Here is a 56,458-nt window from a genome sequence, read left to right as displayed (position 1 = left end):
CTCGGTATCGATGAAGGCCTTGGCTGCCTGGAGCCCGGCATCGTAGCGCTTCATGTGGCCGACCTGGAACACCCTGCCGGACGCCTCGACCGCCCGCGCGAGGTCGAACGCTTCCTTGACGGTCAGCCCGACCGGTTTCTCGCAAAGGACGTGTTTTCCGGCCTCGAGGGCTCGGATCGAGGCCGGAACGTGGAAGGCGTCCGCGGTCGCGATGATGACGGCCTCGACGTCGGTATCGGCGAGCATGGCGTCGTAATCGGCGAACGTCTTCGCGGCGCCATGCGTGACGGCCATCCGCTCGCGCAAGTCGTCGGCGACGTCGCAGATCGCGAAGAGGTCTGCATTGGCGGCCTTGGTGCAACTTTCGAAATGCGCGGCCTGGGCGATCTGGCCGGCGCCGAGGACACCGATGCGCAGGCGTCGCTGTTCCTTCTTGGGCATGGTGCGATTCCCACTTGTCGCTCCGCGCGCCCGAGGCGATACCGCTAGGCGCTTGGTTTGTTTGGGTTGAAAACAAACATGCCGACCGCTACCCGTCAAGGCGTCACGTCGGTGCCGCTCGAACACCCCGTGAGGGGTGAGGCGAAAGGAGATCGATCGATGTCGATGCCGCAGGCGGTCCGCCACATCAACGCCATGCGCGCGCTCGAGACGATCTTTCGCGCCGGCCCGATGAGCCGCGCGTCGCTGGCGCGGGCGCTCGGATTGACGCGCTCGACGGTGGGCAACATCGTGTCGGAACTGGTTGCCGAGGGATGGCTGGCAGAGAGCCCGCCGTCGCACGAGGCCGAGCGTTCGGCACGAACCGGCCGACCGGGGACGCTGGTGCGCCTGCGCGCCGGTCACGCGACGTTTCTGGGCGCGGACATCGCCGTCGGGCGGATCACAATCGTGGCGATCGACCTGGAGGCGCGGATCGTCGCTTCCCTTGCGGAGGACATCCGACCTGTCGAGGAGACGCCCGAGAGGACAACCGCGCGCGTCGTCGCCCTCATCCGCGACATCCTCGCGCGGCTTCCCGAAGGACGGCGACCGCGGGGCGTCTGCGTGACCGTGCCCGGCGCGGTGGACGATGCCGGCAACGTCCTCCACCTGCCCCTTCTCAGCTGGCGCGATGTGCCGCTGAAGGCATGGCTGCGCGACGCCCTTCCGGCAGCCGAGGCGATCCTCGTGGAGAACGACGCCAACGCCTTCGCCATGGCGGAGCGTTACCCCGCGCCGATCGCGTCCGCGTCATCGCTGTCGATCCACATCCTGATGGACGCCGGGCTCGGCGGGGCGATCGTCGTCGACGGGCGGCTGCAACGCGGCGAGCACGGCTTTGCCGGCGAGTTCGGGCACATCCCCTTGGGCGATCGCGGCTTCACCGACACGGTCGGGCTTCCCGGGTCCCTCGAAAGCTTCGTCGGGCGCGAGGCGGTTCTCGCGCGGCACCGCTTCCACGGTGGGAACGCGGCGACGCTGGACGAACTCGTCGCCCGAGTGAAGATGGGGGAAGCGGCAGCCCGTGCCACGCTGGAGGACTGGGCCGGCGCGTTCGGCCGTGCGCTGGCGACGCTGGCGGCGATATTCGATCCTGGCGAGATCGTCGTCGGCGGGTCCGTGGCCGTCCTGTTCGACCTCGCCCGTGAACCCGTCGACCGAGCCATGCGGAGCCAACTGATGCCGGGTCGCCCGGCCCCGCACCTGAAGCGATCGCAGTTGGGACCCGACGGCGTCGCCTACGGTGCGGCCACACTCCTCCATCGCGACGCGATGGCGGTACGGGACGACCTCGTCTTTGGCGCCGGGCTCGGAATCGGCGTCAATACGCTCGCTGGCGGGCACGACGCGGCTGGTCCCCGCCGACGGACGGGAAACCGGCGGACGCTCTGACGGATGACGTCATCGGCAGGCGCATGGATGTAGCTGGCGTTCAGGCGACCCGCTCGTCCCTGTCCGAACGCGCCGCGGCATCGGCTCCCGTCAGCATGGACTGATGAAGCAGGAACGCTGCGCCGAGCGCCGGACGGCCCTCGCCGGGTCGTGTCGCCTGGATCATCGGAACGGGATAGCCATCGATGAGGCTCGCCGCGACCTGCTGCCGGACCTCGACCGACACGGCGTCGAACACGGGAGCGACCGACCCACCGAGAATGATGCGCTGGGGTTGAAGGATCGAGGTCGCCGTTGCCAGTCCACGCGCCAACCACGTACCCCATTCCCGTGCCGTATCGAGCGCGTTCGCCTCTCCCCTTCCCAACGCGTCTAGGAACGCCGCGAGGGTGCGCGGGGTCGCGCCGCGGCGATGGGCATCGCGTGCCAGGATCGCATCCTTGCCGATGTAGCTCTCCCATCGCCCGGGCCGCCGGCCGTCGAAGAGGAAGCCTTCCCCGCCGACCGGAATGTGCCCGATCTCGCCGGCACCGCCGAGGAGACCGCGATGGAGGCGGCCGCCGTTGATGATGCCGCCGCCGACGCCGTTCTCCAGAAGGACGACCAGTACGTCCTCCGGTCCGTGGTCCTCGCCGGTCCAACGGTATGTCTCGGCCACGGCGAAGGCGTTGGCGTCGTTCTCAACCAGGAACGGGCGCTCGGCGCCGAACTCGTCGGACAGGAGGTCCGCCAGCGGGACGTCGTGCCACCCCAGCCCCGTCGCCTGGCATAGGCCGCCGGACGCGTCGGGAAATCCGGGAACGGCGACGCTGAAGCCATGAACTGTCGCGCCGGGGGGCAAACGCGAGGCCACGTCGCGGATGAGGTTTCGTGTCGCCTGCACCGTATCCGCCGGTTCCGACGACGCTCCCGCATGAGGGCGCTCGGCGCTGACGCAGACCTCGCCCGCGAGGTCGATGGCGAGCGCCTCGATCCTGTCGACACCGATCTCGGCTCCGATGAAGTAGGCTCCGCCGCTCCGGATCTCCACCGACACCCCGGGTCGGCCGACCCTCGAGCCGACATCCCCGAGCCCCGGTCGCTCCTGCACATGACCGCTGTCGATCAGGCTCTGTACGAGGTTCCCTGCGGTCGAGCGCGTGAGGTCCAGGATCCGCGCAAGCTCGGCGCGGGTCTGGGGACCATGACGGAACAAGGCGTTCAGTGTTCTTGCCTCGTTCACCTTGAAGGGGCTCGGCACGGCCACATCCTCTTTTGTTTAAGCAATCTACAAATCAACGCAACGCAATGCGAAAAGAAATCGAGTTTTCATTTCGCATCGCACAATTGCCGCGGAAGTCTTCCTGATTGACGATACTCACCAGTCGTGTTTGTTTTGACCATCGACAAAATAGCGGTCGGGTGAGAAATGGCAGTGCTTGCCCGTCTCGAGGGGATCGTGAAGGACTTCGGCGCGATCCGGGCGCTGAACGACGTCTCGCTCGACATCCACGAGGGCGAAGTGCTCGGCCTCATGGGAGACAACGGCGCCGGCAAGTCGACGCTGGTAAAGACCATTGCCGGAAACTTCCTTCCGACGGCCGGGACCTACCTCCTGGAGGGAAAACCGCTCCAGCTGACAGGCCCCTCCGACGCGCGGCGTCACGGCATCGAGGTCGTTTACCAGGACCTTGCGCTCTGCAACAACCTGTCGGCCGCCGCCAACGTCTTCCTCGGGCGCGAGCTGATGCGTCGCTGGGGGCCGTTCAAGGTCGTCGACAAGAAGCGCATGAACGCGCGGGCCGACGAGCTCTTCAAGGAACTGAAGTCCGAGACCCGTCCCGCCGACCTCGTAGCCCGCATGTCGGGTGGCCAGCGCCAGGCTGTCGCCATCGCCCGGACACGCCTCGCGAAGTCCAAGATCGTGCTCATGGACGAGCCCACGGCCGCGATCAGCGTGCGCCAGGTGGCGGAGGTCCTCGCGCTGATCCGCCGGATGCGGGATCAGGGTCTCGCGGTGATCCTCATCAGCCACCGGATGCCCGACGTCTTCGACGTCTGCGATCGCGTCGTCGTCATGCGCCGCGGGCGCAAGGTGGCCGACAAGCCGGTCGCCGACTCGAGCCCGGAGGAGGTCACCGGCCTCATCACGGGCGCCATCGCCTCAGCCTGACGGGTCGGAGAACACCATGGCCAGCTCTTCCGATCCCCACGGGATGAACATCGACCTCCTCGCCGCGCCCGAGCAGAGCTTCGTGCGGCGGCTGGGCGGCACCCAGGAGGCCTGGATCGCGCTCGCCATCGTGGCGCTCGGCATCGCCGTGTCGCTCGTCTCGCCGAAGTTCGCGACGTCGGGCAACCTTCTCAACGTCCTCCAGAACGCCTGCTTCATCGGCATCATGGCGCTGGGCATGACGCCCGTCATCGTGAGCGGCGGCATCGACATTTCGGTGGGGTCGATCCTCGGCCTCTGCGGCATCACGCTCGGCATCCTGCTCGTCGCGGGCTGGCCCCTGCCGATCGCCATTCCCGCCGTTCTCGCGCTCGGCGCGCTGTGCGGAACGTTCAACGGCGCGATCATCGCCTACCTCAAGCTGCCGCCCTTCGTGGTGACGCTGGCAACCCTCTCCATGGGGCGAAGCCTTGCGCTCGTGGTCAGCCAGAACACGGTGTTCTACGATTTCGGCCCATGGTCCGCCGCTCTTCTCGCCATCGGCGGCGGCAAGACGCTGGGGCTGCCCAACGTCATCTACGCCCTGGCTGCCGGCATCCTCGTCCTGCATTTCCTGCTGACCATGACCCGGTGGGGCCGCTACGTCTTCGCGGTCGGCGGCAACGAGGACGCGGCCCGGCTCTGCGGTATTCCCGTGGAGCTGGTGAAGGTCTCGACCTATGCCTTCAGCGGGTTGATGGCGGCGGTCACCGCCGTGTTCCTGGTCGGCTGGCTCGGCGCCGTCACCAACGCGATCGGCACCGGTTACGAGCTTCAGGTCATCGCCGCCACCGTGATCGGCGGGGCGAGCCTCGTCGGCGGCTTCGGAACGGCGATCGGTGCGGCGATCGGCGCCGTTCTCGTCGAGGTCATCCGCAACTCCCTGCTGATCGCGGGCGTCAACCCGTTCTGGCAGGGCTTCTTCGTGGGCAGCTTCATCCTCGGCGCTGTCCTGCTCGAAAGGATCCGCTCCTCGAGGAGATGAGGGGCGGCACAAGAAACCACAACGGGAGGAAACGGACTTGAGCACGACACAGCATCTGAAAGCCGCCATGGCCGCGGCCTGCCTCGCCGGAGCACTCGCAGCCCCCGCCCAGGCCGCCGAGCGCGAGTTCGCCCTGGTCTTCAAGGTCCTGAACAACGCCTTCAGCCCGCCGATCGACGCCGGCTGCAAGGCGGCCGCCGCCAAGCTCGGCGACGTCACCTGCACCTATCTCGGCCCGACGGAATACGACGAGGCCAAGCAGGTTCAGCTTGCGCAGGACGTCATCACGCGCGGCGTCGACGGCATCGGCATCTCCGCGGGCAATCCCAAGGCGATGGCCCGCATCCTCAAGATGGCGAACGACGCCGGCATTCCCGTCGTGACCTTCGACACCGACGTCCTTCCGGAAGATGCAGGACTGCGGGCGACCTACATCGGAACGGACAACTACGAGTTCGGCAAGGTGCTGGCGCAGAAGGTCATCGAGAGCGGAAAGAAGGGCGGCACCGTCTGCATCCAGTCCGGCGCCCCGGCCTCGGAGAACCTCAACGGCCGCATCCAGGGCATCCGCGACACGCTCGCCGGGACCACGAAGGACAAGCCCGCCGGTGTGCTGAAGGACACCAACGGCTGGACCGAACCGGCGGGATGCCCCGTCTACAACAACGACGACATCGCGCTCGCCGCCCAGCAGATCCGCGACGTGATGACGAGCAACCCCGAACTCGACGCGCTGATCGCGGTCGGCGGCTGGGCGCAGTACGCCCCGCAGGCCTACACGCAGGCGATGGAGCCGCTGAAGGCGCGTCTCGACAGCAAGCAGCTCGTCGTCGTGTTCGGCGACAACTTCGGGCCTCAGCTTCCGCTGCTTGCCCAGGGCCTCAGCCACTTCAACGTCGGCCAGCGACCCTACGACATGGGCTACGAGACCATCATGGCGCTCGACAAGCTGACGAAGAAGGAGCCTGTCCCGCCGATGATCATCACCGGGACCGAGGTCTGCACGCCGGAGAACGCGCAGACGACTTGCGGCAAGACGGCCAACTGACCCCCCGAGAAGACCGGCGCCCGGAGACATTCCGGGCGCCGCCTCTTTCGACGTGAAGGCTCGGCTCCGATGCGAGCGGGCGGAGAAAGCGACATGGCTCGGCGACTGCGCCTCGGGATGGTGGGAGGCGGAGAAGGCGGCTTCTTCGGCACGGCGCACAGGGCCGCGGCACGATTGACCGATCGCTTCGAACTCGTCGCCGGGGCCTTCTCCTCGGACGCGTCGAAGGCCGCACGGAGCGCCGAGGCGCTGCTCGTCGCGCCGGAACGAAGCTACGGAGACTTTCGCGCCATGGCCGAGGCGGAAGCCCGCCGCGACGACGGGATCGACGTCGTCTCCGTGGTGCTGCCGAACCACCTCCATCATGCCGCGGCCCGCGCCTTTCTCGAGAACGGCATTCACGTCGTCTGCGACAAGCCGGTCACCACAACGCTGGCCGACGCCCGAGACCTCGGCGACCTCGCAAGCCGCGCCGGCCTCCTCTTCGCCGTCACCTACACCAACGCCGGTTACGGCATCGTGCGGGACGCGCGGGAGATCGTGGCATCCGGCCGGCTCGGGGAGATCCGGGTCGTGAAGGTGGATTTTTCGCAAGGCTGGCTGTCGTCGCCGGTGGAGCGCGACGGCAACAAGCAGGCCGAATGGCGCACCGATCCCGCACGGAGCGGCGCCGGATGCCTTGCCGACATCGGAACCCATGCGTTCCACCTGGCCGAGTACGTCTCGGGACTGCAATGCCGGTCGCTCCTGGCCGTCGTCGACACCCTGGTCCCCGGCCGACGGGTCGACGACAACGCCGACCTGCTGCTTCGCTTCGACAACGGTGCCCGCGGCGGCATCTGGGTCAGCCAGGTCGCCACGGGACAGAGCGGCGGGCCTGTCCTGCGGATTTTCGGCACCCGCGGTGGCCTCCAGTGGAAGGGCGACGACCCCAACAGGCTTCTCGTCTCCGAGCTCGACGGACGCACGCAGATCGTCGAGAGGGCCGGACCGCAATCACGCAACCCGGGACGGCTGCCGCCCGGTCATCCCGAGGGGTTCGTCGAGGCGCTGTCGCGGATCTACGACGACGTGGCGGATCGCCTGATGCACCGGCATGACGCGGCCCCCGTCCGCTCGCCACAGGCGCCGATGCCCGACATCGCCGACGGCATCCGCGGGCTCATGATGGTCGAGGCCGCGCTGCGTTCCGGCGGAGACTGGATCGACCTGTAGTTCGCAACGGCACGCCGACTTGGCGGAACGCCGAGACAGTGTCCGCCTCCATCGATCCTGGCCGGACACGAACGGGAGCTTTCATGACGAAGCCCGCCGCGGCGAACCGGGCGAGCTTCGTGTTCGTACCGCGTCCCGATCAGGCGATCAGGAGGCCGTCTAAGCTCGTTGGAGCGACGCCGCTCAGGACGATCGTACCGCCGCCGGAGAGGGTGAACAGGGCGGAGCCCTCCTCCTCGGAGACCATGCAGCTCTGGTCCTGGAAATCGAGCCGGTCGCCCTCGTCCTGCCGGAAGTCGGTGACCACGTCGTTCCCGAGCTCACAGCGAAGAAGAACGTGTCTGCCCCCTCGCCGCCGGTCAGCGTATCGTTTCCGAGATCGCCCCAGATGCGGTCGCTGCCCTTGTCGCCGAACACGACGTCATCGCCCGCGCCGGCGGTGATCGTATCGCTGCCGCCGAGCGAGATGGTATCGCTGGACATGGCGAAGGCGGAGTCCAGCCCCAATGCCGAGAGGTTCGCGGCTGCCGAAGGCGCGTCACCCGTCAGAACGTTGTTGCCTGTGGCGTCGATGTCGGCCTAACCCGTCAGCGTGACATTTTCGATGCCGTCCGTCAGCGTGACGGAGAACGGCGACGACACGCTGTCGATGCCGGCCGTCGCGAACTGCGCAAGCTGATCCGCCGTCCCCGACCGCCTGATGGCTCAACGGCGCCGCCGGAAGCGGATGGACGAATCGCTCGGGCCTATCGTCCACTTCAACGGGGAAGGCGTCGAGCGGCAGAAGCGGGCGTTCCAGGCGGTTTGCGTGGACGGGGAGCTGCGTGCTTCGGTCGTGCCGCACACGCTGCGCCATACCGCGATCACCTGCCTCATGCAGGCAGGGATACCGATCGAGGAAGTTTGGGGCTTCGCAACCGTTTCGATGGAGGCATTGCAGCGCACCTACTGGCACCATTCCCCCAAATTTCAGGAGGGCGTAAGCGCGACCAGAATGGGTAACCGGGCGCAAACCGCGCCGCAAACTGGAAAGGATGGCCTAGGTGCTTGAAAGAGTGGTCGGAGTGGCAGGATTTGAACCTGCGACCCCCTCGTCCCGAACGAGGTGCGCTACCAGGCTGCGCTACACTCCGTGGCCGAGGGGGTCTATAGCGGGCGAAAGCGCAGCGTGCAACAGGATTCGCACAGCGCGAAGCGTGCCGAAGACCACGGCATATCCTTCGCTCTCCCTTCCTTGCGTGGCTGTCGCCGAGCGATTATAGAACGGCTCGCCGACGGCAGGTTTTGGGGCGTAGCCAAGCGGTAAGGCAGCGGTTTTTGGTACCGCCATCCCCTGGTTCGAATCCAGGCGCCCCAGCCATCGTCCTATTTTCGCTATACTTCAAGTACCTACGGGACCGGCAAACATGTCGTGTGTCCTAGTCCTAAGTGCCAGTATGAGCGGCGAGAAAGACAAGAGGGAACTCATTCGCGACGAACGTTCGAACATGCCTGATCCTACGCCTCGCTCGAAGCACAGCGGCGCGTTGACGCGCGAGGAACAATTGGAAATCGCGCGTGCTGTTATGCGGAAGAATGGCATGTTCTCGCAGCGCGTGAAGCCGATGAGGAAGCCGCGCTAACGGAGCGCGAACTCTCTGAACGGTTCGGGATTGTCTTACGGCCAACCATAAACTAGGCAGCTGGAATCGACTTGACTGCAAGTAAGTTCGGAGTCCGTCAACGTTTCCTTTCAGGCGAGGATCCGACTCACAGAAGGAAAAAACGTTGTCCAACCAGCCGGTTAGATGTCAATAGTCGGAAGTTCACCGTTGGCTCTGCACAACCCGAATCGCCCAATAGCGTCCCAAAGTTGGGGATCGCGACTTACTTAGGATTTGAGCAACGAAAAACGTGTGCTAGATCGGAATGGTGACGGGACGGGTTTGCTTCCGACGGCGCCCGCCCCTGTCACTGGCAACCGGCCCCTTCCATAAGGGCCACAAGAGCAACTGGCCCTTCCATAAGGCTGGCTCTGCAAGGACGGCACGGTCTCCAAAACCGTGCCGTCCTTTTTTGTTGGTACCATTGAAAGTCCAACTTTCAAAGGGTCAAACGTCCAAACCGGCTTGACTCGGCGCTTCGCGCTTGTCCGTGCTGTGGAAAACACATGCGCCGAAGGTCGTCGAGCGACTGCAATATTCCCCTCTAGTGTGTCAACGCTTAGGTCATTGCCGGAATCGCGCAAGCTGCGTCGGGCAAGCTCGCGAAGGGTCTTCTTGGATGCGGACGGCCGCCAACCGCCTTTCTCGCAGGAGCATTCGTTGGACGTGTCCGATCCGCCATCCTCCGCACCGAGCGGCGCGCCGACCATCCGCACGATCGCCATGCCGGCGGATACGAACCCGGCCGGCGACATCTTCGGCGGCTGGTTGCTCGCGCAGATGGACCTTGCGGCGGGGACCGCCGCGGCGCGGCGAGCGCGGGGTCGTTGCGCCACGATCGCCATCGAGGCGATGCGGTTCCTGAAGCCCGTCTATGTCGGCGACGAGGTCAGCCTCTATGCCGCGATCCTTCATGTCGGGCGCACGTCCATGCGCATCGAGGTCGAGGCCTGGCGTCGAAGCCGCGAGGGCGAGGAGGTCGAGCAGGTCACCGAGGGCGTCTTCACCTTCGTCGCCATCGACGCGTACCGCAAGCCGAGGCCGATCGACCCCCTCCCCTGACGTCGTCGGTCCCCTTACGACGCGGCTCTTCGGAGCCGCTTCGCTCAGTCCTCCACGAAGGCGAAGCGATCGACGTCGAAGAGGCCGCGATCGGTCAGCTTGAGGTGGGGGATGACCGGCAAGGCGAGGAAGGCCAGCTGAAGGAAGGGTTCCGGCAACGTGCAGCCCAGCGCGCGCGCCGCATCCACCAACGCCTCGAGGTCGTGGACCACGGTCTCGAACGGATCGAGGCTCATCAACCCGGCCATCGGCAGCGCGAGGCCCGCGAGCACCTGGCCCTCGTCGGCCACGACGAACCCGCCGCCGCGCTCGATCACCCCGTTCACCGCGGCGGCCATGTCGCGTGCATTGGTGCCGACGACGGTGATGTTGTGGCTGTCATGGGCGACGGACGAGGCGATGGCACCGCGTTTCAGGCCGAAGCCGTTGACGAAGCCGAGCCCTACATTACCGTTGCGCCCGTGCCGCTCGACGACGGCCAGCTTGAGGACATCCTGTTCCAGGTCGGGCTGCAGTTGGCCGTCCCGGACCGCAAGGGTCGCGTCGAGCCGTGAGGTGAGGAGCAGTCCGGCCTTCACGCCGATCACCGGCACCGTTCGCTCCGCCCCGTTGCCGGGCTGGCGGAAACGTTCGGGCGAGACGGGCGCGGCCTTCATCGAGCCGAGCCCGACCGGGGCGATCCGCGGCCGGGCATCGAAGAGCGCGGGCTCGACCAGCCGGCCGCCCGCGATGACGTCGGAGACGCGGCAGGCCTCGAGATCGTCGAGAAGCGCGATGTCCGCCCGCCAGCCGGGCGCGACCATACCCCGGTCGGACAGGCCGAAGATGCGCGCGGCCGACAGCGAGGCGGCGCGGTAGACGTGATGGACGGGACATCCCCGGCCGATCAACCGCCGAATCATGGCGTCGAGGTGCCCCTCCTCCACGATGTCGAGCGGGCTGCGGTCGTCGGTGCAGAGCGCAACGAGAGCCGAGGTATCGGCGTCGAGGATTTCGGCGAGGGCCTCGAGGTCCTTCGAGGCCGACCCCTCGCGGATCAGGATCGCCATGCCCTTGCGCAGCTTCTCCATCGCCTCGGCGGCGCTTGTCGCCTCGTGGTCGGTGCGGATGCCGGCCGCGAGATAGCCGTTCAGCGCCGTCCCGCGCAGAAGCGGCGCGTGGCCGTCGACGTGGCGTCTCTGAAAGGCCTCGAGCTTGGCGAGGATGCCGGGATCGAGGTCGAGGACGCCGGGATAGTTCATCATCTCGGCAAGGCCGTGGACCTTCGGATGGTCGAGGAACGGCAGGAGGTCGCCGATCTCCAGCTTTGCCGCCGCGGTCTCGAACGACGTGGCCGGCACGCAGGACGAGAGGTTGATGCGGATGTCCATCACGCTCGCCTCGGCGCAGGCGGCGAAATAGGCGATCCCCTCCGCGCCAAGGACATTGGCGATCTCGTGCGGGTCGCAGAACACGGTGGTCACGCCGTGCGGCAGCACGCAGCGATCGAACTCCATCGGGGAGACCAGCGAGGACTCGATGTGCAGGTGGGTGTCGATGAAACCAGGTACGGCAAAGCGCCCCCGCGCCTCGACCACCCGCTCACCTTCGTATCGGGCATGCGTGCCGACGATCCGGTCGCCGACGATGGCGATGTCGGTCGTCTCGACGCCCCCGGTCACGAGATCCAGAAGCTGAGCATCCCGGATCACGAGATCGGCGGGCCGACGACCCTGGCCGGCCAGAATGCGGTGGGACAGGTCCGATGCCATGGGAACTCCTCGACGCGGCGCCGGATGCACCGGCTGGCCCCCAGCTCTAGCGCCCCCGGCGGCGCGGCGAAATCCCCTGCCCGTGATCCGCCTCGCCGCTTGAGAAGCCGACGCCTTTGCGATAGGCGTTCGGGTCCGGGTCGGGCCTGTAGCTCAATGGTTAGAGCCGGCGGCTCATAACCGCTTGGTTGCAGGTTCGAGTCCTGCCGGGCCCACCCGGATCTATGTTTTTCGAGCGCTTGCCGGCACGTTAGCCAAGGGCACGTGCGACCGGCCTGTCGCCTCCCGTAAGCTCTACTGCGACGCGACGAGATGTCCCTCGCCCACATCCTCGAGCCTTTGCCGGACGGGGGGATCGCCGACCGGCCGCACGGCGCTCGGGATGTCGCCGACGAGGCGCGGGAAGCCCGCGCGACGGCGGGACGGATCGGGCACGGGAACGGCCTCGATCAGGCGCTGCGTATAGGGATGGCGCGGGTTGCCGAAGACTTGGGCCCCCGTGCCCATCTCCACGATCTGGCCGAGATACATCACCGCCACCCGGTCGGAGATGTTCTCCACCACGGCCATGTCGTGGCTGATGAAGAGGTAGGCGATCCCGAATTCGCCTTGCAGTTCCTTCAGGAGTTCCAGGACGCGCTTCTGGACCGAGACGTCCAGCGCCGAGACGCTTTCGTCGGCGATGATGAGCTTGGGCCGAAGGGCGAGCGCGCGTGCGATGCAGATGCGCTGGCGCTGGCCGCCGGAAAACTGGTGGGGATAGCGGCGCATGGCGTCCGTCTGGAGCCCGACGCGCTCGAACAGGGCGGCCACGCGCTCCTCGCGCTCGCGCGGCGTTCCGATGCCGTGGATGGCGAGCGGCTCGGCCACGAGGTCGCCGACGCGGCAGCGCGGATCGAGCGAGGCGAAGGGATCCTGGAAGATCATCTGCACGTCGCGCCGCAGCGCCTTGCGCTCGGGCACCGTAAGGTCCTGGGCGGCGCGACCGGCGACGCGCAGCTGCCCCTCGTAGGGGACAAGGCCCGCGATGGCCTTCGCCGTCGTGGATTTGCCGCAGCCGCTCTCGCCGACGAGGCTGAGCGTCGCGCCGGCGGGCACGTCGAAGGTGATGCCGGCGACCGCGTGAACCTCGGCGACGGTGCGTCCGAAGAGACCGCCCTTCAGGGGGAAGCGCACGGCGAGATCCCGGATTTCCGCGACGGGCTCCGCTGCGCTCGGCGCCTTGCGTCCGCGCCCGTCGCCCATGCGCGGCACGGCCGCCAGAAGCGCTTTGGTGTAGTCCTCGCGCGGCGCCTGGAACAGCGGCACGACCGCACCGCCCTCCACCGCACGGCCCTGACGCATCACGATCACACGGTCCGCCATCTCGGCCACGACGCCCATGTCGTGGGTGATCAGGATCAGCGCGGTCCCGCGCGTCTCCTGGATCTCCTTGAGGATACCGAGGACCTGGGCCTGAATCGTCACGTCGAGCGCCGTCGTCGGTTCGTCGGCGATCAGAACGTCGGGTTCGAGCGCCAGCGCCATCGCGATCATCACGCGCTGGCGCATGCCGCCCGACAGCTGGTGGGGGTGCTGACCCATGCGGCGCTCGGCCTCGGGGATCCGCACCGCCTTCAGCGCCTCGAGCGCGAGCTGACGTGCCTGTGCGGCCGACACGTCGCGATGGGCCTCGATCGCCTCGATGAGCTGACGGCCGACCGTGAGCACCGGGTTCAGCGACGTCATCGGCTCCTGGAAGATCATCGCGATCCGATCGCCGCGCACTCCGCGCATGCGGCTCTCGGAAAACGCCGTCAGCTCCTCGTCGTAGAGCCGGATGGAGCCGGCGGACACGACCGGCCCAGGCTTGGGCAGCAGCCCCATGATGGCGAGCGAGGTGAGCGACTTTCCCGAGCCGGACTCGCCCGCGATGCAGAGCGTCTCGCCGGGCGCGATGTCGAAGGACAGATCCTCGACGAGGGCGCGACGGCGCGCGCCCTCCCCGATCGAGATCGTCAGGTCGCGCACCGACAGGACGGACGCGCGGGACGGCGCCGGAACGCTCGGTTGGCGCTGCAGCGCTTGCCCCATCATCACTCGAACACGACCCGCGGGAAGTAGAACGAGACGACCCAGTTCGGCATGTCGACGATCTCGGAAATCCGCAGATCGCCGCAGGTCGAGACGAGCATGTAGGCATCCACCGGGTTGATGTTGTAGCGGCCGGCGAGCAGTTCGACCATGTCGGCCACCGCCTGCCGCGCGCCCGTCATCAGGTCTGGCCCGACGCCGGTCGTCACCTCGTAGCCCTTGGCGTCGAGATGGCGCGTCACGGGGCCCGGCGTCGTGAAGCGAGGCATCGCGAGGTTCGCGCCCTTCACGAGGTCGAGCGTCAGCACCGCGTTCATCGGGCTTTCGATCGCGGTGCCGCAGACCTCGCCGTCGCCCTGCGCGGCGTGCGTGTCGCCCACCGAGAAGAGCGCGCCCGCCACCTCCACCGGGAGATAGAGCGTCGTGCCGGCCGCAAGATCGCGGATGTCGAGATTGCCGCCGACACGGCGCGGCGGCACCACGGAGTGGTGCCCTGGCTCCGCCGGCGCATTGCCGATGGTGCCGGCGAAGGGCTTCAGCGGCACGCGGCCGTGCGCGCCGAAGGCGACGGGCTCGAGGGAGTTCGCGTCATACGTCCAGAGCGTCAGCGCCGGGTCCGTGAACTGGTCCGCCAGGAGGCCGAAGCCGGGGATGTTGGCCGTCCAGCCGAAGCCGGACGGCTTGAAGCCCTCGATCGTGACCTTCAGCGCATCGCCCGGCTCGGCGCCCTCGACGAAGATCGGCCCCGAGACGGGGTTGATCTTGCCGAAGTCGAGCGTCGTGACGCTCTCGACGGTCGATTGCGGCGTCAGCTGTCCGGCGGACGAGTCGCGGCACTCGAACTCGATCGTGGAACCCGGCGCCACCCGCAGCGCCGGTTCGAGAGAGTTGTCCCAGCCGAAATGGTGCTGCCGGCCGTGAATGGTGTAGTCGCAGGCCTTGCACATCTCACTTCGTCTCGACGTAGCGGTAGTTCATCGGGGTGTTGACCGGATCGATGTAGAGCGCGTCGTCGCCGCCCATCCGGGCGGAGCGCATCGTGTAGCGCTTCTCGTTGAAGACCGGGACCCACGGCGCGTCGGCCATGACGCCCTTGTAGACCTCGCCCCAGGCGCTCGCCCGCTCGGCGGCCTTCGCCGGATCGACCATCGCGTCGGCGGCGGCCGCCTTCTCGTCGAGCGCCTCGTTGCAGTATTTCGCCCAGTTCCAGCCGCCTTCCACTGCGCCCGCACAGCCGAGGATCGGGCCGTAGAAGTTCGACGGGTCCGGGAAGTCGGCGATCCAGGCCATGCCGCCCGACCAGATCATCGGCGCGCCTTCCGCCGAGCCGCCGGCCGCGATGACGTTGGCCTGCGCGAGGCTCTGGAGCGAGGCCTTGATGCCGATCGCGGCAAGGTCCTGCTGGATCGCCTGCGCGATGCGCGGCTGCGGATCGACGTTGGCGACGAAGAGTTCGGTCTCGAAGCCATCGGGGTGACCGGCTTCGGCAAGCAGCTTCTTGGCGGCCTCTACGTCGTACTTGTAGCCTTCGAAGTTCTGGACGTAGCCCGGCATCGTCGGGGGCAACGGCTGGTTGGCCGGGGTCGCGCGGCCGTTGATGATCTGGACGATGCGGTCCTTGTTGATCGCCATGTTGACGGCCTGGCGTACCTTGAGATCGTCGAAGGGCGCGGACTTCACGTTCATGGTGATGTAGCCCGTATGGAGCTGCACGCCCTCGACCACCTGGGCGGCCTCGGCGGGATTGCCCATCACCTCGCGGAACTTGGCGGGCGGGATGCCGTCGCCCGGCACGTCGACTTCGCCGTTCTGGACACGCAGGAGCGAGACCACCGGCTCCTGGCCGATCTCGAAATTGATGCCGTCGAGCTTGGGCGCGCCCTCGCGATAATAGTCCGGGTTCTTCTCCAGCCGCAGGCGCTGCCCGAGCGTCCATTCGGCGAGCTTGAAGGCGCCGGTGCCGACGGGGTTGCGGCCGAAGTCGGCGCCCGACTTCTCGACCTCTTCCTTCGGCACGATGAAGGAGAAGTTCAGCGCCATCACCGACAGGAACGTCGCGTCGGGGCGCGAGAGCGTGACCTCGACCGTCTTCGGGTCGACGATCTTGACGCCCGAGAGCTCGGTCGCCGTGCCGCCCTGCATGGCCTCGAAGCCCTCGATCGAACCGAGGAAGCCCGCACCCGGCGACTGGGTGGCCGGGTTCACGGTGCGCTCGAAGGAATACTTCACGTCCTCGGCCGTCATCGTCCGACCGTTGTGGAATTTCACGCCATCACGAAGCTTGAAGGTGAAGACCTTGCCGTCGGGCGAGATCTCGTAGGACTCGGCGAGGCCCGGCCGCAGCTTTGCCGTGCCCGGCTCGTAGTCCATCAGCCCGTCGAAGATCGCCTTGATCATCGAGAAGTTCTGCCAGTCATATCCGATCGCCGGATCCAGCGTCGCGATGTCGTCCTTGTAGGTGACGGTGATCGTGCTGCCGTCCTGGGCGAGCGCTGCCGAGGGGGCCGAGAGAAGGGACGCGGTGATCGCGAGCGCGGCGGCGCTCCGCTTGAAGAGGGACATCATGGGCGGGCTTCCTTCCTAGTTGAGCTTGATGCGGGGATCGACGAAGGGCGAGACGAGATCGGCAAGGAGATTGCCGAGAACGATGGCGACGGCCGAGACGAGGGTGACGCCCATGATGATGGGCAGGTCGACGCGCTGGATCGCCTGCCAGGCGAGCTGGCCGATGCCGGGCCAGCCGAACACGCTCTCCACCACCACGATGCCGCTCATGAAGAGGCCGATGTCGATGCCGATCATGGCGATCACCGGCAGGATCGCGTTGGGCAGGGCGTGGCGGGCGAGGATCGTCCAACGCTTGAGGCCCTTGGCGCGGGCGGTGCGGATGTAGTCCTGGCGCAGGACGTCCACCATCGAGGAGCGCATCATGCGCGCGTACCAGCCGGCCCCGAGGATGCCGAGCGTCAGCGCCGGCAGGACGAGGTGGGAGAACGTCCCGTAGCCGCCGATCGGGAACCAGCCGAGCCGCACCGCGAAGACGTAGAGGAGGAGGAGACCGACCACGAACTGGGGCGCCGAGACGGTGACGAACGAGGTGACCATCAGCGCGTGGTCGCTCGCGCGCCCGCGCCGAACGGCGGCCAGCATGCCCATCGTCAACCCGAGCGCCAGCTCGCACAGGATCGCCGCCAGCATCAGGAGAAGGCTTGCGGGAAGCCTCGCCCAGATAAGGTCCGCGACCTGCGAGCGCTGGAGATAGGAGCGTCCGAGGTCGCCCTGCACGAGATTGCCGAGATAGCGCGCGTACTGGACGAAGAACGGCTGGTCGAGCCCGAGCTGCGTGCGGATGCCCGCAACCTGGGCGGCCGACGCCGTGCGCCCCGCGATCTGCCGCGCCGGATCGGCCGGAAGCAGATAGAGCAGCGCAAAGGTCACGAGGCTGACGCCGAGGAGAATGAGGACGGCCTGGAACAGGCGGCGTGCGAGATAGATCGCCATCAGCCGCGTCCCTCCTCGGTCGGATCGAGCGCGTCGCGCAGCGCATCGCCCACGAGATTGAAGGCGAGCGCCAAGAGAAGGATCGCCGCGCCGGGGAAGAAGACCAGCCAGGGCGCCGCCTGGAAATAGGTCTGGTTCTCGAAGATGATGTTGCCCCACGAAGCGTCCGGCGGCTGCACGCCGACGCCGAGGAAGGAGAGCGTCGCCTCCAGGAGAACCGTGGTCGAGATGCCGAGCGTGCCGTAGACGATCACGGTCGAGGTGAGATGGGGCAGCACGTGGCGGAACAGGATCCGCGACGAACTCGCCCCCAGCGTCACCTCCGCCTGGATGAACTCGCGCTCGGCGAGCGAACGCGTCTCGGAATAGACGACGCGCGCCACCTGCACCCAGTTCACTAGCGCGATCACGAGCGCCACGATCCACAGGCTCGGACGCAGCACCGCCGCGAGGCAGATGGCGAGCAGCAGAGCGGGAAAGGCCATCATCAGGTCGGTGAAGCGCATCAGAACGGTCCCCACGAGACCGCGATAGTAGCCCGCGACGACGCCGACCAGCGTGCCGATCACCAGTGCCGCGCCGTTGGCCACGATGCCGATGACGAGCGAGTTGCGCGCCCCGTAGAGAAGCCGCGACAGGAGATCGCGGCCGAGGAGGTCGGTACCGAGCCAGTAGGTGGCGGACGGCGGCAGCGGCGAGCCCTCGAGCGACAGCCCGTCGAAGAACTGCTCGTTCGGGTCGAACGGCGCGACCAGCGGCGCGAAGACGGCCGCCAGGACCACCAGCGCGATGATCGCGAGGCCGAGAACGGCAAGCTTCCGCGACAGGAGCCGACGCAGTACACCCTCCCCGCCCACCGGCGCGGAAGGGGGAACGGCGGAGGCCTCAGGCCCGACGAGGACGCTCATTCGAGGCCTCCCTGTTCTTGAGGTCGACGACGCGCCGGGCGGCCTCCTCCAGCGTCACCTGCCAGCCCATGGCGAGGGCACGAAGCTGCGCGTAGGCCTGTTCTTCGCCGATCCCTGCGCACGACAGGGCGACCACCGCGCGGACGACGGTCTGCCGCTCGGCGATGCGCTCGCGCAGCGCGGCGATCTCCTCGCCCAGCCGCCGACGCTCGTCGAACGCGCGACGGGCGATGAGGAGCGCGGAATAAACGCCGGCATTGCCGACGGGCTTCACGATCTGGGCGTCGGCGAGGCGCGACAGCGCCCACTCGATGCGGCCGGGCGCCTCCGAGCCGATCAGCGCGATCAGAGGCATCGGCGCTTCGCCGGCCTTCCAGGGGAACTGCTCGTCGAACCCGAGGTCGACGTCGAAGAACAGGAAGTCCGCCCCGGCAGCCGATGCCGGCAGGTCGGGCCAGGCCTGCACGGCATCGAGGCCGATGGCGCCGAGCTGACGGATCAGCACCTCGACGGAGGCGTGCTCGCGGTGGAGCACGACGGCCTTGGCGCCACCGAGGTTGGGAATGCGGGCGCGGCGCATCATCGCACGAGCCTCAGCGACGGCCGGAACGTCACGGCCGGGTCGTAGTGCGAGAGGTAGGGGTCCGCCTCGATGCGGCCCCGGCTTTCTTCCAGCACTTCGAAGCGCGAGCCGCGAATGCGGGCGATGCGTGCGGGCAGTTCGGCATGCTGCGTGCGCGGATCGACTCGGATCGCTCCGAGCGCGGTGTCGTGCGCGCGGACGCCCATTGCCCGGCGCACCGCCTCGGGTTCGTCGGTGCCGGCCGCCTCGATCGCGTCGGCGAGAACGGTCACGGCGGCATGGGCCGCCGCCTCGAAGGACGAGCGCGGGCCCGGCCCGCCGTCGTGGATGAAGGGCAGCGAGGACAGATGATCCTCGCCGAACGGTGCGATCAGCGGAAGTTCGGCTTCGGTCAGATTGCAGGACACGATCGGGCGCCGGTCCGGGCGAAAGCGTTCGTCGTCCCGCCCGAGCGCCGCATAGGCCTCGTAGAAGGCGTAGGACGACGGTCCGATCAAGGTGTTGAGAATGAAGTCCGGCACGGTGGCGCGGATCTCCGCCACGAGGCGGTTTACATCCGTATCGCCGAGCGGCAGATAGCGCTCGCCCCGGACCTCGCCCCCCGCATCGGCGACGAGATCGCGGGCGATGCGGTTCATCTCCCAGCCCCAGATGTAGTTCGAACCGACAAGGAACGCGTCGCGCCCGTAGCGGGACGCGACATGGGCGACGAGGGGCACGAGATGCTGGTTCGGCGCGGCGTTCATGTAGACGACGTGTTCGTTGGCTTCGAACCCTTCGTAGGGCGCCGGGTACCAGAGAAGCCCGCCATGCTTTTCCAGAACCGGGATCACCTCCTTGCGGCTCCAAGAGGTGATGCAGCCGACGACGTGGCGGACACCGGATCTGGTCAGAAGCTCCGTGCAGAGCGGGGCGTACTGGTCGGCCCGCCCGGCCGGATCGCGCTCGGCGACGTCGAACCGGACACGGCGCCCGGGATCAGCGTTGACGGCTTCGATCGCGCCGAACACCCCGGCGCGACAGGCTTCGCCGAGCCGGTCGTAGCTACCGGAGCGGGAAAACAGGACGCCGATATCGATGCGATGTTCCAAGGGCCAGGTCCGAAAACGAAAAAGCCCCGCAGCCGCGCCACGAGGCTGGGAAGCGTCGCGACGGACCTACGGGGCTTGGATGCCGCCCGGCGAACGGAGCCGGTATGTCGCGCGATCCTGCGTCAGCGCGGCGCGCCCGTCAACACAAATGATGCGTTCGAAGGCCTGCTCAATTTATACGCAGAAACGATGGCGGCGGTTGCGCATCTTCGGCCTGAACGCAAGCAGGATCACCGGGCGATGCGTAGCGCCGAAATCTCGTCCGTGATCGACGAGAACGCGGTCAGGAGGTCGCTCGAATTCTTCGCATCATAGTAGAGCTTGGCGCTCTTGCCGTCGATGCCGTTGGACGCGCAGGCGCGCAGCCGATCCTTGATCGGGCTCCCGTCCTTGAGGTCGAAGGCGATCGCGAAGATGACGACCCCGTCGCCGCCTTCGTCGTTGGTGCCGTCCTTCTTGATGTTCTCGCAGGTGAGACTCATCGTCTCGTTCATGGCCGCGGTGATGTTGGTGATGGCGGCTTTCGGTGTGGTCGCCTTCGTGGCCTCGAACATACGACCGGTGCGCACCTTTTCCTGCTTGGGAGCGGTCTGCAGAAACTGACCGTAACCATACGTGCCGAATTGAGAGCGGTTGGCGTTGGTGAGTTCGATCTGTTCGCCGGACGTATAGGCGGCGTTGTAGGTGTTTTCGCCATCGGTCATGAGGACGACGACCTTCAGGTTTTCCTTCGTACCGCGTGCTCTTCCTTCGGGGAACGGCTGTCCGCTGGTCAGCGTGCGCCAGCCCCAGGCCAACCCTTCCGCGATGTTGGTACCGCCGAGCGGCTGCATGTCGCGCACGGCGGACTGAACCGTCGATTGCGTGGCGGTCAGTGGCGTGATCGCGGACGTCGTGCAGCCGGAGTTCGGTCCGCCCTTGCGTGTGTCCATTGCGCCGGTTCCGAAGTACTTCGTCACGTCGCGTTGTTTTGCGAGAGCCGTTGCGTCCGCGCTGTTCGACGGTTTGCTGGCATCGGGAAGGTAGTCGTTCTTCACCGATGACAGCGTACCGCTCCAATCATATTCAGACGGCGCGAACATCGGGACGAAGAGGGTCGAGGGATAACGCGTGTCGGGGGTGTCGTCAGTGATTGCAAAACCTTCGGGCCTCGACTGTACGCACCCACCCCATCCCCAGTCCGAACGTCGCTGCCTGAGTTTTTCGAAGATCGTGAACTTCGTCAAAGGCGCGTTGGACAGCCGCCATGAGCCGTCGGCCGCCTGTTTGGCGCCGGCAAGCTTCGACCAATCGAGATCGTCGTGATGCGACGGGTTGATGCCCTTCGTATCCATCCAGTCGGCGTTGGCATAATCCTTCCCAATATTGACGGACGCCGCGAACGGGACGACCGAAATGCGCACAGGGTCCTTCGCGTTGGCCTGCGGCTGGGACTTGAGCATCTCCTCGACGAGCTTCTTTGTCGCGTCGCGCAAGGTCGTGATCTTTGCCGCCCCTCCGCCCGCGGGTGCCCTCTCCATCGACCCGGAATTGTCCAGCACCAGAGCCAGTTCGATCGACCGGTTGGCCACGACGACCTCGCTGAAGGCCTGAACCGGCCAGCGCTCCAGATCGAGCCGGCCGCCGGTCACCGCCTTCACGGCACCGCCGAAATAGGTCGGGATGTCGCGCGTGGCCGACACGCGAAGCACGTTGTTGCCGTCCTTTCGCGTGACGCCCTCGTAGGTGAAGCGCGTGTTGTCGGCCGGATTGCGCCCCTCGTTGGCGAAGAACAGCGACGAAGCCCAATGTTCGAGTTCTGCGCGGTCCTGCGTCCGGCCGAACTGCTTGGCCGCCCCCAGCGCCGCCGCGTCGAGCGATCGCTGCATGCTCCATTTCGACGATTCCACCTTGGACGTATCCACCGCCATGCCGGCGGTCACCACGATCACCGGCATGGTCAGTGCGAAGATCATCGCGACGTTGCCACTGGGGTTGCGAAGGAAAGAGCGGATGCGGCTCACGGCGTGCCCTCATGCGATGGGACGAAAGGGGAACGGGTCATTTCCAAGGGATGCTGTCGCCTTTGCGCGGGCGGTAGGAGAACGTGCGCTCGAACTCGATCGCACCGAAGATGCCGCCGACATCGAAGGTCGGGACGTACTGGTAGCGCACCTTGGCGAACACGAAGTACGAATCGTTCAGGCCCGTCAGATCGCTCGGAAGCGGGTAAGGCGTTCCCTTGGCGGCGCCCGACGCGGTGCCTATGCGCTCCCAGTCGCGGGTGGCCACCCCTTTGTCGTCGGTCTTCACGGTGGTGATCGTGATCTCCGGAACACCGCCGGCGTCCCCGACGATGGCGTCGGAGATCATCAGGATGTTGCGCAGCCGCGTGGCGCTCATTTCGGTGGATCGCGCGACGATGCCGCCGACCGTCTCGGCCGCATTGTCGACCTTGCGCTTGACGACGAGCGCGTGGGAGGCCTCGAACATGCCGAGATAGAAGATCAGCATCACGGGAACGATGATGGCGAACTCGACCGCCGCGACGCCCCGGCGGTCACGCAGCAGACGGGCGAAGCGGCTGCGCGACACCGCCTTGAGTTTCGCGCTCAGCACGTGGATTTTCCGGACGTCGCCCCGCCGAACGGCTCGTTCATGAAGGCGGCCATGGCGCCGAGGATCGCGTTGCCGTTGGTGTCCTCCTGCAAGGTGTTGAGCATCGACGTGGTCCAGGGCCACTCGTAATAGGCACGGATCACCGTGATCGTGTCCGCCGCACCGGGGTCGAAGCAGAAATTCTGGCTGTCCACGGCGCCGTCGCGCAGCGTCACCGAGGTGGGGATGGGCGAGCCGGCGGGGAACGTGCGCATGTCGAGGCTCAGCCGCTCGCACGACATCAGCATGTCGATGTCGCTGCAGATCATCCGGCGGAAGCCGTCGGCGTCCATGTCGGATTTCTGGATGCTGCCCGTCATCACCTGCCGCGCGGCCGAATTGACCGCGTTGTTCAGCATCACGCCCGCCGTGGTCGCGAGCGCCGTCTCGATCATCGCCATGAGAAAGAAGAAGAACGGAAGGGCGACCAGCGCAAATTCCACGGCTGCGGCGCCGGACGCATCGCGGCGAAACCGCCTGACGGCTTTCGGAATGCGACGCGGGATTGCTGGGGCTGACTTCTCCATGCTCGCGACTAGAGCGGCACGCGATCTAACGGCGGTTTAAGACGATCCGTCACATTTGCGGTATGCGGGATTTCCACCGGAAACTCCGTTCCGCGCCCCGCGGGATGGCATCCGGCAGGGGCATCGCGCCGGTCCGCGGCTCAGGGCCGATCGAAGGCGCAATCGAACAGCATGTCGCTGCCGAGATCGACCGTACGGCAGCGCGGCCGCAGTGCTTGCGACAGATGGGCGACGGGCGACAGGGAGAGGCCCGGCGCGCCGGAGCCGATGATGATCGGGGCGATCGAGACGTGGAGCCGGTCGACGACACCCGCTTCCAGGAAGTGGCGGATCGTCGCCGCGCCGCCCTCGACGAGGACGTGATGCAGGCCGTGCCCCGCAAGGGCGGCTAGGAGCGACCGGGGGCACAGGCGTCCCCCCTCGCCGCGCGGCAGGTGGATGGTCTCGCAGGGCGACGGCGCGTCGCAGCCCTCGGCGCGCACCAGGATCGTCCGCGCCTCGCCCGACAGGCACCGTGCCTCGGCGGGAACGCGCCCGTTCGGATCGATCAGAACGCGCACGGGCGACGGCCCGTCGACCTCGCGTACGGTCAGGCGCGGATCGTCCGCGGCGACGCAGCCGGCACCGACCACCACGGCGTCGGCCAATGCCCGCAGGCGGTGCAGGTGGCGGAACCCGTCCGGCCCGGAAATCGGCGCGGCGTCGCCCTCCACCGTCGCGACGCGACCGTCGAGGCTCTGCCCGACCTGTGCGACGACGAAGGACCCGCCGCGCCGCCGCGCGAGCGGCTCGTAGAGCGTCCAGAGCGGGTCGTTGCCAGGCGGCTCGTCGGCGGGCTGGCCGTTTCGAAGGGCCAGAAGCGCATTCCAGACCGACACTGACATTCGGGCCGCGCTCATTCCCTGTTCCCCTCGCCGCTCATGGCGCGCACGAAGCGCTCGCGAAAGGCGTCCATCGGCATGCTCGGTCCATCCGACGCCGGCACCATCCCGGACGCAAGACCCCAACCTTCGAGCCGGCGCAGGACGTCAACATCGGAGGACAGGACGTGGAACGGCACATCGCGCGATGCATCCGGGCCGGTCACGAGTTCGGCCGGCTGGTGGTCCCCCACCACGACGACGACCGCGTCCTTCGCGAACCGCGCAATGAACGAACCCAAGGCCTCCATCGCATAGTCGATCGACAGTCCGTAGTTCTCACGCACGCGCTCGGGATCGCGCCACAGCACTTCGGGCGCTTCGCCGCCGCGGGCCTGGACGTCGAAGATCGTGCCGTCGCCGACGGCGTTCCATGGCACCATTCGGGGGATCGGCGTCCAGGGGGCGTGGCTGGAAATCAAGGCGGTCTCCAGCATCACGGGTTGCGTGGACCGGTCCAGAACCTCGCCGATCCGGTGGAGCGTGAACTGGTCGGGCATGGTCACCCAGTTGAACGGCAGACCGGCATACCCGAGATCGTGCGCGGCCAGAACCTCGTCGAAGCCGAACCAGGCCGCCTCCGGCCAGGGCATGGTGATGGCGGGCATCACCGCGACCGTGCGCCAACCGGCCCCGCGAAACACGGCGTTCAAACTCTCCCGGTCGCTTCGCAGGAGGCTCTCGTAGCGGATCTGGTTGTCGACCAGGAGTCCCGACAGAAGCGTCCCGTGCGCGAGCCAGCTCTGCCCGCCGGCGATGGGCGAGCCCATCCAGCCGCTGCGCGCCGAAATCCCGGCAGCGGCGAGTTCCGCATCGACCGCCCGCAGGCGCCCGAGCGTACGCCGGGAGAACCGCGGGTTTTCCAAGACGCTGCGACCATAGGATTCCACGAAGACCACGAGCACGTCATGTCCGTGAAGCGCCGCGAGGAGGTCATCGGGCGGGTCCTGCCGCAGCGGATCGATCGCGACCTCGCGCGCGAAGGCGGCCTGTGCAACCCCGGAGCGTCGCGCGGCGCCGGCCTTGGCCTCGGCGTAGCGGGAAAAGTCGGCCACCACGGGCAAGGTGCCGGGTGGCATCCACGCCACGAGCAGCGTTCCAATGACCCCGGCGCCCAGCAGCGTCCCGGCGAGACCACGGCGCCCCCGCTTCGAAAGCTTGCGCATGCCGCTCATTCCCCAAGCGAGCAACGCCATCAGGGCAACGAACGATCCCAAAGCAGCGCCGATCACCAGGAGTGCCCGGCCGTTTCCGACCGTGCCGGACAGGAGATGCCAGCCCGCCACGACCACGGATCCGTCCGCCACCGGATCGAAGGGGCGGGAGAAGGCCAGAAGCGTTCCCCAGTCCGCCAGCTTCAGCACCGCGCTGGCACCAGCGAGCGCCAGCACGAGCGTCGTGAGGAGCGCCGAGAGCCGGCCGCGCACGAGCGCCAGGAGCCCGACGGCCCAGAACCATTCGAGCGGAAACCGAAGGTCGCCGACCGGTCCCGGCCGCGCGGGCAGCGCCAAGACGGCAAGGAGCAGAACGACGCCGATGGCAACGCGCAGCCTCGTCCCGCGTCCCGCCCGAACGGCGCCGTCGGAGTACCGCGTGCAAGGTTCGGCCGCGCCACTGCTCAAGTGCGGGGCTCCACGAGACGCGCATAGACGTCGCCGGAGCGCCGGTTGCGTTGCGCCTCGGCACTCAAGCTTGCGCGAAAGTCCTCGTCCCGAAGCCAGCGGGGAAGCCGGAAACGGGTGTCCTCGCCGACCACGAGGTTGAACTCGTATGCGCCGAGGTCCGCCAGCCGGTCGAGACAGCGATGCGTGAGGTCCAGCGTCGCCGGCGTGTATTCGATGGCGATGCAGCGCAAGGGGCGCGACAGCCCGGCCAGCACCTCGGCCTCGTGTCCCTCCACATCGATCTTGCAGAAGGCGGGTTCGCCGTATTGGGCGATGAGGAGGTCGAGCGTGGTCACCTCGACCCAGACGCGCTCACCCCATTCGACGCCCCGAAACCCTTCGTCGTCGGCGACACGCCCACGCCATTCGCGCGACAGCGTCGAGACCGTCGGGTGCCGGGCGGAGACGGCAAGTTCGGCGCGGCCCGGCGCACGGCCGACCGCGCGCCGGTCGAGACGCACCGTGGTAGGGTCGAGCCGCCGCGCGAGGTAGTCCGCCAGCAGGGGCTGCGGCTCGAAGGCGACGACCCGCGCACCGGCGCCCGCGAGGGCACGGCTTCGGCTGCCCACATGGGCGCCAATGTCGAAGGCGAGGTCTCCCGGTCGAACCAGCGTTCGCAGGAAGCGCTCCAGAGCCCATCGGCGCCATGGACGACCGTTGTAGATCGCGATCGACCGCCACAAACCGATCGTCGCCGCATCGACGCCGATGCGCGTCAACAGTCCGCCCGTCATGCACGTCGGCCCAGGAGCGCGCGGATGTCGGCCGCGAAGGACCATGTCAGGAACCCGAGCGACGCCAGCGCGAGGGCATCCGACAAGGGAGGCTCAACAGGCGGCAGCAGCGCAGCGCAGAGAAGCGCGATCTGCAGCACGCAGACCGTCTTGCGCCGGAACGAGGGCGCCAGCGGACGGCTGAGCCGCCGATCGACGGCGGCCCAGGCGAGGAAGCCGTAGCGCATCAGGCCGATCGCGAACACGAACGCTCCTGCCTTGCCGTCGGCGAAGGCCACCGCGCAGAGCATGAGAATCAGGAACGCGTCGACCTCCATGTCGAAGCGCTCCCCGAACCGCGAGACCAGCCCCGTGCGGCGGGCCAGCCATCCGTCCACGCCGTCGAGGGAAAGGGCCACGAGCGCCGTGCCGACCAGCATCCATCGATAATCGTCGGCGGTCTCGGAAGGCGCTCCGAACTGCCAGGCGCCGGCGCCGATCAACGCCGCAAGCCCGCCGCGTGCCGCGGTCACGACGTTGGCCGGACCGAAGCGGGAATGGGCATGGTCGCCGATGCGCCAGACCACGAACGCACCGACCGGGAGGAACAGAACGAGCGACAGCGGCAGCACCGGCCAGTCGACGCCGGCATGCGCGACGAGGAGGCCGGCCGCGATCGTGACGAGAAGCGCGAATGCGCCGAGCGTCGCGCAGGCGACGGGCAGCGACCGAACACCGTCAGACGCGATCCCCGGCAAGGGCTCCGGGCCGACGGGGCGCGCGTGGGCGGGATCGAGACGCATCCCCGGGTCAGCCGAGCTTGGCCGCGATCGTCGGCCAGTCGAGAAGGTGGCCGGCGCGCTGCGCCTTGGTGACGAGATAATCCCGGTTCTCCGCGGTCACCGTACCCAGCACGGCAGTGCGGGCGTGCACGTCGATGCCGGCGGCCTGGAGTGCGGCGATCTTGGCCGGATTGTTGGTCAGGAGTTCCACCGACGCAATGCCGAGTTCGCGCAACATAGCCACCGCCGCGCCGTAGCGGCGACCATCCGGCTCGAGCCCGAGTTGCGCGTCGGCATCGATCGTGTCGTATCCGTCATGCTGCAATCGGTAGGCGCGCATCTTGGCGGCGAGCCCGGTGCCCCGCCCTTCCTGGTCGAGGTAGAGAAGCACACCTCCGCCGCGCTGCGCGATGAGCTGCAGTCCGCCGCGGAGCTGATCCCCGCAGTCACATTTCAGCGATCCGAAGAGATCGCCCGTGATGCAGGACGAATGGATGCGCACCGGAACCGGGCGCGACGTGTCGGGCTCCCCGACGACGATGGCGAGTTGGTCGCGCTGCGCAAGGCCGCCGCGAAACACCACGAAGCGGCAATCCGAGACGTCGCGCAAGGGGACGGGCGTTCGTGCGACTTCGGTGAACCGGCTCTCCTGCGCCGGCGCCGAGCGAATCTCGCGCTCGCTCACGGAAAGGCAGCGCGCATCGTCCGCGTCCCGAACGGGGCGAACGAGGAAGGCGGGGAGCAGGAGAGCGAGGCGCGCGAGTTCGCCGAGGCAGGCAAACTCGGGCGCGGGGCGCCATCGCGCATCGGTTTGCAGATCCGGCGCGAAGGCAAGCTGGGACAGGTCCGTGAAATCCCGGCGGCCGGTCTCGAAGCAAACGGGACCGATCGTCGAGAGACCGAGCGCCCGCGCCCGCTGGGCGCTCAGGAACAACTCGGCCGCATCGGGCCCCGCGCCATGGAAGCGGGCGAGGTCGGCAGGCGCGGAGGCATCGAGCGCCAGGACGCTGGAGCTCGCGACGCGCGTATGGAGGATGACCGGCCGGCCGTATCGCAATTCCGACACCGCCCGCTCGACGTTGACCCTCGCGATCTCGAGGAGGGCTTCGTCTCCTTCGAACAGGACGTCGGAACGGCCCTCGCCCATCATCTGCTCCTCCCGAACGCAAAACAGCCGATCGCATCGAACGCGGACGCACGACGCCCGATCATGACAGCTAGACGACTGCGGATTTTTATCCAGATTCCCGAGGGAATCATGATGCGCGGCGGCCGGGAGGGCGATCGCCGACATCGGGCACAGTCATCGGGGGAGCGGACGTCATCACGGCCCGGCAAATCCAAGGGGACATCGACCGCGACGCTTCGACAAGCGAGCGCGCGCTCTGGATCGTGGGACGGGGCAAAGCCGAGTTGCGTCGAAGCGTCGCCCCTCTCGCGGGCGCGAGCGACTGCACCGTCCACACCCGTTACGGGGCCATCAGCCGTGGCACGGAACGTCTCGTCTTCGAGGGCCTCGTCCCCCCGAGCGAATACGACCGCATGCGCGCCCCGCGCCAGGCGGGGAATTTCCCGTTTCCGGTGCAATACGGCTACAGCGCCGTCGGCGTGGTCGAAACGGGACCGCCGGCGCTTCTCGGTCGCACCGTCTTCTGTCTCCATCCACACCAGGATCGCTTCACCGTCCCGGCGGATGCGCTGCGCGAGGTTCCCGCGGACGTTCCGCTGGAGCGGGCGGTGCTCGCCCCTTTCATGGAAACGGCACTCAATGTCGTCTGGGATGCGGCGATCGCGCCGGGCGATCGCGTCGCCGTGGTCGGCGCCGGCCTCGTTGGTTCCCTCGTCGCCTATCTGGCGACGCGCACGCCCGGCACGCAGGTCACGCTGCTGGAGCGCAACGCCGAGCGGCTGCGCCGCCTCGAGGGCTGGGGCTGCGCGCTCGAACCTCCGGCGCGGGCTCCCGGCGATCAAGACGTCGTGATCCATGCGTCCGGTCATCCGGACGGCCTCGCCCTTGCGCTGGACTGCGCCGGCGTCGAGGCCCGCGTGGTGGAGGCGAGCTGGTTCGGACACCGGACCGTTCCCCTGGCGCTCGGCGGCGCGTTCCATTCGCGGCGCCTGCGGATCGTGTCCTCGCAGGTCGGGAGCGTGCCGTCCGAGCGCCGGGCGCGGTGGACCAACGAACGGCGCCTCGACACGGCGCTGCGCCTCCTTGCCGACCCCGCACTCGACCGTCTGTTCTCCGGCGAAAGTGCCTTTGCGCGCCTGGACCGGGACTACGCATCGATCCTCTCCGATCCCGACACGCTATGCCACCGCATCCGCTACGCGGATTGACCCTTCCCCTCCTCGTTCGCCAGGGCCTGCCGATGTACGCCGTCGAAGTCCGTGACCACATCATGATCGCCCACAGCCTCCCCCGTCCGGTCTTCGGCCCCGCGCAAGGCCTGCACGGCGCTACCTTCGAGGTGGATGCCGCCTTCTTCACGGACGATCTCGACGCGGACGGGCTAGGTGTCGACATCGGCCTTGCCGCCACGACGCTGAAGGCCGTTCTCGCGCCGCTGAACTATCAGAACCTCGACGCGCTCGAGGTTTTCCGGGGCCGGGTCACCACGACGGAGGTGCTGGCCCGCCATGTCTTCGACGCGCTGGCCACGCGGATCGCGGAAGGCGCCTTCGGCCCCGGCGGCACCCGCATCCGCCGAATCCGCGTCACCCTGCACGAGAGCCACGTCGCGCGGGCCTGGTACGAGGGCGCGCTTTGATCGCAACGCCCGGACGAGCCCTCGTCTTCGCCATTCCCGGCGACCTTGCCTCCCCGAGTGGCGGCTACGGCTACGACCGTCGTATGATCGACGAACTGGGCGAACTGGGATGGCGGGTCCGGGTCCTCCCCCTTCCGGGATCGTTCCCAAAGCCCGACGTCGCCGATCTCACGGCCGCGACGGAAGCCTTCGCCCGGCTTCCCGACGGCGCGCTCGTTCTGGTGGACGGACTTGCGTTCGGCGCGATGCCCGACCTGGTTCGCCGCGAAGCGAAACGGCTGCGCCTCGTCGCGCTCGTTCATCATCCGCTCGCGTTGGAGGACGGCCTTGCGCCCGCCGACGCAGAGGTTCTGCGTTCGAGCGAGCGCGCCGCGCTCGCCGAGGCACGGGCGGTGGTTGCCACGAGCAACGCGACAGCACGGCTCCTCCGGGACGAGTTCGGTGTCGGCCGGTCGGTTTCCGTCGCGCCGCCCGGCACGGATCGTCCCGCGGTTGCGACGGGTGAGCGAGACGGATCGACACCCACGATCCTGTCGGTCGGAGCCCTGATCCCGCGCAAGGACCACGCCCTCCTCGTCGATGCACTGGCTTCCCTCGCCGATCGGCGCTGGCGATGCCGGATCGTCGGCAGCGAGACCGCCCATCACGCGACCGCAAGGGCTTTGCGCGCACGTATCGAGGCGGCCGGGCTCGAGCAACGGATCGCCTTGGCCGGTACCGTGCCCGACGTCGGTGCGGAGTATCGCAACGCCGACATCTTCGCGCTGCCATCCCGTTTCGAGGGCTACGGCATGGCCTTCGCGGAGGCCATGGCACACGGTCTCCCGGTCGTCGGCTGCCGCGGGCGCGCGGTGGCAGACGTGGTGCCGCCGAAGGCCGGACGGCTGGTGGAGCCGGGCGATCACGTCGGCTTCACGCAGGCCCTCCGCACGCTCCTCGACGATCCCGCCCTGCGGCGAACCCTCGGTGCCGGCGCAAGGGACGCCGCATTGGCCCTCCCGACCTGGGCGGCGTCCGCGCGCATCCTGTCCCAGGCACTCGAGGGGGCACGATGAGCGCGTTCGACACCACGTGGCTCGACCTGCGCGAGCCCGCCGACCACGCCGCACGCGACGAGACGCTGCTCGAAGCGGCGCGTGCGTTTCTGCGCGGCGGTGGCCCCTCCCCCCTCGCGGTCGATCTCGGCTCGGGAACCGGCTCGACGCTGCGCGCCTTCGGTCCCGACGCCGCCGTCCGCTGGCGGCTCGTCGACCACGACCCGCGATTGCTGGATGCCGCGCTCGTGCGCCTCGAAGGGTTCGATGCGGTGGAACGGGTGGTGGCCGATCTCGGCACGCTTCCAGCGGACGCTCTGGCCGGCGCACGCCTCGTCACCGCCTCGGCCCTCTTCGATCTGGCCTCGCGGGCTGTTGTCGAGCGGATCGCCGCACGGCTCGCCGCCGGGCGGATCGGGCTCTACGCCGCACTCAACTACGACGGATCGACAAACTGGGATCCGCCACTCGAACTGGACAGCGAAGTGCTGGCCGCATTCAACGCGCACCAGCGCGGGGACAAGGGCCTCGGGGCCGCCCTCGGGCCATCGGCCGCCGAAGCCCTGCGCACCGCGTTCGAGGCGCAAGGGTACGTCGTGCGGGTCGCGCCAAGCCCCTGGCGTCTCGGCGCCGACCAGCGCCCCTTGCGCGACGCGCTTCTGGCCGGGTTCGTCGATGCCGTCGGCGAAACAGGTGCGGTCGAGGCGACCGGGCTCGCCGACTGGGCGCGCGCGCGACGGGAGCGACCGGCCGCGGCCCGTGTCGGGCACTGGGACGTCCTGGCGCTGCCCCCGGAGGATTGACGCCGTACCGGGAACGCACGCCGAGCGCGGCATGGCGATACGCGCAACGGGACTCGCAATCACAACCGTTTGCGCAACGACAAAGGGGCGCGGGATCCTGGTCCCGCGCCCCCTTTTTCAAGGCTTTGCCGTGCGTCGCGACCGTCAGGCCGCGCGCGCTGGCCTCACGATCTGGATCGTCCTCGAGATCAGCGGCCAGGCGAGGAGCAGCAAGGCCAGCGCCATCAGCGTGCCGACGAGGCCGTTGGACCAGAAGATCGACAGCGATCCGCCGGAGTAGAGCATCGACTGACGGAAGGCGTCCTCGGCCTTGTCGCCGAGCACCATGGCCAGCACCAGCGGCGCGATCGGGTAGTCCAGTCGCTTGAACACGTAGCCGACGATGCCGAAGGCCACCGCCATCATCACGTCGAACTCGGCGTTCGCCACCGTGTAGGCGCCGATCAGGCAGACCACGATGATGATCGGCCCGATGATGCCGAAGGGGATGCGCAGGATCGAGGCGAAGAGCGGCACGGTGGCGAGCACCAGCACCACGGCGATGATGTTGGACAGATACATCGAGGCGATGAGGCCCCAGACGAAGTCGGGCTGCTCGACGAAGAGGAGCGGACCGGGCTGGAGGCCCCAGATCATCAGGCCGCCCATCATCACCGCCGCCGTCGCCGAGCCCGGCACGCCGAGCGCCAGCATCGGCAGGAGCGCAGACGTGCCCGCGGAATGGTCCGCGACTTCGGGCGCGATGACGCCTTCCGGCTCGCCCTTGCCGAAGTTCCTGCCGTACTTGCCGAAGCGGCGGCCGAGGCCGTAGCTCATGAAGGACGCCGCCGTCGGCCCGCCCGGCGTGATGCCCATCCAGACGCCGATGGCGGCCGAACGGAGGAACGTCACCCAGTAGTGCGGCAGCCGGCCGAGCGCGCGGAAGATCTCGCGCACCTCGATCTTCGACGAGACGCCCTTGAACTTCAGTTCCTCTTGAACCGTCAGCAGCAGCTCGCCGATGCCGAAGAGTCCGATCACGGCGACCAGGAACGAGATGCCGCGCAGGAGATCGGTCCAGCCGAAGGTGAGGCGCAGCTCGCCCGACACCGTGTCCATGCCGACGGTCGCGAAGGCGAGGCCCGCGAGCAGCGAGACGGCCGCCTTCATCGGATCGCCGCCGCCGAGTCCGATGAACGAGCAGAAGGCGAGAAGGTAGATCGCGAAGAATTCCGGGCTGGAGAACTGAAGGGCAAACTCGGCGATCCAGCCGGCGAGGAGCGTGATGACGATGACACCCGTCAGCGCGCCGATGCCGGCCGAGAAGAAGGCCGTCGACAGGGCTTCCGTCGCCCTGCCCTGCTTGGCCATCGGATAGCCGTCGAATGTGGTCGCGACCGACGAGGGCTCGCCCGGGATGTTGAACAGGATCGAGGTGGTCGATCCGCCGAACAGCGCCCCCCAGTACATCGACGACAGGAGGATGATCGCCGACACCGGCTCCATGGTGAAGGTGAGCGGCAGAAGCAGGGTCACGCCGTTGGGCGCACCGAGGCCCGGCAGGACCCCGACCAGGATGCCGAGCAGGACGCCCATGACGATGAGGGCGACGTGGTAGAACGAGAGGGCGACGGAGAAGCCGTGCAGGAGATTGGCGATATCGGCCATGGCAGCGCTTCCTAGTAGATGCCGAGGAGGGGCATGACGACGCCCTTGGCGAGCGGCACCTGGAACCAGAACTCGAACGTGACGAAGAACACGGCCATGGTGGCGACGGCGATCGTCACGGCCTTGACGATGCCGACCTTGCCGAGCGTCATCATGGAGAAGACGAGGAACAGCGCGCCCGAGAGGTAGACGCCGAGCCAGGGGATCAGCGCGGCCGAAACCGCCGTCGGCACGAACACCGATGCGATGCGTCCGAGCGCGCCATCTTCCAGGAAACGCTCGTCGAGCCCGGTCGGCTCGTGCATCGCGACAGCACCGCCGGCGGCCTGCGCCTCGAGGTTGGCGGGGGCGCGGCGGCGGCCGGTCAGGCCGTACTTCACGGCGATCGCAAGGCCGAGGATCGTCAGGATGACGCCGATGCGGAACGGAAAATATCCGGCGGACGGCCCGAAGTCGGTCCAGCCGATCCCGTTCTCAAGGCTGCCATAGGCCGTGACCAACCCAAGCAGCGTCGCGCTGAGGCCAGTGGCGACTTCGATGTGACGGCGGGTGACCATCGCACGTCCTCCCCATGTGGATCGGGTGAGAGATGGGGCGGCCTGTGTCGGGCCGCCCCGGTTCCCGGGATCGAGGGCTACTGGACGAGCCAGCCATCCGCCTCGAACTGCTTGCGCGAGCGCTCGACGTCCGCGGCGATCATCGACTTGAATTCGTCGCCGGTGACGAAGCGGGCCGTCTGCGAGGTGTTCTTCAGGTAGGTCTGGAACTCCGACGTCGCCGACGCGCGCTTCAGGAGATCCGCATACCAGGCGACCGCCTCGGCGGGCACGTCGGCCGGGGCGAAGACGGTGCGCGGCATCTGGTAGGCTTCCACCTGGAGCCCCTGCTCGCGGCAGGTCGGGATGTCGTTCCAAGACTGCGTCTCGGTGACCTTCGTCGTGTCGGCCATGCGCTCGTCCGCCATCACGCAGAGGGCCTTGGCCTGGCCTGCGCGCCACTGGCCGACGTTCTCGGCGGGGTTGTTGGTGTTGGCGTCGATGTGGTTGCCAGCGAGCTGGACTGCGGCCTCCGAGCCCGACTTGAAGGGGATGTAGAGGAACTTCGCCCCCGTCGCCGCCTCGATCCGGCGGACGAGCGTCTGGTCGACGTCCTTGGACTGCGAACCGCCGAAGCGGATCTTGCCGGGGTTCGCCTTGCCGGCCTCAACGAGGTCGGGGATCGTGTTGTAGGGGCTGTCCGCCTGCACCCAGATCACGAACTCGTCCACCGCGAGCGTGGCGACCGGCGTCAGGTCCTCGGACTTGTAGCCGAGGCGCGTGACGAGCGGCAGCTGCCATTCGTTGGAAGTGCCGAGGATCAGCTTGTGCTCGTCGCCCTTCGAGCCCGCGCCGTAGATGAAGGCCTCGGCGCCCGAGCCACCGCCCTTGTTGGAGACGATGACGTTGGTGGGCGACAGGTTCTCCTTGGCGACCGCGGCCTGGATCTGGCGGGCGAACTGGTCGGTGCCGCCGCCGGCGCCGCCGGCCGCGATGAACTCGACCGGCTTGGTCGGAGCCCACTGCGCCATCGCTGGCGCGGCGAGAGCGAGGGTGAGAAGAGCGGTGGTTGCGAAGAGCTTCATTGGATCATGCCTCCCAGACGGATCATTGAAGGAAAGGAACAATCCGGCCGCCAACGCGACCGGACGGGTGGACGGGCCGGCTAGCCGGCTTTGAGAACCTCGGCGGCGGTGCGTGCACAAAGCGCCAGCGATACGGCGCCGGCATCGGGGTGCCCGATGCTCTTGGCCGCAAGCGGGCGCGCGCGTCCGAGGCGGGGGGTCAGTTTGGCGGTCTCGTCGGCCGCACGGGTCGCAGCGGCGGCCGCCGCGTCCCAGGCGTCGCGCAGTCGCGCACCGCCCCGGACTTCGGCTTCCAGCGTTTCCGCGAAGGGCACGAGCGCATCCACCAGCGTCTTGTCGCCGGGCTTGGCGCGGCCGAGCGTCGTGACCGCCTCGCGGGCCGCGGCAGCCCCGCGCGCGGCGCTGGCCGCATCGACCGCGGCGTCGTCACCAAGGGCAGTGCCGAAGCCGCGCAGGAGCAGACCCCAGATCGCGCCGGACGTGCCGCCCGCGGTATCCGCCCAGCGGTCGCCCGCATGGGCAAGAAGAGAACCGGCCCCGGCACCCGCGGCGAGCGCACGTCGCGCGCTTTCCGCAGCCGACGCCGAGCCGCGACGCATGCCCTGCCCGTGGTCGCCATCGCCGGCCACCGCATCGATCCGTCCGAGTTCCTCTTCCGCGTCCGCCAGGACGGCGGCCAGTCGCTCGACGATCGCGCAGGCCCGGCGAGCGCTCTCGCGCGAAGCCTCGGAGGCCGCCGGGAAGGACAGCGCGTCCGCATCCGGCTCGACGGGCTTGATACTTGCCGCGCGCGGCTCGACGTTGCCGCGCCGGAAGGCCGCGCCATGCGCGGGCGCCAGCCAGAGCGGTTCCAGCTCGTCGTCGAGCCAGGTGAGGGTCAGGGAGCACCCGGCCATGTCGAGGCTGGTGACGAACTCGCCGACCTCCGGTTGGACCAGGGTCAGGCCGGCGCCGCGCAAGCGCCGCGCGACATGGGTCCAGAGGACGAAAAGTTCCTCGTACTTCGTCGCGCCGAGCCCGTTGAGAAGGACGGCGACCCGTCCGTTCGCGCCGTCGGGACGCTCGGCGAGCAACGGCTCGACCAGGAGGTCGGCCAGCGCCTTCGCCGACATCGCCTTTTCGTCGCGGATGCCCGGTTCGCCGTGGATGCCGAGGCCGACTGCGACGCCCCCCTTCTCCACCGTGAAGAGCGGCGCGTCGGCGCCCGGCAGGGTGCAGCCGGAAAAGGCGATGCCGAAGGACTGGGTCCGCGCGTTGGCGAGCCGCGCCAGGCGCTCGACCGCGTCGAGGTCCATCCCGGCTTCCGCCGCCGCGCCCGCGATCTTGAAGACGGGCACGTCGCCCGCCACGCCCCGGCGAAGCTCGGGCGTCGCCGCCGGCGCGCTCGCGACATCGTCGGTGACGGCGAGGACGCGCACGTCGATCCCCTCCCCGCGCAGCCGGGTCGCCGCCGCACCGAAGTTCAGGACGTCGCCGGCGTAGTTGCCGAAACCGAGCACGATGCCGCCGCCGCGATGGGCCTGGCGGCAGATGCGCGCGACCGACTCGGTCGACGGCGAGGCGAAGACGTCGCCCGCCACCGTCGCATCGGCCAGCCCGACGCCGACGTAGCCGCCGAAGGCCGGGTAGTGGCCGGAACCGCCGCCGATCACCAGGGCGACCTTGCCGTCCGGCGTTTGCGTGGAGCGCACCGCCCCACCGCGCACATGGTGCACGAGATGGGCGTTGATGTCGCAGAAGCCTTCGAGGGCGCTTTGGGCGAAGCGTTCGGGCTCGTCGTAGATGAGGGTCATGCCGTGGTCTCCGGTCGCGGAAGGATGCGGCGAAGATAATCGCGATTGGTGGCGCTGACCGACAGGCCATCGCCGCCGTAGTGCTCGACCAGGAAAGGCGAGCGGAAGCCGTGCGCCAGGGCCATGCGGATCGCGGTGCGGTAGTTGATCGTACCGAACTCGAGGGGCGCCGGTGCGGTCATGATCGCGCCCGTCGTCTCGTCCTCGATGCGCGTGTAGTTCTTGACGTGCCAGAAGCCCGCGAAGGGTGCGATCTTCTCCATCATCACCTGCCAGTGCTCGACCGGGCGATGGAGGCGGATGAGGTTGCCGATGTCGGCGTTGATCTTCACGTTCGGCAGATCGACGTCGGTGACGAGGCGCACCGCGCCGTCGGCGGTGCCGATCAGCGTGTCCTCGTACATTTCCAGCGAGATCTCGAGGCCGAGATCGGCGGCATGCCGACCGAGATCGCGCAGGCGATCGACGGCGAGCGCCCAGGTCTGCGGGTCGGTCGGATTGCGGTCGCCCTGGACGGTCCAGAACCAGAGCGCCTTTTTCTGGGCGTCCGTGAGCGGCCCGAAGAAGCCGAACGAGACCGCGCTCGCGCCGACCTTGGCCGCCGTCTCGAGCACGCGGTGCCCGTAGGCGACGTGTGCTTCGCCGTGCGCCGGATCGATCAGGTTCTTGCGCGCCGTCGAGATCGCCGGGATCCGCAGCCCGTGCGAGGCGACCACGCCGAGGAACTCGTCAAGGCGTGAGGCTTCGAGATCGGCGATCCGCAGCCAGCCGTCCGTCGGGTCGAGCTCGGTGAAGCCCGCGTCCGCGACGTCGGCCAGCGTCGCAGACCACTCCTCCGGACTCTGGTCCTGGGTGGACCGGCCGTCCGGCAGCGTGCCCGGATACTGGATCATCGCGGCCGCGATCGGCCAATTGGTTCGGTCGAGCGTTCGCCCGGCTCCGATGGACATGCGCATTCCTCCCTGACGCATGCGGAACTTCGTGCCTACTCGGCGGCGGCGGCCATGGCACGGCGCTGGTTGGCCATGCGCACGGCGAGACGGAAGGCCTCGCGGGTCGCGCCGAGATCGGCCTTGCCCGTGCCCGCGATGTCGTAGGCGGTGCCGTGCGCCGGGGTGCAGAGCGGGAACGGCAGGCCGCCCATCATCGTCACGCCCTTGTCGAAGCCGATCAGCTTCATCGCGATCTGGCCCTGGTCGTGATACATCGTCAGCACCGCGTGCCAGCCTTCCTTGAAGGCGCGCAGGAACACGGTGTCGGCCGGGAACGGCCCGTCCACCTCGTAGCCCGCCTCCTTGGCGGCGCGCACGGCGGGCTCGATGATCTCGATCTCCTCCATGCCGAAGGCGCCGCCGTCGCCGGCATGCGGGTTCAGGCCGTTGATCGCGATGCGCGGGCGCTCGATGCCGGACTGCTTCAGGCAGTCGTGCGTGAGCTTCACCTCGGCGAGGATCGCATCGACCGACAGGTGGGCCGACACGTCCTTCAGCGGGATGTGCGAGGTGACGCGCGCGTTCCAGACCTTCTCCAGAACGTTGAACTCGCGGACCTTGCCCTGGAAGCCCGTGACATCCACCACGAAGCGGATCTCGTCGTCGTAACCTGGGTAGGCGAAGCGCATCGCCTGCTTGTTGAACGGGGTGAAGATCACCGCGTCGGCCTGCCCGGCGTGGGCCATTTCGAGAGCGCGGCGGAAATTGGTCGTCGCGAAGGTGCCGCCTTCCAGGGTCGCCTCGCCGCGGCGCACGTCCTCGACGGCCAGATTCTTCAGATCGACCATCACCGGACGAGAACCGTCGCCGATCGACGCGACATCCGCGGCTTCACCGAGATCCAGCGTGACGCCGGCCTCCCGTGCGCCGCGGTCGAGGATGCGGCGATCGCCGAACACCACGACGCGGGCGCGTTCGTTCGTTTCGGAATCTGCCAGCAGTTTGGCGGTGAGTTCGGGGCTGATGCCGGCGGGATCGCCCATGGCGAGGGCCACGATCGGACGCTCGGTGCCGTTGGTCGCAAAAGCCATTTCATGTCCTCCCGAATGACGCTTGGACACACCGCTAGCCGATCCGCATTCACGCATCAAGCCTTTTTCATTTTGTATTCTGCATACAGCATTCCCGTTTGACCGCATTCGACGTTTGTGATGTTTGAAAGACTGCGTCTTCAGCCTCGGCCGCTGCGGACACACAGTGCTTCTGACGCCTTGGGAGGGATCGATGAGCGATACGTTGTCGGCACCGCGCGCGATCGACCCGGCGCCCGGTTCGGACATGGGCCGCATCTCGCGCACTTCGTTGCACGACACGATCGTCGGCAGGCTCCGGGACATGATCATCGAGGGCTCGTTGGAGCCGGGCACGCGGCTTCACGAAGGCCAGCTCGGGGAGCAGCTCGGCGTGTCGCGCACGCCGCTGCGCGAGGCGATCAAGTACCTGGCGAGCGAAGGACTGGTCGAACTCGTCCCCAGCCGCGGTGCTGTGGTTCGGCGCTTCGACCGCAAGGATGTCCACGACATGCTCGTCGTGATCCGGGAATTGGAACACCTGGCGGGTCGCCTGGCCTGCGAAGCGGGGACCGACGCCGGCATCGCCGGCGTGCGCCGCGCCCACGACGCGATGCTGGAGCGCTATCGTGCGGGTGATCGGCTCGCCTACTACAAGCTCAACCAGGAGATCCACAGCCGCATCGTCGAACTGACCGGCAATGCGGCGCTGGCCCATGTCCACGCCGGCCTGCAGATGCGGCTGAAGCGCGTGCGCTTCATAGCCCACGAGGGGCCGGAGAAGTGGGCGGCGGCGGTCGCCGAGCACGAGGAGATGATCGCAGCCCTCGAACGGCGCGACGGCGAAGGCCTCGCCGAGATCCTCACCCGCCACCTGTCCCGCGCCTGGGACCGGGTGGCCGACATGATCTGATCCGTCAGGCGTCGGGCGCGGCGGGTCCCCCGAGACGCTTGTCCCAATCCAGCATGCGCCCCGTCAGCGCCGAGCGGAACCGAGCGGCCTTCGGGAAGTCCCAGTTCGGGTCGCCGCCGAGGAACAGGTCGAGGAAGGGGATCCCGAGATCGGGGTCGGAGGCGACGTTCTCGCGGAACGAAGCCCAGGATCGCAACTGCAGCGCCTCCGCCGACAGGTGGATGCCCTCGAGGTCCTGCTCGGCCAGCACCTTGTCGAGCACGGTGATGCAGAACTCGAAGTAGAACACACCCTCGGGCCAGAAGGAGACGAGCGCCTCTTCCGGTCGCGCAAGATCGCCCGCCCTCCCCTTCGCGCCCGCCCCCACCTCGGCCGGACGGTTGCGGATCAGGCTGGACAGGAGGATGCCGGCGGCGAAATGGCTGAAGTCGCGCCGATCGCGATCGGCCAGCGCGCGCTGCGCGTCGAAGCGGCGCATCCATTCGAGGAAGGCGCGCGTCAGACTGCGCTGCGTCAGCCGCAGCTCGACGCCGTAGCGCGCGTTGAACTGCTGCAGGGCGAGGTCCACCGTACGCGAGAAATCGCCGAGCCGGCGGATGGAGCGCCGCAACGCCTGCCGCCCGTCGGTCGCGGGCGTGTCGAGACTGAGCGTCAGCACTGTGTCGTCCACGGGATGCGATCCCTCTCCTGCGAGCCGGTCACGGCAGATAGGGGATGGTCGCTCGCCAGGCGGCGGCAAGGTCGTCGAGGCGATCGTCGCGCAGCATCGCCCGCCATTCCGCGCCCTCCGCCTCCACGGCGCGCTGCGCGCCGAGGATCGCGAGGTCGCCCGACGCGGCACTGTCGCGACGCACGAGGACGCCGAGCCAGACCGCCAGCGCCATGTGGTCGTTGATCTCTGCCGCCTCTTCCGGGTCCACCGGCCCCAGCGCGCTCGTCAGGCAGGGGCGCGCCGCCCCCACCGTGGCGAGCTGCGACGCCGCGCGCGCCGCGGCCACCAGCGGATCGGGGTCGCGGCTCCGGCGGCCGGGATCCTCCGAGGCCATCGCGAGGCGCAGTTCCGAGACCACGGCATCGCCGGGACCGGCGAGCGCAAGCACGCTGCGGCATGCGGCGTAGAGGTCGGCGCTCTCGGCCGGCGCGCTCCCCACCCGGAGCGATGCAGCGAGCCGGTCCAGAACGCGTGTGATGTCGGTCTCGCCGCGCGGCAGGACCCGACCGGCGACCTTCTCGGCGCGGCTCAGGACGCCGTCGGCCATGCGGGCCAACCGTCGCGCCGGCTCCGGCGTTCCGAGCAGGCGAGCGGACATCGTCCCGGATGCCGCTTCCAGCCGAATTGCGGTGCGAAGGTCCCTGATCCCTTCCTTGAACGGCAGCGTCAGATTATGGGGGTGAGGCAACATGGGACTCTCCGGGCTGGAGCAACGATTACCATACGATCGGCGGAAGCATGAGACGTTTTCCTGACATCGCGCAGGCCATATCCACCAACGCACGTAACCGCGTCCGCGATGCCCAAGAGCGAAGGGTCTCGTGAAGGGTCGGTCGCGAAACGGCGCCGAGGCGCCTGCATCCGGAACCCGCGCGGACCGGATGCGCGTGCGCGCCGCGTGGATGTACTACGTCGAGGAGATGACGCAGAGCGACATCGCCGCCAAGCTCGACATCGGCCGCGTCAGCGTCGTGCGGCTTCTGGCGGAAGCGCGTGCCCGCGGCGAAGTGCGCATCTCCGTGTCGGGCGCCTTGGCGGACCTGACGGCGGCGGAGCGGGCGCTCGAAGCCCGTTACGGACTGAAGAGCGCAATCGTCGCCCCCGCGCCCGGCAAGGGCGAAGACCCGACGCCGGTGATCAGCGCGGCGATCGGGGGTGCCTTGTCGGACGCTGTCGACAGCGGCATGACGGTGGGCCTCGGATGGGGACGCACGCTCTTGGAGTCCCTTCCCTTTATCGAGCCTCGGGCGCTGGAGGACATGCGGGTCGTCTCGCTGCTCGGCGGCATCTCCGAAGCCCATCGCTTCAATCCGGAGGAATTCGTCTGGCGCTTCGCCCAGATCTTCAACGGCGACGCCTTCCTCCTCAGTGCCCCGGCGATCGTGGACAGCCTGGAGACGAAGACCGCGCTGCTGCACCGCTGCGGACTGCGCTCCACCCTGGACATGGCGGAGAAACTCGACGTCGTGGTCCTCAGCGTCGGCGGCATCGAACGCAACTCGACCACCTATCGCACCGGCTACATCGCGGAAGCGGAACGGCGTTCCCTCGAAAAGGCGGGGGCCGTGGGCGATATCCTGTTTCATTTCCTGGACCGGGACGGCGCTTTGGTGGATCATCCGATCAACGAACGCATCGTGTCGGCCGACATGGAGGCGATCCGCCGGGCTCCGGAGCGCATCCTGGCATCGGGTGGACCCGAGAAGATCGACATCATCCGCGCCGCCTTGGCATACCTGAGGCCCACGATCCTGGTGACGGACGAAACGACGGCCGCTCGCCTCCTCGACTGATCGTTCGCGACGCCGCTACGGGGTGGCAGAACACATTGACTTCGGTGAAGTCAAATGTTCATCTGACGTTACGAGGCAGGGAGGCCCGGGTCTCGTGGGAGGATTGGCATGACGGGTTGGCAGGCTGCGCTGGCGCTTCTCGCGCTGGCATGGGCGCTTCAGTGCGTCGGAACGGTGATTCAGGTCGGCCGCTATCGCGCGGCGTTTCGTGACGTCGGCAGTTCCTCGACGGACGGCTGGATGGGCGTCGGCAAGGGTGGCGGCGCACTGCGGGGCGGGGCGATCGCGATGATCGTCGTCGCACCCGATGGACGCGTGCGCCGGGCGACGAGCCTCCAGGGACGCACGGTCTTCGCCAAGGCGCGGCGCCTGCACGAACTGGAAGGCCGCCTCGCGTCCGACCTGCGAAACGACGCCGAAGGGCGCCGGCGCGAACCACTGGCGGCCGCCATCCTCAGCGCTCTGGATCAGGTGGCGCAGGCGCGCTCGCGGCAGGCACAAGCCGCCGACCTCGGCGGCGGTGAGCCGGTCACCGCCTGATTCGGCGCCGCCCGCCCGGGCCGCCCGACGACTTTCGAACGTGCAACGTCGCAACGCCCTCTGGGGGCACGGCTGGGAGGGCCGAACATGCTGACGATGATGATACTGGCGCAAGCGACGGCGGATCTCGCCGCGCACGGCGCCGCGCATGTCCAGGCCCTGAGCGATCCGGCGCTCGCCGTGCCGCTCGGGGATCTCGCCGCCCACCATGCGGGGGCCGCGACGGACGCCGCCCATCACGGCGCGACGCTCCTGGCGCAGGCGACCGATCCCGGCGCAGCCGGCACCGCGGCGGCGACCGCTCCGGCCACCGCGGGCGGACCGATCTCGGCCGACGAATACGCCCGGCGCGTTCAGCAACTCTCCGCCACCGGCAACCAGGAGGAGCAGCTCGGCTGGCTGGCGACCATCGGCCGACACTTCATCGGCGTCTTCCAGAAGGGCGGCGAGGTGTTCCTCGGCTTCGTCACCGGCATCATCCCGACACTGGTGGTGCTGATGACCGCCTTCTACGCGCTCACCGGCATGATCGGCGAGGAGCGCGTCCACGGCCTCGCCCAGAAGGCCGGCCGCATCGCGCTGACGCGCTACACGGTCCTCCCCGTCCTCTCGATGTTCTTCCTGACGAACCCGATGGCATACACGTTCGGCACCTTCCTGGAAGAGAAGCACAAGCCGGCCTTCTACGATTCGGCCGTGTCCTTCTGCCATCCGATCCTCGGCCTGTTCCCCCATGCCAATGCGGGCGAATACTTCGTCTGGGGCGGCGTGCTGGTGGCGCTTCTCGAACTCGAGAACCGGGGCGTCATCCCGGCCGGATACCATATCAATCTCGCGATCTACTACTTCATCGTCGGCGTGGTGGTGATCCTCCTGCGCGGCATCGTCACCGAACGCATCACCCGCTTCCTCGCCCAGCGCGAAGGCGTGACCCTCTAAGGCCCGGGGAAGAGGATCGATCGATGAGCAAGGTTTTCAGAGCCATTCGCGTCTCGCAGGGCAAGGGCGGCTGGGGCGGCCCGCTGGTGATCCAGCCGACGCCGGAGCGCGACAAGATCGTGGCGGTGACCGGCGGCGGCATCCCGCCCGTCGCCCAGCGCCTCGCCGAGCTGACCGGCGCGACCGTGGTGGACGGGTTCCGCAACCCGCCGCTGGAGTCGGAAATGGCGGCGGTCGTGATCGACTGCGGCGGCACGGCCCGCTGCGGCGTCTATGCCCGCAAGCGCATTCCGACCATCAACATCATGCCGGTCGGCCAGAGCGGCCCGCTCGCACAGTTCATCACGGAAGACATCTACGTCTCCGGCGTGACGCCGGCCGACATGGTGCCCGCCGACGGATCGGACGCGCCGGCCGGACAGCAGTCCGCCTCGCCCGCCGCGATGGGTTCTCCGACGGCCGCGCCGCGTTCGTTCTCTTCGCCAGCGGAGGCGACCGCGGCCCTCGGCGGCGCGATGCCCGCCTCGAACCAGGGCGGACTGATCGGCGCGATCACGAGCGTCGGCCGCGTCATGGGCCGGGCCGTCGGCATCTTCTTCAATGCCGGCCGGCGTACCATCGACATGGTGGTGCGCAACGTCCTGCCGTTCATGGCCTTCGTGACCATGCTGATCGGCATCATCCTCTACACCGGCATCGGCGACCTTCTCGCCGCGCCGCTCGGGCCGCTAGCCAACAACATCCTCGGCCTCGTCGTCCTGTCGGCGATCTGCGGCCTGCCCTTCCTGTCGCCCATTCTCGGACCCGGCGCGGTGATCGCACAGGTGATCGGCGTCGCCATCATCGGCCCGCAGATCGCCAACGGCACCATCGCCCCGGCGATGGCCCTGCCGGCGCTCTTTGCCTACAACGCGCAGGTCGGCTGCGACTTCGTGCCGGTCGGCCTCGCGCTCGGTGAAGCCAAGCCGAAGACGATCGAGATCGGCGTGCCCGCCGTCCTCATTAGCCGGCAGATCACCGGACCGATCGCGGTGCTGATCGCCTGGGGCGCGAGCTTCCTGCTCTGATCCCCTCGGCCGGGCGGTCGGAGCCGCCCGGCAACTCCCCTACCCGCGGGCGATGCCCGCCCGAGGACTGCCCAAGGACTGCCATGACCCAGTTTCTGCGCACCACCGTCACCGCCGTCGGGCCCGACGTTCCCGACCTCCTCGAGGGCGGCGTCCTGATCCTCTTCGCCGACGGCGCCCCGCCCGAACTCGCGGAAGTCTCGGTGATGCACGCGGTCGATGGCGAGCCTGCGGCGAGCGCCCCCGCCCCGGGCGCCGCCATCCGCGTCGGCCCGGTCGAGGCGAGGCTCACCGGCATCGGCGAACTCGCCTGGGCCAAGGTGCGCGACATCGGCCATGTCGTCGTCAACTTCAACGGCGCGGCGGCGCCCGAGCGCCCCGGCGAGCTGGCGGCCAGCCCCGTGGACGGAGCGGCACTCGCGGCGGCCCTCGTGCCCGGCGCCGTCATCGTCATCGGCGACTGAACCGTAGACCCTTCTTCGAACCTGGAACCCGAGCCATGATCGAGCGCTCCGTCGTCGTGCGCGTGCACGACGGTCTTCATGCACGCCCGGCCACCCAGTTCGTGAAGCTCGCCAAGAGCTTTGCGAGCGAGGTCGAGATCCGCTGCAACGGCCGGGGCGCCAGCGCCAAGAGCGCCGTCAAGCTGATGCTGCTCGGCGTGAAGGAGAATGACGAGGCGACCCTGCGGGCCGAGGGCACCGATGCGGCGGACGCGGTGTCAGCCCTCGCGACCTTCCTCCAGACGCCGGACGCCGGCGATATCGATCTCGCCGCCCCCGCCGCGCCGACGGCCGCGAAAGCGCCGACCGCCGCGCCGGACATGGGCCACGCCGGTGAGCGCGGCGTCGCGGCGAGCGAGGGCACCGCGATCGGTCCGGCCTTCGCATTCTTTCCGGCCGCCCTCGACATCCGGCCGCGAACCGTGGCCTTGGGCGAGATGGAAGCCGAACGCCTGCGCTACACGCAAGCGCTGGCCTCGACCGTCCATTCGTTTCGCGAAGCGAAGGCCCGCCCGAGCCTCAAGCGCGACGACGCGGCCATCATCGATGCGCTGGTGGAGGTCGCCGAGGACGCCGAGTTCATCGGCGCCGTCGAAACCGGGATCCGCGCGGGGCGCGACGCCCCGAGCGCTGTACAGGAGGCGGGCCGGACGATCGCGGCAAGCTTCGAAGCGCTGGCCGACCCTTACCTGCGCGCCCGTGCCGAGGACATCCGCTCCGTGACGCGCGCGATCATCCTCGCCCTCCTCGACATGGTGGATGCGACGCTCGCCGACATGCCGAAGGGCTCGGTGATCATCGCCGACGAGATCGCCGCGCTGGACCTCGCCAAGGCGACGCTCGCCGACATCGGCGGCATCGTCTGCCGCAAGGGCGCGGCGACGAGCCATGTCGCCATCATGGCGCGTGCCCACGGCATTCCCGCCGTCCTCGGCTTCCCGGCGGATCCGGCGCGCATGAAGGCCGCGCGGACGATCGGCCTCGACGGTGCCAGCGGCGAAGTCGTGCTCGACCCCGATTCGGAGACCGCCGCCCGCCTGCGCGGGGCCATCGCGCGCGAGGCGGAACAGCGCACGGCGCTCGATGCCTACCGCGCGGTCGAGCCGACGACGCGAGACGGACGGCGCATCGAGATTGCCGCCAATCTCGGCTCGCTCGCCGAGATCGAGACCGCGCGACAAGCGGGCGCGATGGGCGTCGGCCTCTTCCGCACCGAGTTCCTGTTCATGGAGCGCCGCGCCCTGCCCGGCGAGGACGAGCAGTCCGAGACCTACACCGCGCTCGCGAAGGCCTTCGCGCCCCACCCCGTGGTGATCCGCACGCTCGATATCGGCGGCGACAAGCCGGTGGCCGGCATCGACTTCGAACACGAGGACAACCCGTTCCTCGGCTGGCGCGGCGTGCGCATGTGCCTGGAGCGGCCGGACGTCTTCAAGCCGCAGCTCCGGGCGCTGCTGCGCGCGAGCGTCGTCGGCAACGTCAAGATCCTCCTGCCGATGATCGCCGATGTCGGCGAGGTCCGCGCCGTGCGTGCCCTCATCGACGAATGCCGGGCGGAGCTCGACGCTGCTGGCCACGCGCACGGCGCGTTCGAGCTCGGGGTGATGATCGAGACGCCGGCGGCCGTCTTCGTGGCGGACGAGATCGCCGGGGAAGTGGACTTCTTCTCCGTCGGTACCAACGACCTCACGCAATACGTCATGGCGGCCGACCGGCTGAACCCGCGCGTCGCCAAGCTCAACCGCACGGAGCATCCGGCGGTGCTCGCCGCGATCCGCATGGCCGCCCGGGCCGCGCGCGAGGCCGGCATCTGGATCGGCGTCTGCGGCGAGGCGGCCGCTCGTCCCGACCTCATTCCGTTCTTCGTCGAGAACGGCGTCAGCGAGCTCTCGATGAGCCCGGCCTCGATCCCGCGTGCCAAGAAGTGCGTGACGGAGATCTAAGAAAGTCGAAATCCAGCAAGGGGCACTTTGGGGTAATTTCCAGAAAGGCCGCTACGGGGCGTGTTTCAATCCCGCACTCTTTTCTACTCGCAGTGATCACATACCCTGCTTCGGAACGCTCGGCTTGCACTTTTCGTATTCGTTTGGATGGCCCTTATAGGATGCATCGCAGGTTACTCGGTCCATCTCGTCGCTAAGTGATAGGGCACAATAGTAGAGAAGAGGGCACAAGAGCAGTACGACGACGACCCCGCGTAGCATCTGGCGTCCTTTCAAAATCAGAGAATACAAGTTCTTGAACGCGCGCGGAGCGTCCTCAAGAGGTTAAAACTCGCCGGAACGTTGCAAAGGGACTGTCAGCCAGCTATCTCGGCCGTGATCTCGTCATAGGTGCGGGCGACGAAGTCCGCGCCGGCCTCGCGCAGCGCATCGCCGGTGTTGGCGAGGAGATGCGCGCCGCCGAGGAAGCCGTAGGCCACCATGCCGGCGGCTTTGGCGCCCATCACGCCGAAGCGCGAATCCTCGATCACCAGGCTGCGGGACGGTTCGAAGCCCATGCGAGCGGCGGCGTGGAGCACGAGATCGGGCGCCGGCTTGCCGTGCTTCACGTCGTGCGAGGAGAAGATCGCGTCGTCTGAGAAGAACCGGTCGAGGCCGGTGACCTTCAGGCTGTGTCGGATGCGCTCGTGGTCGGACGACGAGGCGACGCAGCGCGGAAGCGACGAACGCTCGAGGAACTCGACGATCCCGGGCGTGGGTGCGAGTTCGGCGGTGAACAGCGCCTTGGTCTCGGTCCAGAAACGGGGATGGTATTCTTCGGCGAGAGAGCGCCCGGTGCGCGCCTCGATCCCCTGGAGGATGTCGGCCATCTTCATGCCGACCATGGCGTTGACCATGTCGGCCGTCACCTCGATGCCGGCCTGGCGGTAGACGGACTGCATCGCGCGCCGGGCGAGAACCTCGCTGTCGACGAGAACCCCGTCGCAGTCGAAGATGATGCTGTCGATCTCGGCCATGGTCGCCCTCTGAAGGTTCCTCCCCCGCGCGGACCGAAAACGGCTAGCGCGTCAGTTCGCGGAGAAGGCGGGCGACGTCGCCCTTCTGTTCGATCTGCGGCATATGTCCCGTCCTCGGGAACACATGCAAGGCGATCCGCCCCGGCAGACCGGTGAAATGGCGTGCCGGCACGACGCGATCGTCCGCCCCCGCGACGATCTTCACCGGCATGGACAGGCCGGAAACGAGATCGCGAACCGAGACGTGCTGCGTTCCGTTGGAGAAGAGCGCCGCACCGAGGCGCGTCTGCGCCTGCGAATGACGGCCGTCGGCACGCGCGCGGGCGGCCGCCCGCACGAAGCTGTCCGTCAGCACGGCGGGGTCCACCACAAGATGGCAGAGCCAGGTCCGGATCGGCGCCTCCTCCGTCGCGCGGGCGAACCCTTCGGTGAAACCCGTGTCGATGTCCGGTCCAAAGCCGGCCGGCGAGATCAACAGGAGCGAGCGCACGTCGCTCGCGGTGCCGCTCGCCACCGCGGTCGCCACCGCGCCGCCGAGCGAATGTCCGACGAGGTGGCAGGTGGCGAGCCCCAGCGCGATCAGCGTCTCCTCGACGCCGGAAACCAAAGCGTCGAAGCCGTCGGCCACGCGGTCGAGCGATGCACCGTGGCCGGCGAGATCGAGCCCAAGCACCGGGCCGCCCTCCACCATTTCGGCCAGAAGCGGACGCCAACTGGCCGATTCCGATCCGAAGCCGTGGATCAAGACGACGGGCACGCCCTCCCCTTCGCGCAGCCGGACGACGGCCAGCGGTGTTGCGACGTCGGCCCTTTCGGCGGGCGCACGCGGTGCGGGCCGAGCCTCGGGTTCGCGCGCCGCGGGCAGCGGAGGCGGCGTCAGCGGGACGGGCGTCGCCCGCGCCGTCGCCGCCTTCTCCACGTCGTCGCGCCCGATACGGCCGAGCGGGCCGCTGCCGGCGATGGTGGCGAGGTCGATGCCGCGCTCGCGGGCGATGCGCCGGGCCAGCGGGGTCGCGCGCACGCCCCGGCGCTCGCTTCCCGTCTCGGCACTGTCGGCGGCATCGACGCTTGCGCGTGCCGGGACGCTGTCGCCGGAAGGAAGCTTGGAGTCCGTCTCGACGTCCGGGTCGGGACCGACCACGACCGGGGCACCGGCGCCTGCAGTCGCGGCGTCGAACGCTTCGCCCTCGGCGTATATCCAGGCGACCGGCGCGCCGACCGCGATGTCGACGCCCTCGGCGCCTGTCACGTTGCGGAGCGTGCCGCTCGCGGGCGCGTCCACCTCCATGGCCGCCTTGTCGGTCTCGATCTCGAAGAGCGGTTCGCCCTTCTTGATGGCGTCGCCTTCCCTGTAGAACCAGCGCGAGATCTGGCCGGTCGCCATGTCCATGTCGACCTTGGGCAGGATCACTTCGGTCGGCATGGCGATCAGCGCTCCCTCTTGTGGAGCGCGCGCACGGCGCGGACGATGTCCGGAACCTGCGGCACCACCGCCTTCTCGAGTTCGGGATTGTAGGGGATCGGCGCCTCGGCGCCCCCCAGGCGGACGATCGGCGCGTCGAGATAGTCGAAGGCCTCGCTTTCCGCGATCATCGCCGAGATCTCGGCGCCGACGCCCAGCGTCTTCACGCCCTCGTAGACGCAGACGAGGCGGCCCGTCTTCATCACGCTGGCGACGATGGTCTCACGGTCCATCGGGCGAACGGTTCTGAGGTCCACGACCTCGACGTCGATGCCGTCCTTCGCCAGTTCCTCGGCGGCGGCAAGCGACTTGTGGACCATGATGGCCGAGGCGACGATCGTGAGATCCCGCCCTTCGCGCACTACGGCCGCCTTGCCGATCGGCACGGTGTAGCGGCCTTCCGGCACGATGCCCTTCGACTTGTAGAGGATCTTGTGCTCGAAGATCATCACCGGATCGGGATCGTCGATCGCGGCGAGCAGCATGCCCTTGGCGTCGTGCGGCGTCGAGGGCTGGAGCACCTTCAGGCCGGGCACGTGGCCGAGCCAGGCCTCGAGGCTCTGCGAGTGCTGCGCCGCCGCGCCCGTACCCGACCCGGCGGGAAAGCGCATGACGAGCGGCACCGAGACGTTGCCGCCGAGCATGAAGCGAAGCTTGGCCGCCTGGTTGACGATCTGCTCCATCGCCAGCGTCGCGAAGTCCGAGAACTGGAACTCGTAGATCGGCTTCATGCCGGTGAGCGCCGCGCCGACCGCGACGCCCGCGCCTCCCAGTTCGGCGATCGGCGTGTCGATCACGCGGTCCGCGCCGAAGCGATGGACGAGATCGCCCGTCACCTGGAAGGCGCCACCGTAGACGCCGATGTCCTCACCCATGATGAAGACGCGCGGGTTCTCCTCCATAGCGATGGCGATCGCTTCCTGGATCGCCTGGGCATAGGAAAGCTCGCGGCCGCCAGCCGCGTCGGCAAGTTCGCTCATCCCTGTGGTTCCTTGGGGTCTTGTGCGGCTTCAGGCCGTGTAGACGAAACGCGTCGCGTCGGACGGGTCGGGCGACGGGGAGTTCTTGGCGAACTCGATGCCGTCCGCGATCTCGCGCTCGACGCCGGCGCGGATCTCCTCCACGTCGTCAGCCGACACGATCCCGTACTGGATCATCTCGGCCTCGAAACGGCCGATCGGATCCTTGGAGATCCAGTCGTCGATCTCCTCCTTCGTGCGGTAGCGGTTGCGGTCGCTCTTGGAGTGGCCGCGGTGGCGATAGGTCTTGCACTCGATCAGCGTCGGGCCCTCGCCCCGGCGCGCGCGCTCGATGGCGGCGACGGAGGCTTCCGAGACGTCGGACAGCGAGTTGCCGTCCACCGTGACGCCAGGCATCGAATAGGCCACCGCGCGCTCGGCGATGTTCTTCACTGCCGTGGAGCGTTCGGTCGAGACCGACATGCCGTACTTGTTGTTCTCGCACACGAACACGACCGGCAGCTTCCAGATCGAGGCCATGTTGAGCGCCTCGTGGAAGGCACCCTCGTTGTTGGCGCCGTCGCCGAAGAACGACACGACGACGTCGGGCCGCTTCTGCATCTTCATGGACAGCGCCGCGCCGACCGCGATCGGCAGGCCGCCCCCGACGATGCCGTTGGCGCCGAGATTGCCCTTGGTGACGTCTGCGATGTGCATCGAGCCGCCGCGGCCGCGGCAGTAGCCCGTCTCCTTGCCGAAGAACTCGGCGAACATCCGACCCACCTCGGCGCCCTTGGCGATGCAGTGGCCGTGGCCGCGATGGGTCGAGGTGATCTGGTCGGTGTCGGTGAGGGCGAGGCAGGTGCCGACCGCCGAGGCTTCCTGGCCGATCGACAGGTGCATCGTGCCGTGGATCAGCCCGCGCGTGTAGCTCTCCTCCGCCCCTTCCTCGAAACGGCGGATCAGATGCATCTGGCGCAGCGCGTCCTTCAGGATCGCCGGTGCGAAGTGGCGGAAGGCGAAGGGGCGGTTGTCGCCCTCGCGCCCGCCGGCCTGCGGCGCGGCATCGGCGACCTCCGAAACCCTGGGGATGGCGGACATGGATGCGTCTCCTGATCCGGTCACTCGGCGGCGGTGGCGAAGCGCCCGTCGGCCTGGTCGAGGCGACGGCGGATCTGAGTGATCACCAGGCTGTCGTCCGGCTCGCAATTGGCATAGGTCAGCTTCTCGCCGGCCTTGATCGGCTTGATGACCCGCGCCTGTTCGGCAAGGCCCAGCGGCAGGGCCCCCTCGTCGCGGGCGTCCTCCCAGGTCATCGCGAAGCCGCGATAGTCGTACTCGCCGATCTTGCCGAGCGTATCGCCGGGGTTCAGGTCGCGCTTGGCGAGCGTCACGCACTCGGCCACCGGGCGGTCGGCGGGAACGAGGTCCGGAGCGCCCTTCACCACCGCGCGCACCGCCGACAGCGGCACTTCGAGCGAGGTCAGGTGATAGGGGCGGAAGATCGTGTAGTTCGGGCCGGGGCCCATCTTGAGATCGCTCATGCGCTCCAGCACGCGGTCGTGCCTCGGCTTGACGATGCAGAACACGCCGGGCGCGACGCCCTTGCCGATGGAGTAGTCGACCTTGCCGGTGCCCGACAGCACGCCGCCGTCTTCCTTCGTGCAGAGGACGGAGGCGAGTTCGTCGCGCGTCGCGGCCGGCCCGTGCATGCCCGGAACGTCCGGAACGAGGCCGGTGGCGTTGGCGACGGCGACCATCTCGATCATCGTCTTGGAGCCGTCCACGAACTCGACCAGCATGCGTGCGTTCATGTTACGCTGGCGGGCCTCCTCCTCGTAGGCGTCCGGCGTCGCATCGAACTTCAACGGGTTGTTCTTGCCCTTGCCGGCGCACACGATGTCGAAGCCGAGCGACTGTGCGAAGCCGATGATCTCGATCGTGGCCGCCGGTTCGTCGCCCGCCGCGCCGGTATAGACGACGCCGGCCTTGGCCGCCTCCTCGCGCAGGAAACGGCCGATCGTTATGTCGGCCTCGACGTTCAGCATCACGACGTGCTTGCCGTTCCGGAAGGCTTCCAGCGCGATCAGCGTGCCGACGTTGGGGTTGCCCGTGGCGTCGATGATGACGTCGATGCGGCCGGAGGCGCATAGCGCCTTGTAATCCTGCGTCAGCGCGACCTTGCCGCCCTCGATGGCGCGGTCGATGTCGTTGAAGCCGGACGCATGCATGAACTCGGTGCCGGCCATGCGCAGCGCGGCCTCGGCGCCCGCGACGTTCAACTCCGACAGCGCCCCGAGGCGCACGCCCGGCATCAGGGTGAGCTGCACCACCATGTCAGTGCCCATCTGGCCGGAACCGGCGAGGCCCACGGTCACCGGGCCGTTCTTGTTGGCATAGGCCTGGAGCTCGGCCGCGAGGCCAACCTGAAGAATCGTCATCGAGTTTCCTCCCATACGAAAGGTGATACATTTGTCTTCTCTTGAAGACAAGAGTTCATAATCGGTCCGCTGCGCTTTTTCAGCCGCCCAGGAGGCGTTCGGCCGTGCGCTCGTCGGTCACGAGGATTTCCGGCGAGAGCAGTGTCATCGCGGCGCGGATCGCGGGGAATTTCGACCAGCCGCCGCTCGCCAGCACCGTTCGCCGCGCATCCACCAGCCGGCGCGGATCGACGGCCAGCACCCGGTCGTTGACGGAGTGGTCGAGAACGCGCCCTTCCGCGTCGATGAAGCGGCAGAGGATGTCACCCACCGCCCCCGCCCGCTCCAGGCTGTCGAGGTCGGCGCGCTCCAGAAGCCCGTAGTGGACAAAGATCGAATCGCGCGTGAAGTCGCCGACGGAGAGGATGGCGAGGTCCAGCCTGTCGGTGCGGCGGAAGACTTCGGCGATGCCGCGATGGGCGAGCAGCGCGTCGCGCGTCGCGCCGTCCGGCGCAAAGACCGGACAGGCCAGCATGTAGCAGTCGCCGCCGATCCGATCGGCGAAGCGCCAGGCGAATTCCGACGGGTTGGACAGGGTGACGTGCGTCAGACCGCCCAGCATCGAGATCGTGGTCGAACGCGCATGAACCATCGGCTCCACGAAGGGAAGCGAGGAGGAGAGCGTGCGCCCCCAGCCGAGGCCGATCGTCATGCCGTCGGCGAGGAGATCGGGCAGCAGCTGGCCGAGCGCCGCTCCGATCATGGCGGGCAGTTGCGCCTCGTCCTGCGGGTCCGGCACCACGACGACGCGCTCCATGTCGTAGCGCGCGCGCACCTCGCGCTCGAGCTTCGCGCAACGCGCGATCGGCGAGGTGACGCGGATCTGCACCGTGCCGTCCTCGCGCGCCGCCGCCAGCATGCGCAGGACGCGCGTGCGGGTGAGCCCCAGGATCTTGGCCACCTGGTCCTGCGTCAGCCCTTCCATGTAGTAGAGCCAGGCGGCGCGCGCCTTGATGTCGTCGCTGTCGATGGAGGACACGGCCTGTCTTTCGGCGGAGGGAGGGGTCTGCCTTGCGTTTAGCCCCTCGCCGGCGTGCAGGGACAGCCCCGGCGCGCCGACGCGTGCGCGCCAGCCCATCGATCAGCCTCCGATCGCAGGCAGGGGGCTTTCGATCGGGGTCATCCCCTGGCTCTCAGGCCGCGGTCCGGCTGACGCCGTCGATACGGATCTCCGATGGGCGGGTCGCGTGCTTGGTGAAGGCCAGCGTCGCCTCGAAGGAGGTGACGCCCGCCTGGCTGCCGAGACCGGTAGCGTTGAGGGCCGAGGTCGCCTGGGCGAAGCGCACCATGGATTCGGGGTCCATGCCACGCACGAGACCGGTGGCGATGCCGGCATTGAACGCGTCGCCGCAGCCGCAGGAGCAGACCATGTCGATCGCGAAGGCCGGCATCAGGAAGCGGTCGCCGTTGGCGTGACGATAGTAAGCCCCGTTCTCGCCGAGCGTCAGGATGCAGCAGGTCACGCCCTTGTCGAGAAAGAAGCGCGAGACGTCCTCGACGTCCTCCAGCCCCGACAGGACGCGCGCCTCCTCAATGGAAGGCAGGAAGTAGTCCGTGTGCGGCAGGAGGCCGACGACGTTGGCGAGATCCTTCTCGGCGGCGGCGAAGACGTCCACCGTGGTGATCGCGCCGCGCCGCTTGGCCTCCGCGAAGAGCGTGGCGCTCGGCTCGCCGTCCATGCGATCCATCAGCCCGACGCCGCCGATGTGGACGACGGTGGCGTCCAGCACCTGGTCCCACATGTCCGGCGTGATCACGAAGGCGCCGGTCGCGCCCTTCATGTGGAGCGCCGGCCGCGAGCCGTCGGCGCGGGTCAGAACGATCGAGGTCGAGGTGCCGACGCCGGTCAGGCGCTGCATGGTCGAGATGTCGACGCCGAAATGCGCCATGCGGTCCAGCACCCAGCCGGCCATCAGGTCGTCGCCGACGCCGCCGACCGCAAGGCACTTGAGGCCGTGCTTGGCGGCCGCGACGACCGCTGCGCCCGCCGCGCCGGAGACGGCGAGGTCGATCTGTTCGATGAACTGCGTGCCCCCGCCCGGCGGGATGGCGCCGACGGGCCGGCCGAGGCAATCGAACGTGTAGAAGCCGATCGACGAGTAGTCGTAGCGCATGGCGCATTCCTCCCAAGGGTGGCGGACCCCTTCCCGATCCGCCGGACTGTGGCTTCAGGCGGCGGCGAGGCGGATCGCCTCCACCTCGCTCGCGAGCGCGGGCGTCACACGGCCCGACAGGGCCAGGTCCGTTCGTCGGCGCAAAATATCGTCCGCTGTCCGGACCCGTTCGTTGGCGGCGATCCAGGCGATCTCGGCGACGTGATGGTCGGGCGCAGCGTTCAGGGTTTTTCGATCCGATGCGCCGATCGCGCGGGCGATCGCGCGGGCGCGGGTGCCGTAGCGGCGCAGGAGCCGTTCGCCGACCGGTTCGGGCGATCCGGCAAGGGCCGCGAGCTCCCGGGCCAGCGCGACGCGCTCGCTTTCCTGCGCGGGAAAGCCTTGCCCCCCGCCGATCGCGAGCTCGGCCGTCGAAGCGCGGCGCGTGCCACCGAGCCGGGCCAGCACGCGGTCGGTGACCTCCTCGGAGAAGCCGCGATAGGTCGTCCACTTGCCGCCGATCAGGGACAGGACCGGCACGTCGCTGCCGGGCAGCCGCTCTTCCGCGACCGAATGGTCGCGGCTGATCGCGCCGGGATCGTCCACATCGGCGTTGGGCAGCGGCCGCACGCCGCAGAAGGCGTAGACGACGTCCTTGCGCGCGATCGCGATCCCCGGGAAGACCTCCGAGACGACCGCGATCATGTAGGCGATCTCCTCCTCGCTCACTCTCGCTTCGTCGGGATGGTTTACCGGAATGTCGGTGGAGCCGATCAGCACCCGCCCCTTGAACGGATAAAGCAGGTTCACCCGTCCGTCGGCCGAACCGAAATACACCATGCGTTGCCCGAGCGCTTCCAGAAGCTCGGGATGCTCCACCACGACATGGCTGCCCTTCGTGCCGCCCATGTGGCGCGTGTTGAGGCCGAGCGCGGCGTTGACGCCGTCGATCCAGGCGCCGCCGGCGTTGACGACGACATCCGCCCTCACCCACTCGCGCGCGCCGGTGAGGACGTCCTCGATCTCGATCGCGCCGCCGGCCTGCGAGCGGACCTTGGTGTAGCTGCGGGCCTCGCTGCCCGGATTGTCCTTCAGCGCGTCGAGCACGAGTTCCAGTCCGAGCCGCTCGGCATGGTCGAGGCGGGCCTCGTAGTAGAGGCCGACCGCGGTGATCGCGGGGTCGAGGCCCTTCAGCTCGGCC

53 protein-coding genes, 3 tRNA genes and 2 pseudogenes (1 of these 58 cut by a window edge) are annotated in these 56,458 nt (G+C 68.4%); 20 read left to right on the top strand and 38 right to left on the bottom strand.

Features of this window, described 5'->3' with window-relative positions:
* A protein-coding gene (locus AUL34_RS05060) for a Gfo/Idh/MocA family protein (RefSeq protein WP_061931842.1) crosses the window boundary here: on the bottom strand, window positions 1-441 show its start. It extends 636 nt beyond the left edge of the window; the window shows 441 of its 1,077 coding nt (coding positions 1-441); its start codon is at window positions 439-441; its stop codon lies beyond the left edge, outside the window.
* A gap of 159 nt (window positions 442-600) precedes the next feature.
* Between AUL34_RS05060 and AUL34_RS05055 the strand changes: the two genes are divergently transcribed.
* Entirely contained in the window at window positions 601-1,875 is a 1,275-nt protein-coding gene (locus tag AUL34_RS05055; RefSeq protein WP_061931840.1) for an ROK family transcriptional regulator, read from the top strand.
* A 40-nt stretch (window positions 1,876-1,915) separates the two neighbouring features.
* On the opposite strand, the gene AUL34_RS05050 is transcribed toward AUL34_RS05055, so the two are convergent.
* Window positions 1,916-3,115 carry an ROK family transcriptional regulator gene (locus AUL34_RS05050; protein ID WP_192845687.1) on the bottom strand — a complete coding sequence of 400 codons (1,200 nt, stop codon included), beginning with the start codon at window positions 3,113-3,115 and terminating at the stop codon, window positions 1,916-1,918.
* Between the two features lie 168 nt (window positions 3,116-3,283).
* Here AUL34_RS05050 and AUL34_RS05045 point away from each other — a divergent pair, with 168 nt between their 5' ends.
* From AUL34_RS05045 to AUL34_RS05030, 4 genes are all read left to right on the top strand, one after another.
* On the top strand, window positions 3,284-4,027 hold the full coding sequence (locus tag AUL34_RS05045; protein ID WP_061931836.1) for an ATP-binding cassette domain-containing protein: 744 nt from the start codon (window positions 3,284-3,286) through the stop codon (window positions 4,025-4,027).
* A gap of 43 nt (window positions 4,028-4,070) precedes the next feature.
* Window positions 4,071-5,051: an ABC transporter permease gene (locus AUL34_RS05040; protein WP_061931833.1), complete on the top strand. Its 981-nt coding sequence runs from the start codon at window positions 4,071-4,073 to the stop codon at window positions 5,049-5,051.
* A 67-nt stretch (window positions 5,052-5,118) separates the two neighbouring features.
* A complete protein-coding gene (locus AUL34_RS05035; RefSeq protein WP_061932242.1) occupies window positions 5,119-6,099 on the top strand; it encodes a sugar-binding protein in 981 nt (326 codons plus the stop codon).
* Window positions 6,100-6,192: 93 nt separating this feature from the next.
* Complete coding sequence (locus tag AUL34_RS05030) at window positions 6,193-7,314, top strand: Gfo/Idh/MocA family protein (RefSeq protein WP_244492450.1); 1,122 nt, start codon at window positions 6,193-6,195, stop codon at window positions 7,312-7,314.
* A 139-nt stretch (window positions 7,315-7,453) separates the two neighbouring features.
* On the opposite strand, the gene AUL34_RS22800 is transcribed toward AUL34_RS05030, so the two are convergent.
* Window positions 7,454-7,621 carry a hypothetical protein gene (locus tag AUL34_RS22800; RefSeq protein ID WP_244492462.1) on the bottom strand — a complete coding sequence of 56 codons (168 nt, stop codon included), beginning with the start codon at window positions 7,619-7,621 and terminating at the stop codon, window positions 7,454-7,456.
* Between the two features lie 38 nt (window positions 7,622-7,659).
* Window positions 7,660-7,797 (bottom strand): annotated as a pseudogene (locus AUL34_RS22795) (hypothetical protein); the annotation flags it as partial.
* A gap of 244 nt (window positions 7,798-8,041) precedes the next feature.
* Here AUL34_RS22795 and AUL34_RS05020 point away from each other — a divergent pair.
* A complete protein-coding gene (locus tag AUL34_RS05020; RefSeq protein ID WP_061931827.1) occupies window positions 8,042-8,365 on the top strand; it encodes a hypothetical protein in 324 nt (107 codons plus the stop codon).
* A 5-nt stretch (window positions 8,366-8,370) separates the two neighbouring features.
* On the opposite strand, the gene AUL34_RS05015 is transcribed toward AUL34_RS05020, so the two are convergent.
* Window positions 8,371-8,447, bottom strand: a tRNA-Pro gene (locus AUL34_RS05015).
* A gap of 152 nt (window positions 8,448-8,599) precedes the next feature.
* On the opposite strand from AUL34_RS05015, the gene AUL34_RS05010 reads away from it, so the two are divergent.
* Window positions 8,600-8,674, top strand: a tRNA-Gln gene (locus AUL34_RS05010).
* 1,006 nt (window positions 8,675-9,680) lie between these two features.
* On the top strand, window positions 9,681-10,019 hold the full coding sequence (locus AUL34_RS05000; RefSeq protein ID WP_082653178.1) for an acyl-CoA thioesterase: 339 nt from the start codon (window positions 9,681-9,683) through the stop codon (window positions 10,017-10,019).
* Window positions 10,020-10,063: 44 nt separating this feature from the next.
* Here the strand turns inward: AUL34_RS05000 and ade are convergent, their stop codons facing one another.
* Entirely contained in the window at window positions 10,064-11,770 is a 1,707-nt protein-coding gene (ade, locus tag AUL34_RS04995) for an adenine deaminase (RefSeq protein ID WP_061931825.1), read from the bottom strand.
* Between the two features lie 142 nt (window positions 11,771-11,912).
* Between ade and AUL34_RS04990 the strand changes: the two genes are divergently transcribed.
* Window positions 11,913-11,985 (top strand) — tRNA-Ile (locus AUL34_RS04990).
* 79 nt (window positions 11,986-12,064) lie between these two features.
* Here the strand turns inward: AUL34_RS04990 and AUL34_RS04985 are convergent.
* From AUL34_RS04985 to ribA, 16 genes and pseudogenes are all read right to left on the bottom strand, one after another.
* Window positions 12,065-13,843: an ABC transporter ATP-binding protein gene (locus AUL34_RS04985; protein ID WP_082653163.1), complete on the bottom strand. Its 1,779-nt coding sequence runs from the start codon at window positions 13,841-13,843 to the stop codon at window positions 12,065-12,067.
* A gap of 2 nt (window positions 13,844-13,845) precedes the next feature.
* Complete coding sequence (locus AUL34_RS04980; protein ID WP_061931824.1) at window positions 13,846-14,790, bottom strand: acetamidase/formamidase family protein; 945 nt, start codon at window positions 14,788-14,790, stop codon at window positions 13,846-13,848.
* A gap of 1 nt (window position 14,791) precedes the next feature.
* Window positions 14,792-16,408: an ABC transporter substrate-binding protein gene (locus AUL34_RS04975; protein ID WP_061931822.1), complete on the bottom strand. Its 1,617-nt coding sequence runs from the start codon at window positions 16,406-16,408 to the stop codon at window positions 14,792-14,794.
* A 15-nt stretch (window positions 16,409-16,423) separates the two neighbouring features.
* A complete protein-coding gene (locus AUL34_RS04970; protein ID WP_061931820.1) occupies window positions 16,424-17,344 on the bottom strand; it encodes an ABC transporter permease in 921 nt (306 codons plus the stop codon).
* Window positions 17,344-18,252 carry an ABC transporter permease gene (locus tag AUL34_RS04965; protein ID WP_061931819.1) on the bottom strand — a complete coding sequence of 303 codons (909 nt, stop codon included), beginning with the start codon at window positions 18,250-18,252 and terminating at the stop codon, window positions 17,344-17,346. The genes AUL34_RS04970 and AUL34_RS04965 overlap by 1 nt, the downstream gene beginning before the upstream one ends.
* Window positions 18,230-18,835 (bottom strand): ANTAR domain-containing response regulator, encoded by a 606-nt coding sequence (locus tag AUL34_RS04960; RefSeq protein WP_061931816.1) that lies wholly within the window; start codon window positions 18,833-18,835, stop codon window positions 18,230-18,232. Before AUL34_RS04960 ends, AUL34_RS04965 begins: the two co-directional genes overlap by 23 nt.
* On the bottom strand, window positions 18,832-19,926 hold the full coding sequence (locus AUL34_RS04955) for a transporter substrate-binding protein (protein WP_061931814.1): 1,095 nt from the start codon (window positions 19,924-19,926) through the stop codon (window positions 18,832-18,834). The genes AUL34_RS04960 and AUL34_RS04955 overlap by 4 nt, the downstream gene beginning before the upstream one ends.
* Window positions 19,927-20,156: 230 nt before the next feature.
* Window positions 20,157-21,566: a VWA domain-containing protein gene (locus AUL34_RS04950; RefSeq protein WP_244492448.1), complete on the bottom strand. Its 1,410-nt coding sequence runs from the start codon at window positions 21,564-21,566 to the stop codon at window positions 20,157-20,159.
* A 198-nt stretch (window positions 21,567-21,764) separates the two neighbouring features.
* A pseudogene (locus AUL34_RS23065) lies at window positions 21,765-21,881 on the bottom strand (pilus assembly protein TadG-related protein); the annotation flags it as partial.
* Window positions 21,882-21,966: 85 nt separating this feature from the next.
* Window positions 21,967-22,524 (bottom strand): TadE/TadG family type IV pilus assembly protein, encoded by a 558-nt coding sequence (locus AUL34_RS04945; protein ID WP_061931810.1) that lies wholly within the window; start codon window positions 22,522-22,524, stop codon window positions 21,967-21,969.
* Complete coding sequence (locus AUL34_RS04940) at window positions 22,518-23,006, bottom strand: TadE family protein (RefSeq protein ID WP_061931808.1); 489 nt, start codon at window positions 23,004-23,006, stop codon at window positions 22,518-22,520. Before AUL34_RS04940 ends, AUL34_RS04945 begins: the two co-directional genes overlap by 7 nt.
* Window positions 23,007-23,230: 224 nt before the next feature.
* Window positions 23,231-23,989, bottom strand: a complete 759-nt coding sequence (locus AUL34_RS04935; protein WP_244492447.1) for a RibD family protein — start codon at window positions 23,987-23,989, stop codon at window positions 23,231-23,233.
* Window positions 23,986-25,632: a sulfatase-like hydrolase/transferase gene (locus AUL34_RS04930; RefSeq protein ID WP_061931804.1), complete on the bottom strand. Its 1,647-nt coding sequence runs from the start codon at window positions 25,630-25,632 to the stop codon at window positions 23,986-23,988. Before AUL34_RS04930 ends, AUL34_RS04935 begins: the two co-directional genes overlap by 4 nt.
* Window positions 25,629-26,408, bottom strand: coding sequence for an FkbM family methyltransferase (locus AUL34_RS04925; protein WP_061931802.1), 780 nt, complete (start codon window positions 26,406-26,408; stop codon window positions 25,629-25,631). Before AUL34_RS04925 ends, AUL34_RS04930 begins: the two co-directional genes overlap by 4 nt.
* Window positions 26,405-27,190, bottom strand: a complete 786-nt coding sequence (locus AUL34_RS04920) for a CDP-alcohol phosphatidyltransferase family protein (protein ID WP_061931800.1) — start codon at window positions 27,188-27,190, stop codon at window positions 26,405-26,407. Before AUL34_RS04920 ends, AUL34_RS04925 begins: the two co-directional genes overlap by 4 nt.
* A gap of 7 nt (window positions 27,191-27,197) precedes the next feature.
* Complete coding sequence (gene ribA / locus AUL34_RS04915; RefSeq protein WP_244492446.1) at window positions 27,198-28,319, bottom strand: GTP cyclohydrolase II RibA; 1,122 nt, start codon at window positions 28,317-28,319, stop codon at window positions 27,198-27,200.
* Window positions 28,320-28,561: 242 nt separating this feature from the next.
* Between ribA and AUL34_RS04910 the strand changes: the two genes are divergently transcribed.
* The 4 genes from AUL34_RS04910 to AUL34_RS04895 are packed head-to-tail and all read left to right on the top strand — an operon-like array spanning window position 28,562 to window position 31,774.
* Window positions 28,562-29,506, top strand: coding sequence for a zinc-binding alcohol dehydrogenase (locus tag AUL34_RS04910; RefSeq protein WP_244492445.1), 945 nt, complete (start codon window positions 28,562-28,564; stop codon window positions 29,504-29,506).
* A 32-nt stretch (window positions 29,507-29,538) separates the two neighbouring features.
* On the top strand, window positions 29,539-29,937 hold the full coding sequence (locus AUL34_RS04905; RefSeq protein WP_061932234.1) for a 6-carboxytetrahydropterin synthase: 399 nt from the start codon (window positions 29,539-29,541) through the stop codon (window positions 29,935-29,937).
* Window positions 29,934-30,992, top strand: a complete 1,059-nt coding sequence (locus tag AUL34_RS04900; protein WP_244492444.1) for a glycosyltransferase family 4 protein — start codon at window positions 29,934-29,936, stop codon at window positions 30,990-30,992. Before AUL34_RS04905 ends, AUL34_RS04900 begins: the two co-directional genes overlap by 4 nt.
* On the top strand, window positions 30,989-31,774 hold the full coding sequence (locus tag AUL34_RS04895; RefSeq protein WP_061931796.1) for a hypothetical protein: 786 nt from the start codon (window positions 30,989-30,991) through the stop codon (window positions 31,772-31,774). The genes AUL34_RS04900 and AUL34_RS04895 overlap by 4 nt, the downstream gene beginning before the upstream one ends.
* Window positions 31,775-31,918: 144 nt before the next feature.
* Here AUL34_RS04895 and AUL34_RS04890 read toward each other — a convergent pair whose 3' ends face one another.
* From AUL34_RS04890 to AUL34_RS04865, 6 genes are all read right to left on the bottom strand, one after another.
* Window positions 31,919-33,421: a tripartite tricarboxylate transporter permease gene (locus tag AUL34_RS04890; protein WP_061931794.1), complete on the bottom strand. Its 1,503-nt coding sequence runs from the start codon at window positions 33,419-33,421 to the stop codon at window positions 31,919-31,921.
* 11 nt (window positions 33,422-33,432) lie between these two features.
* The gene (locus tag AUL34_RS04885) at window positions 33,433-33,978 is read right to left on the bottom strand and encodes a tripartite tricarboxylate transporter TctB family protein (RefSeq protein ID WP_061931792.1); all 546 of its coding nucleotides are present in this window, start codon (window positions 33,976-33,978) and stop codon (window positions 33,433-33,435) included.
* Window positions 33,979-34,055: 77 nt separating this feature from the next.
* Entirely contained in the window at window positions 34,056-35,042 is a 987-nt protein-coding gene (locus AUL34_RS04880; RefSeq protein ID WP_061931790.1) for a tripartite tricarboxylate transporter substrate binding protein, read from the bottom strand.
* An 80-nt stretch (window positions 35,043-35,122) separates the two neighbouring features.
* Window positions 35,123-36,835 (bottom strand): dihydroxyacetone kinase family protein, encoded by a 1,713-nt coding sequence (locus AUL34_RS04875; protein ID WP_061931788.1) that lies wholly within the window; start codon window positions 36,833-36,835, stop codon window positions 35,123-35,125.
* A complete protein-coding gene (locus AUL34_RS04870; protein ID WP_061931786.1) occupies window positions 36,832-37,785 on the bottom strand; it encodes a sugar phosphate isomerase/epimerase in 954 nt (317 codons plus the stop codon). The genes AUL34_RS04875 and AUL34_RS04870 overlap by 4 nt, the downstream gene beginning before the upstream one ends.
* Before the next feature lie 35 nt (window positions 37,786-37,820).
* Window positions 37,821-38,858 carry a 4-hydroxythreonine-4-phosphate dehydrogenase PdxA gene (locus tag AUL34_RS04865; RefSeq protein ID WP_061931784.1) on the bottom strand — a complete coding sequence of 346 codons (1,038 nt, stop codon included), beginning with the start codon at window positions 38,856-38,858 and terminating at the stop codon, window positions 37,821-37,823.
* Between the two features lie 193 nt (window positions 38,859-39,051).
* Here AUL34_RS04865 and AUL34_RS04860 point away from each other — a divergent pair, with 193 nt between their 5' ends.
* Window positions 39,052-39,750: a GntR family transcriptional regulator gene (locus AUL34_RS04860; RefSeq protein ID WP_082653161.1), complete on the top strand. Its 699-nt coding sequence runs from the start codon at window positions 39,052-39,054 to the stop codon at window positions 39,748-39,750.
* A 4-nt stretch (window positions 39,751-39,754) separates the two neighbouring features.
* Here AUL34_RS04860 and AUL34_RS04855 read toward each other — a convergent pair whose 3' ends face one another.
* Window positions 39,755-40,420, bottom strand: coding sequence for a hypothetical protein (locus AUL34_RS04855; protein ID WP_061931781.1), 666 nt, complete (start codon window positions 40,418-40,420; stop codon window positions 39,755-39,757).
* 28 nt (window positions 40,421-40,448) lie between these two features.
* Window positions 40,449-41,060, bottom strand: a complete 612-nt coding sequence (locus AUL34_RS04850) for a hypothetical protein (protein ID WP_192845686.1) — start codon at window positions 41,058-41,060, stop codon at window positions 40,449-40,451.
* Window positions 41,061-41,343: 283 nt separating this feature from the next.
* Here AUL34_RS04850 and AUL34_RS04845 point away from each other — a divergent pair, with 283 nt between their 5' ends.
* From AUL34_RS04845 to ptsP, 6 genes are all read left to right on the top strand, one after another.
* Window positions 41,344-42,255, top strand: coding sequence for a sugar-binding transcriptional regulator (locus tag AUL34_RS04845; RefSeq protein WP_061931778.1), 912 nt, complete (start codon window positions 41,344-41,346; stop codon window positions 42,253-42,255).
* 108 nt (window positions 42,256-42,363) lie between these two features.
* A complete protein-coding gene (locus tag AUL34_RS04840) occupies window positions 42,364-42,795 on the top strand; it encodes a transcriptional regulator GutM (RefSeq protein WP_061931776.1) in 432 nt (143 codons plus the stop codon).
* Between the two features lie 87 nt (window positions 42,796-42,882).
* Window positions 42,883-43,734, top strand: a complete 852-nt coding sequence (locus AUL34_RS04835) for a PTS glucitol/sorbitol transporter subunit IIC (protein ID WP_244492443.1) — start codon at window positions 42,883-42,885, stop codon at window positions 43,732-43,734.
* Between the two features lie 23 nt (window positions 43,735-43,757).
* A complete protein-coding gene (locus tag AUL34_RS04830) occupies window positions 43,758-44,801 on the top strand; it encodes a PTS glucitol/sorbitol transporter subunit IIB (RefSeq protein WP_061931774.1) in 1,044 nt (347 codons plus the stop codon).
* An 83-nt stretch (window positions 44,802-44,884) separates the two neighbouring features.
* On the top strand, window positions 44,885-45,265 hold the full coding sequence (locus AUL34_RS04825; RefSeq protein ID WP_061931772.1) for a PTS glucitol/sorbitol transporter subunit IIA: 381 nt from the start codon (window positions 44,885-44,887) through the stop codon (window positions 45,263-45,265).
* Window positions 45,266-45,300: 35 nt separating this feature from the next.
* On the top strand, window positions 45,301-47,247 hold the full coding sequence (ptsP, locus tag AUL34_RS04820) for a phosphoenolpyruvate--protein phosphotransferase (protein ID WP_370539024.1): 1,947 nt from the start codon (window positions 45,301-45,303) through the stop codon (window positions 47,245-47,247).
* 356 nt (window positions 47,248-47,603) lie between these two features.
* On the opposite strand, the gene AUL34_RS04815 is transcribed toward ptsP, so the two are convergent.
* The 8 genes from AUL34_RS04815 to AUL34_RS04780 form a co-directional block, all read right to left on the bottom strand.
* Window positions 47,604-48,263, bottom strand: a complete 660-nt coding sequence (locus AUL34_RS04815) for an HAD family phosphatase (RefSeq protein ID WP_061931770.1) — start codon at window positions 48,261-48,263, stop codon at window positions 47,604-47,606.
* Window positions 48,264-48,306: 43 nt separating this feature from the next.
* Window positions 48,307-49,686: an acetoin dehydrogenase dihydrolipoyllysine-residue acetyltransferase subunit gene (locus AUL34_RS04810; protein ID WP_061931768.1), complete on the bottom strand. Its 1,380-nt coding sequence runs from the start codon at window positions 49,684-49,686 to the stop codon at window positions 48,307-48,309.
* A gap of 5 nt (window positions 49,687-49,691) precedes the next feature.
* Window positions 49,692-50,705, bottom strand: a complete 1,014-nt coding sequence (locus AUL34_RS04805) for an alpha-ketoacid dehydrogenase subunit beta (RefSeq protein ID WP_061931765.1) — start codon at window positions 50,703-50,705, stop codon at window positions 49,692-49,694.
* A 30-nt stretch (window positions 50,706-50,735) separates the two neighbouring features.
* Entirely contained in the window at window positions 50,736-51,785 is a 1,050-nt protein-coding gene (locus tag AUL34_RS04800) for a thiamine pyrophosphate-dependent dehydrogenase E1 component subunit alpha (protein ID WP_061931763.1), read from the bottom strand.
* A 20-nt stretch (window positions 51,786-51,805) separates the two neighbouring features.
* Window positions 51,806-53,125, bottom strand: a complete 1,320-nt coding sequence (locus AUL34_RS04795) for an NAD(P)H-dependent oxidoreductase (protein WP_156420796.1) — start codon at window positions 53,123-53,125, stop codon at window positions 51,806-51,808.
* Between the two features lie 79 nt (window positions 53,126-53,204).
* Window positions 53,205-54,143: a sugar-binding transcriptional regulator gene (locus tag AUL34_RS04790; RefSeq protein WP_061931759.1), complete on the bottom strand. Its 939-nt coding sequence runs from the start codon at window positions 54,141-54,143 to the stop codon at window positions 53,205-53,207.
* Between the two features lie 154 nt (window positions 54,144-54,297).
* Complete coding sequence (locus AUL34_RS04785; RefSeq protein ID WP_061931757.1) at window positions 54,298-55,278, bottom strand: carbohydrate kinase family protein; 981 nt, start codon at window positions 55,276-55,278, stop codon at window positions 54,298-54,300.
* Between the two features lie 54 nt (window positions 55,279-55,332).
* The coding region (locus AUL34_RS04780; protein WP_156420795.1) for a glycerol-3-phosphate dehydrogenase/oxidase at window positions 55,333-56,458 on the bottom strand (1,126 nt) is incomplete at its 5' end.

Origin of the sequence: Aureimonas sp. AU22, assembly GCF_001463745.1 — a bacterium.
In the GTDB taxonomy this organism is placed as follows: domain Bacteria; phylum Pseudomonadota; class Alphaproteobacteria; order Rhizobiales; family Rhizobiaceae; genus Aureimonas.
The sequence above is the reverse complement of the archived record's forward strand: the minus strand, read 5'-3'. Positions and strand labels throughout refer to the sequence as shown.

Bases quoted from the DNA above. Each gene is read 5' to 3' on its own strand.
- AUL34_RS04825 (WP_061931772.1), top strand. From the start codon at position 44,885: ATGACCCAGTTTCTGCGCACCACCGTCACCGCCGTCGGGCCCGACGTT.
- ribA (WP_244492446.1), bottom strand. From the start codon at position 28,319: ATGATGGGCGAGGGCCGTTCCGACGTCCTGTTCGAAGGAGACGAAGCC.
- AUL34_RS04905 (WP_061932234.1), top strand. From the start codon at position 29,539: ATGTACGCCGTCGAAGTCCGTGACCACATCATGATCGCCCACAGCCTC.
- AUL34_RS04805 (WP_061931765.1), bottom strand. From the start codon at position 50,705: ATGAGCGAACTTGCCGACGCGGCTGGCGGCCGCGAGCTTTCCTATGCC.
- ptsP (WP_370539024.1), top strand. From the start codon at position 45,301: ATGATCGAGCGCTCCGTCGTCGTGCGCGTGCACGACGGTCTTCATGCA.
- AUL34_RS05020 (WP_061931827.1), top strand. From the start codon at position 8,042: ATGGACGAATCGCTCGGGCCTATCGTCCACTTCAACGGGGAAGGCGTC.
- AUL34_RS04885 (WP_061931792.1), bottom strand. From the start codon at position 33,978: ATGGTCACCCGCCGTCACATCGAAGTCGCCACTGGCCTCAGCGCGACG.
- AUL34_RS05040 (WP_061931833.1), top strand. From the start codon at position 4,071: ATGAACATCGACCTCCTCGCCGCGCCCGAGCAGAGCTTCGTGCGGCGG.
- AUL34_RS04800 (WP_061931763.1), bottom strand. From the start codon at position 51,785: ATGTCCGCCATCCCCAGGGTTTCGGAGGTCGCCGATGCCGCGCCGCAG.
- AUL34_RS04845 (WP_061931778.1), top strand. From the start codon at position 41,344: ATGCGCGTGCGCGCCGCGTGGATGTACTACGTCGAGGAGATGACGCAG.
- AUL34_RS05035 (WP_061932242.1), top strand. From the start codon at position 5,119: ATGGCCGCGGCCTGCCTCGCCGGAGCACTCGCAGCCCCCGCCCAGGCC.
- AUL34_RS04835 (WP_244492443.1), top strand. From the start codon at position 42,883: ATGCTGACGATGATGATACTGGCGCAAGCGACGGCGGATCTCGCCGCG.
- AUL34_RS04830 (WP_061931774.1), top strand. From the start codon at position 43,758: ATGAGCAAGGTTTTCAGAGCCATTCGCGTCTCGCAGGGCAAGGGCGGC.
- AUL34_RS04980 (WP_061931824.1), bottom strand. From the start codon at position 14,790: ATGTGCAAGGCCTGCGACTACACCATTCACGGCCGGCAGCACCATTTC.
- AUL34_RS04815 (WP_061931770.1), bottom strand. From the start codon at position 48,263: ATGGCCGAGATCGACAGCATCATCTTCGACTGCGACGGGGTTCTCGTC.
- AUL34_RS04785 (WP_061931757.1), bottom strand. From the start codon at position 55,278: ATGCGCTACGACTACTCGTCGATCGGCTTCTACACGTTCGATTGCCTC.
- AUL34_RS05030 (WP_244492450.1), top strand. From the start codon at position 6,193: ATGGCTCGGCGACTGCGCCTCGGGATGGTGGGAGGCGGAGAAGGCGGC.
- AUL34_RS04810 (WP_061931768.1), bottom strand. From the start codon at position 49,686: ATGCCGACCGAAGTGATCCTGCCCAAGGTCGACATGGACATGGCGACC.
- AUL34_RS04795 (WP_156420796.1), bottom strand. From the start codon at position 53,125: ATGACGATTCTTCAGGTTGGCCTCGCGGCCGAGCTCCAGGCCTATGCC.
- AUL34_RS04865 (WP_061931784.1), bottom strand. From the start codon at position 38,858: ATGGCTTTTGCGACCAACGGCACCGAGCGTCCGATCGTGGCCCTCGCC.
- AUL34_RS04970 (WP_061931820.1), bottom strand. From the start codon at position 17,344: ATGGCGATCTATCTCGCACGCCGCCTGTTCCAGGCCGTCCTCATTCTC.
- AUL34_RS04850 (WP_192845686.1), bottom strand. From the start codon at position 41,060: ATGTCCGCTCGCCTGCTCGGAACGCCGGAGCCGGCGCGACGGTTGGCC.
- AUL34_RS04960 (WP_061931816.1), bottom strand. From the start codon at position 18,835: ATGATGCGCCGCGCCCGCATTCCCAACCTCGGTGGCGCCAAGGCCGTC.
- AUL34_RS04935 (WP_244492447.1), bottom strand. From the start codon at position 23,989: ATGAGCGCGGCCCGAATGTCAGTGTCGGTCTGGAATGCGCTTCTGGCC.
- AUL34_RS04920 (WP_061931800.1), bottom strand. From the start codon at position 27,190: ATGCGTCTCGATCCCGCCCACGCGCGCCCCGTCGGCCCGGAGCCCTTG.
- AUL34_RS04965 (WP_061931819.1), bottom strand. From the start codon at position 18,252: ATGAGCGTCCTCGTCGGGCCTGAGGCCTCCGCCGTTCCCCCTTCCGCG.
- AUL34_RS05045 (WP_061931836.1), top strand. From the start codon at position 3,284: ATGGCAGTGCTTGCCCGTCTCGAGGGGATCGTGAAGGACTTCGGCGCG.
- AUL34_RS04925 (WP_061931802.1), bottom strand. From the start codon at position 26,408: ATGACGGGCGGACTGTTGACGCGCATCGGCGTCGATGCGGCGACGATC.
- AUL34_RS04895 (WP_061931796.1), top strand. From the start codon at position 30,989: ATGAGCGCGTTCGACACCACGTGGCTCGACCTGCGCGAGCCCGCCGAC.
- AUL34_RS05055 (WP_061931840.1), top strand. From the start codon at position 601: ATGTCGATGCCGCAGGCGGTCCGCCACATCAACGCCATGCGCGCGCTC.
- AUL34_RS04875 (WP_061931788.1), bottom strand. From the start codon at position 36,835: ATGACCCTCATCTACGACGAGCCCGAACGCTTCGCCCAAAGCGCCCTC.
- AUL34_RS05000 (WP_082653178.1), top strand. From the start codon at position 9,681: ATGCCGGCGGATACGAACCCGGCCGGCGACATCTTCGGCGGCTGGTTG.
- AUL34_RS04840 (WP_061931776.1), top strand. From the start codon at position 42,364: ATGACGGGTTGGCAGGCTGCGCTGGCGCTTCTCGCGCTGGCATGGGCG.
- ade (WP_061931825.1), bottom strand. From the start codon at position 11,770: ATGGCATCGGACCTGTCCCACCGCATTCTGGCCGGCCAGGGTCGTCGG.
- AUL34_RS04860 (WP_082653161.1), top strand. From the start codon at position 39,052: ATGAGCGATACGTTGTCGGCACCGCGCGCGATCGACCCGGCGCCCGGT.
- AUL34_RS04870 (WP_061931786.1), bottom strand. From the start codon at position 37,785: ATGTCCATCGGAGCCGGGCGAACGCTCGACCGAACCAATTGGCCGATC.
- AUL34_RS04975 (WP_061931822.1), bottom strand. From the start codon at position 16,408: ATGATGTCCCTCTTCAAGCGGAGCGCCGCCGCGCTCGCGATCACCGCG.
- AUL34_RS04890 (WP_061931794.1), bottom strand. From the start codon at position 33,421: ATGGCCGATATCGCCAATCTCCTGCACGGCTTCTCCGTCGCCCTCTCG.
- AUL34_RS04880 (WP_061931790.1), bottom strand. From the start codon at position 35,042: ATGAAGCTCTTCGCAACCACCGCTCTTCTCACCCTCGCTCTCGCCGCG.
- AUL34_RS04985 (WP_082653163.1), bottom strand. From the start codon at position 13,843: ATGGGGCAAGCGCTGCAGCGCCAACCGAGCGTTCCGGCGCCGTCCCGC.